The organism is Gaetbulibacter sp. PBL-D1, assembly GCF_050509525.1.
GTDB classification, from domain to species: domain Bacteria; phylum Bacteroidota; class Bacteroidia; order Flavobacteriales; family Flavobacteriaceae; genus Gaetbulibacter_B; species Gaetbulibacter_B jejuensis.
In genome coordinates this window covers 56,483-110,297 of sequence record NZ_JBNWKB010000011.1, presented here as the reverse complement: position 1 = coordinate 110,297, position 53,815 = coordinate 56,483, and the positions used below count along the sequence as shown (strand labels likewise).

The window sequence follows — 53,815 nt, the reverse complement described above, 5'->3', positions numbered from 1 at the left end:
GCTTGGGCATTTAACGCTTTAATAAGCACACCACTTTGGTCTGATATGTCATTGGCATACACTTGGGCACCCAAGGCAGCCATTACAGCAGCATTGGTGCAATCACCACAACCCAACTCCAGTACCTTGGCACCTTGCAACCGATCCTTAAAATGGTCTTGGTACATGCACACCCACGACGTATCTGTAGCTGTAGCATCTGCCAAAAAAGCATCCAAACGCTCTAGCTTACGCAATATACCATCTACCGATACCCTGGAATACAAAGCATCATAGTGGGCTCTATTTTGTGAGGTATTTTGTTCTGACGATACCATGAGTGTCAACGCATTGGGCTTTGGCGAATATACATCAACTACAAACAATACACAACAAACCAATCGCTAAAAACCAACCTGTAAGTATTACTCCCAACTTCTAATCCGCCACCTCTTCCAATAACGCTTGCAAAACCCCAATATGACGCTCCAAAGTAAAAAACCTATTAACACGCTCCTGTCCAGCTCTTCCAAGCTGTTGCGCATAATCAACATCATCAAGCAATCGCAACATATTTTGGGTCATAGCCTTTACATCATGCTCCTCACAAAGCAGTCCCGTCTCTCCATGCACAACAACATCAGGTATTCCAGCATGGTAAGTCGAAATCACTGGCAAGCCTGCTGCACTAGCCTCTAGTACAGCTAAAGGCGTTCCTTCCATATCACCATTATCAGCAGTTATGGAATGCTGTACAAAGGCCAAAGATTCACTCAGCAAGTTACGGTATGTTTGAGGTGTAATCACATCTAAAAACACTACCTGCTTTTCCAAACCGTAATGTTTCACCAAGTTTTTACATACATTCAACAAAGTGCCATCACCAGCTAATAACAAACGAGCATCAGGATGTTTATGTACCACCTCCTTAAAAGCCATAAGGGTATAATAAGGAGCCTTCTTATCTGTAAACCTCCCAATCCCTATTAATTGCTTTTTAGCAAATGTTGGGTTAATAGTTTCAAACTCGGGTTGTGGCCCATACACATTATATACTAATTTAGCTTTAGGACATCCAAGTTTAAGTAGTGTAGTCTCCATAACTCTAGACACCGCAATAACCTTAGAGGCCAATTGAAACACTTCTCGATACGCATCACAACGCGCTATAACATCCTGCCTACTGGCATCATAACCATGAAAATGAACCACCACAGGCAAACCCAACGAAGCCAAAACACCCCTTAAGTTATGGGCCTGTGTGCCATACTCTACTAGTACTACATCAACTCCTTGCTGTTTAAATGATGTACGCAACATACAATCCCTCACATAACCAGAAGGCTTCTTAAACAATTTCGCAATCGCTTTAAAATACAACCGCTTCCATTGTCCTACTAAACCTCCAACACCCTCCAAGCGTATACCCTCGCCTGTACCATAATAATAACATATCTTACCACGCAAATACTGCTTATGCGCCTGGATAAACGTTTCTGAATACGGGTTCTGACTAGGAGTTAAGATGGCTATAGTCATATCAAAATAGTTTAAAAGTCTTTAGCACTTTCTTTACAGTACGTTTTAAAAGCGTTTTAAGTTTTACAATCAAAGACTTCTTTTCAAAGTCAGATTCTGTTCGCGATTGCTGATGAATCCCTTTATTAAAAAAAGCAGCTATAACATCTACCTTTGAGTAATTGAGTAAATTATCCCTATAACGTTCAATATAAGGAATCAAAAGTGCATCGTCTTTCCATAAATAAGCACCCTTAAATAAGCTATTGGTAAAATGTATAAACACAATAGGAAAAGTATTATTAATCAAAACCGTACCATCGGCTTGCGCCACACGTTGGCAGTCAACTATATTCCAATTGGCAACATTACACCCTCTATGAGTAATATGTCCCACACCTTCAAATCGAGTTGGAAGAATATCCAAATAACGCTGATCTACATAAAAACCGTCATTTCGGTTAACCTCACACTTAAACAAACACAATTCAGCCCAATAACTCATAGCTTTAATTCCCTTTTTGCTTGCTCCTACAAAACCTCCGTTATAGATGCCATCAAGAAAATTATGTCTAAAATTAGTTTCGCTTATACTAGGGTCTGAACAACGCCAATGCGGAGAAAGCAACATACTCCTTGTTTCTAACTCCTTCCATAAAAAAGTATAATCAGCAAAAAAGTAAATATCACTATCCACATAAATAACATGGTCATAACTTCTATTTAAAAGCTCAATCATTACCAAAGGTTTCATTCCCCAACGGTAAGCATCATGATAAACAGTCGCATATTTCTCATGCATTTGTTTAGCTAATCGGTTATCTTTAAAATCAGCTACAGTTAATAATACAATACCTCGAGCCTCAAACTCATCTTCATAAGCTGTATCTAAAGCACCATTACTTACAAACACACAATAATCTACGGTATCATCATAATCTTTAAACGAATCGTGTAAGGCTAAAGCATAATGCGCATAATTATTAGTAATAACAGTACAAATAATATTTCTCATAAACTCAGTTTTTTTCTTACAACCAGCATGCAATAAGCCAACTGCAATTCAATAGGTAATTTTAGCTTTACATTAGGAAAACGTCCCAAGGTTCTTTTTTTTAAATAACATTCCAAAACAATCCAATTATACTTGTTTAAATAAACCAACCTATCTAGAAAAGTAGAGTACTGCTGTATAATTGTATAATATTCATTAAAACGGGTTCTTTCACTTTCCAACAGTTTAAATGTGCGAGTAGTATCTTTGTGTTTCCTAAAATAGTTCATAGGCTTACTTACATAGCCAATACTACCATAACTTAACAGCTGTAACCACAATTGCCAATCACCACAATAGTTCATATCTATTGGTAATCTCACATTCAACACTGCTTCTTTTTTAAACAATGCTCCACTTGCATTTGGTATAATGTTTCTATATCTAAAGTAACGCTTTACTTCATCTTGTCCTGTATTAATAAAACTATTGTTCCAGCGATGCTCATCCATAGCCGAAGCCCATGTATCTAAATACATTTTACCTGAAATTTCATCCTTATGCTTAGTGGCACAATAAAGTAAAACACAACTTGTGTCAGACTCATAAAAGCTAAGTAATGTTGATAAAAAATCAAGCTCACAATAATCATCACTCTCGGCAATCCATATCCACTCGCCTTGTGCTAATGCAATACCCTTTTGCCATTGCTTAAACGGACTACCAGAGTTTACCGCATTAAAAACCATATGGCTTACTTTTGGGTGGTTGTTGTAGGCTTTCAACACCTCTTGACTCCCATCGGTTGATGCATCATCCAATACAATCACCTCAAAATCCTGAAACGTTTGACCAAACACACTATCCAACCGCTGTTGTAAATACGGTTTATGGTTGTAATTGGGGATGATTATGGATATTTTAGGTGTATTTTTCAAAAAATTGCTTTATTTTTTTAATAAGATACTTACCTCTGTACTCTTTTCTTTCAATATTTTTATACAACCTTTGGTTAAGAATAGTTTTAACCGGTGTTGTAAAAGAATAATTATCTTTAATTACCCTAACATTTTCTAAAGTTTTTTCATATCTATATTCCTTTGCCTTTGAACTCCACAAACTTGACTCATGGACACGGTATACACACATTAAATCATTTAGCTTCTTCACCTTACCACCTTCAATTATAATCATATACAAAGTCCAATCCCCTAGAACACATTGATTAAACCAATCAGGTAATACAAAACTGTTTCTAAATACAACAGACGGTGTATGTATATAATTACCATAAGCCATATCTAAAATCGTAGTAGTATCTGGCACCTTTCTAGTGATTTCATCCTCTAAAAATGTTCTTTTATTATCATTGTAAAGTTGAGTGTTATGAAAGCAAATCACATAATCAGAATTAGCCTCCAAAAAATCAACCTGCTTCTGCAGTTTCAAAGGGTCTGTCCAATAATCATCGCCTTCGCAAAGTGCTATATAGTCTCCTTTGGCTTTCTTATATAAAATAGGAAACACTGGCACACCTGTAGACTTAATATTCTCTTTTCGTAAGATGAGCTGAAACCTACTATCATTACCCACCTTGGAAAGAATAACATTTTGCGTCCCATCTGTTGAGGCATCGTCATGTATTAAAAACTCAACATCAAAGTTCGTTTGTTGTAGTAAAAAACCATCAAGACATTCAGCTATATACTTTTCATGGTTATAGGTAATACAGCAAACTGTAACTTTAGGTTTAGACATTTGTTTTAAGTATTAAAGTTAATTTATTATTTAATGAAGACACTACCTCAAACCCATGTCTTTCATAAAATGCTTTAGCTATAATATTCTCCTTGTAAACCTCTAACTCAATGGAGTCCATCTCATTATTCAAAAGAGTATTTTTAAGAGTGTTTAATAAAGTACTCGCTATACCTGCGCCTTGATAATCTTTTTCAACACTCAAATTACTAATATAAATTGTAGACTCTTTATGATAAAAAGCCAATAAAGCGATTAGTTTATCATTATCCCATACTTCATACCTTTCTGAATATTCTGTGAGCTTTTTAGAGTACTCTGGTATATCTACATAAGTTGATAGTTCAGGCTTAAAAGAACTATTACATCTTACCAAATGCGCTACAATGTCCTTAAAAGAACTAGTATTAATTTCAACTTTACTTAAGCTCATAATCGTCACTTAAAAAAGTTTGTATAGTCTGAACTGAATTATGCATCATCACATCTAAAATAGACAAATGAGATTGAAATGAGCTTGAAAACTGAGAATACTTTTGAGGTTTAAAGGTTAAAAACTGTAAACCTATACCATTTGAGGCAAACTCTGATTGACTATATAAATCAATACCGCCTTCAGGATTGACATATACAGTACCATTAACTGCTTTACAAATCGCTAAAACTTTGTCTTGCCCTCTTAAATCATGATTAACCGCTACCTGAGACGAAACAGTAATAGTATAATCTATAGCCAAATAGTCACACAGTTTTTGTATGGAGTTAAGCGTAAAATCAAAAAGGTTATGGCTATCAAAAAATAGTATAGCTTCAATTAAAGGATAAACAGTATCAAAATAAGGTGCTTTATGATAGGCATTCTTCACCCTACTTAACAATTTAACTCTTTGAATATCAAAGTTAGTAGCTAGACACCTTTCATTCACATTCAAAAAATCCGAATCCTTTTGAAGTGGTAAAGTGATGTATTTAATACTATTATGCTCTAAAATCCTATTTCTATGAAACCAGCCACTTTTAGAAAATTGTATATTGTCATAAATAACAAACTCATCCACTAATTTCAGTAATTGAAAGTAACCTAAATAAGGCAAAAAATAAGGTTGCATAATAGCTACTTTCTTAGGCATCATAAACAAATTTGTTTTAGTAGGTCAAAATGTGTTTTACCTAAGGCTTTTACTTTAGGAATTTTTTCTACCAAATCGTTATGTATACTTTCCCTATTATCCCAAACGGTATTCATTTTAGTCTGTAAACTATCTTTTTCATCAGGATGGGCAACATAAGCGTCTTGTCCAGCTACTTGAGCAAAACCTCTTAACTTATGGGCTTTAGGTTCATGCCCATAATCTATAACAACAGTAGGCACACATTGACTCATTGCAGCAACAGCAGCATGAACTCGCCCACTTACCACCATATCAAAAGCACCTAGTATTCTTTTGGATTCCCATGCAGAATAAACACCATCAAGAGCATAAACATTTCTACAATTAGCACGCTCCAATAACACCTTTTGTAATTGCTTTATAATTGGATAGTCTCTTCCATGTTGCAATTCAAACTGCTTTGGTGGAATAGGAAATCCATTTGAGTGCGACATTAAATAAACATCAACATCATAGTTATTGGTAAATGCTTCAATAGCCTCAGCAAAAACCAAATATTCACTATCATCCCTTGGCCATTTATCAAATGGGCCTGTTGTAAAATTCCAACCACATATTAAAAAACCAATACTTTTACGGTCTTTAGCAACAATAGCCTCCAAATCATCAAACTTTAAGAGGTTTTTTAGGTCTGTAGGTTCAAACAAAAAAGCAGGACAAGTAAGGCTTTTGGTTTTACTAGTATCAAACCCATTCTCTTCTAGCAATTGTATACTAATAGACTCTCTATTTGTTACAAGGTCAAAATTGGCATACACTTCTTTCGCAAAATCAATATTCTTTTTGGAATTAAACGGACCTGGAGACCCTGCAAGCATTACGGTTTTCTTTGCTAATAATTGTGCTACCCTATCTTTTAAGAGTCCAACCATAAAACGATCCTCTCCTAAAAAATCTGCATTATCGCCCCATATATCGCCACTAAAGTCAATTACCAAGTCCATATCCTTTACTACATCAATATAAGGTGTAGTACGTTCTAACATTCCATTCTCTATATAACGGTTTGCTATGACTAATTCGTCTTTTGCCTGTACTAAGTCATTATCCCAAGAGTAATATAAATGCATTGGTAATACTTCCACAGACTCTTTTAAACAAAACGCTTCCGACATTTGAAACGTAGTACTAATTTGAGCATCAGGAAAAACACGGTGCAACTGTCTAAAAAAAGGCTCTATAATATAATAGTTTCCAATATTTCCAAACTCCATTCTTCCCCAGTGTAAAGTACACTGCCCAATCACTAAAATCTTCATATATTAGTTTTAATAATTCTAATTATTTGGTTTACAACTTCAAAATCATTCCCTTTCAAACCTACATAAAGCGGCAAACACATCACGCGCTTAGAAATAGATTCCGAAATAGGCATAGGTGCAACCTCTAAATAAGGTAATGTATTCAAGCTAGGGTAAAAATAACGCCTCGGAAAAATCGAATGCAATTCTAAAGCAGCTTTAACCTTTAGCAATTGAGCTTCACTCTCAAACAGCACAGGGTAATAACTATAATTCCAATCGGTATCAGGTCTTATAGCCAACACTTTCAACGGTGTCAATTCAAATGCAGCACTATACTGCTCACATATAAGCTGTCGTTCGTTTAAAATCTCCGTCATATAAGGCAATACTGCTAATCCCATAGCAGCTTGTGGCTCACTCATCTTAGCATTAATCCCCAACCCCTGAAAGGCTTCGTTTCCTTGATGTCCAAAATTATGATGGTAAAACAACACATCATAATACTCAGGTTGACAAAACAACGCACCACCTTCTCCAGTATGGAATAACTTGGTAGCATGAAAACTACAGCTACTCACATCACCATAATTAAAAACAGACTGCCCTTTGTACCGCACCCCAAAACAATGGGCTGCATCATAAATCACTTTTAAGCGGTGCTTTTTTGCAATAGTTTCAATAGCTTCCACATCACAAGGGTTACCAAACACATGGGTAGCTAAAATAGCAGTAGTACGCTCGGTTATAGCAGCTTCAATTTGGGTCTCGTCTATAGTCAAATAGTATGGATGAATATCTACAAACACAGGCGTGCAACCTTCCCACACGATACTACTAGTCGTAGCCACATAACTAAAAGGTGTGGTAATAATTTCGCCGCTTAGTCCTAAGCCTTTAATAGCAATCTGTAAAGGCAAAGTACCATTGGTCATAGTCAAAACTCTAGGCACATCCAAATAAGATTGCAATCGAGCTTCTAAAGCCTTTACCAAAACCCCTCGGTTAGTCATCCAACCCGTATCCCAAGCTTGTTTTAATAGAGCTTGATACTCATCTTGCGGAGGCAAAAACGTTTTAGTGACGTTAATCATAATGAGCTAAATTTAGAATCCAACATAAAAGGCTCCCAGCTTTCTTTTGGGTAACTAACTTGAAAACTTAAAACATTGTTTTCACGATATACTGGCTCTTTGGTTATTGCAGAACGAACAGCGAAGTTAATTGAATAAACCCCTTTAGAGAGCTGTAATTTTTCATGTAATACTTTAAACGCTATCAAGTTGTCATGTTTATATATAAACTCAAAATTTATATTTCTCAATAAAGAAGCCACAGGACGCTGTTCTTTATCTACAATAATGAAAAAAAACTCCAAGTCATTTACTTTTCTTAATTTACTTAAAACAACTTCTATATCTAAATCATCTCCCCAACTCAACATAATACCTGTTTCTGTTTCAGCACCATTTAAAACTTTCAAGGACTTGATTTTTAAAGAACCATCGTCAAAAATCAAATTACTATCATTGTTAGTAAATCGCGTATAATACAAATCAATTGCTTTACCTACATCCTTACCTTGGTACTTAGACTTTCCCTTATCCATTAAAATGATTTGATTACACATTCTTGAAATCATGGGCATACTGTGCGATACAAAAATAACAGCAGTACGAGGTAAAATAGTATCAATGGTTTTAAAACACTTAAGTATAAACCCCAAATCTCCCACAGCCAACACCTCATCTATAATAAGCACATCGGGTTCCATTTGGGCTGCTACTGCAAAACCCAAGCGCACTTTCATCCCACTACTGTAATGCTGCACTGGCATATCTATAAACTCATCAAGCTCTGCAAAAGCAATAATAGCCTCCAACTTACTGTCAATCTCTTTTCGGCTAAACCCTAAAACAGCACCATTGTTATAGATGTTTTCGCGTCCGCTTAATATTGGGTTAAACCCAGCACCCAACTCTATTAATGCACCAACACGTCCTTTAATAATTACTTTACCCTCATCTGGGTTTATGAGTCCATTTAATATTTTTAACAAGGTACTTTTACCAGCACCATTATGCCCAATTAAGCCCAAACACTCGCCACGTCGTAGTTCAAAATTAATATCCTTAACCGCCCAAAACTCTTTAGCACGTAAACTTCGGTTTTTACTACCACCACGAATGCCAGTAACCAAATCCTTGACACCATACCACAAACTAGTCTTTAGGTCTTTGCAAAACTTTTTGCTCAACCCCTCAACCTTAACAAGAACCTCGTTATTATGTTGTATGTTACTCATTAGTTATTTAATTTAAAATCATGAATCGTTTTCTCGTGAATCGTGAATCGTTTTCTCGTGAATCGTGAATCGTTTTCTCGTGAATCGTGAATCGGATAGTCGTTTCACTACTCACCACTCACTTTTCACGTCTCACTACTCACTCCTCACTTCTCACTACTCACTCCTCACGTCTTCCTCCTCACATAATTCCTATATCCCAACAATAGTTGTTTCACATCAATCAACAAATCATTTAAAATAGTATTAGGCTCTGAAAACTTCAAACGCAATACAATTAAATACTGTGTTTCCAATTCAGCAACAGAACCTAAAGCAATATTTATAAATTGCAACAACTCCTTATCTCCTTTTCTAGCACTCCCTTCAGCAATATTGGAAGGAATAGAAACAGCAGCTCTACGCATTTGCGAAATCAAACCATATTTTTCTTCATCAGGAAACAATGTCGTCCAGTCATAAACCTCAACCACTAGGTCCATGCTTTTCTTCCATACATCTAAATCCTTATGATTCATATCTTTATTTTCTTTAATATTTTATCGTGAATCGCATAATCGTGAATCGCATAATCGCATAGTCGTGAATCGGATAGTCGTTTCACTCCTCACTACTCACTCCTCACTTTTCACTCCTCACATCTCACGTCTCACTTCTCACTACTCACCACTCACGCCTCACGCCAAACTAAGCACTCAACCGCTCCACAATAATTGGAATCGCAATACGATACATCACCAATCCCAAAAACAATAAAGGCACACAAGCAGCAATAACCACTATAAAGTAGCTTAAAAACTCTGGCGAAAACCCAACTACCAAATCGCGCGTGGTTAAAATAATAGGCGTTATAGGATTATACATCATAACCGTTCTCATAAGTCCAGTATCAGGAATAGCATACACTACAGGAGTAGCATACATTAAAAACTGCATCCCAAACGTAATAATCTTACCAATATCTTTATACAACAGCCCCAAAGGCGTTAAAAACAACCCTACGGTAGTCCCAAAAAGAACAGCTGCCAAAATAGCAAAAGGCACTAGCAGTAAGCTCCAATGAAACCCAACCCCAAAGGCAAACACAAAAAACACTAAAAGCAAAAGCTTAATAAAGCTATCAAACAACAGCTTATAAACCCCTGAAAGCAACAAGGCTTCTTTAGGGAAGTTAATCTTGGTAAGTATTCCTTTTGCAGCATTTGTATTTTGCATTGGCGAATTAATTGCTGCCACCATAATAGACCATATCAATGTCCCTGAAAAGGCATACACAGGATAAGGCACACCTGTATCCGACAAACGAACAGTACCACTATTGTTTAAAAAAATCCATACCAAAGCAGTACCTATAGGCATTACAAAAGCCCAAATAATTCCAAGGTAAGATTGTCGGTACTGGGCTTTAATGTCACGTTCTGCCAATTGTCTCGCTAAAAAACGCGAGCGCAACATATCTCCTAAACTCGCTTTAAGTAAAGCACCAAATTTTATAGTACGTTCTTTTTGATAAACTCTTGTTTCTAAAGCCATTAATGCAAAGCGTAGTTATACTGTTCTTGTTTGAAGCTAATATACTAAAACACCTATTAAACTTAAGGGAATTACGTAATTTATTACAAACTCCTGTAATAATTAATCATCACTTGTAAGCCTTCGTCTATAGATACCAACTCCCTGTTTAATACTGCTTTCATCTTGGTAATATCAGGACAACGACGTTTCATATCGCCTTCCTTTAAAGCAGGCAAGTGCACAATCTCTGAGGACGACCCTGACAACTGAACAATGCGCTTAGCAAGATCTATAATACTAATCTCTAAATCGTTACCAATATTTAAAACGTCATTCACATATAGATTCTCTTCAAAAGCTTTAATACAAGTGTCTACATTGTCATCTATAAAACAAAACGAACGGGTTTGATCACCAGGACCATTAATACATATCGGTTTATTCTTAAGGGCTAATTTCACAAAACGCGGAATCACAAAATCCTGACTCTGTAGAGGGCCATAAGTATTAAAAAAACGAAAAATAGTATAGTCTAAATGATATTCTCTTGCATAGGCTTTCATAAAGGCTTCACCTACATTCTTTACAATAGCATAGGGTAACCTAGAATTTAAAGGCGTAGTTAGTTCATTCTGCGGAATCTCAAATGGCTCTCCATACACCTCAGAAGAACTGGAATAAAACACGCGTTTCACACCTGAGTTTTTGGACAAGGACAGTATATTTTTTATTCCTTCTATATCATCCAAAACATCTATAGGATGCTCCAAAGTACGTTCAACCCCTACTACTGCTGCATAATGAAATACATAGTCAAAATCAAAACGTCCAAAAATGGGCACAATATCTTCATAGTTATTAATATCTGCTTTTATAAACTTAACGTTATCGGTTTTGGGTACTTTTTCTAATTTTCCTGTTGAAAGATTATCTACACATAAAATAAAGTGTTCAGGATGTTGTGCCAATTTAGAAGCCAAAGCGCTTCCTAACTGACCTGCCCCTCCAGTAATTAATAGTTTTGCCATGTATGCGTTTCAGTAAGTATGATTAATAGCTTTCCAGTTCGTAACAGTCTATGAACAGAGTGTCAACGAGTACTTTAGACGAATATAACAAAAATATTGAAAGAAAAAACCTATACTACTGATTGATAACACAATACTAACCCATAAACCAGTCTAAAGTAACCTTTAGACCTTCTCTAACGGTAAACTGTGGAGCATAACCTAATAAATTTTGGGCTTTACTAACGTCTGCCAAGGAGTCTCTTACATCACCTAATCGTGGCGGTCCATAAATAGCCTCCACATCAGATTGGGCTGAAGTTTTTAAGGCATCCCACAAGTAGTTTAAATCAATACGTTCACCGCAAGCTACATTAAACACTTGGTTCTTGGCAGCTTCTGAAGCAAAAAAACCTCGCACATTGGCTTGCACTGCATTGTCCACAAAAGTAAAATCGCGTGTTTGCTTACCATCACCATTGATGGTTGGTGACTTTTGATCTTTAATGGCTTGCATAAACAAAGGAATTACTGCGGCATAAGCACCATTGGGACTTTGCTTGGGCCCAAAGACATTAAAATAACGTAACCCGATAACATCAGTACCATAGGTAGTACCAAACACATTAGCATACAACTCATTAACATACTTTGTTACTGCATAAGGCGACAAGGGATTACCGATAATACCTTCTACTTTAGGTAGGTTCTTACTATCTCCATAAGTCGAACTAGAGGCTGCATATACCATGCGCTTAACGGTAGTGCTTTCTTTAAGCGCTATCATCATATTTAAAAACCCAGTAATATTTACCGCATTGGTTGTAGCAGGATCATTAATTGATCGTGGCACTGAGCCTAAAGCTGCCTGATGGCTCACATAATCTATACCATTCATAGCCCGTTTACAGGTATCCAAATCTCTAATATCTCCTTCAATAAGTTCAAAAGCAGGGTGAGACATAAACTCACTTAAATTCTCTTTATACCCATTGGAAAAATTATCTAGTACCCTAACGGTTTTAGCATTGTATTTTAGTAAATATTCCACCAGATTAGAGCCTATAAAACCTCCACCTCCGGTAACTAAAAAAGACAGTTTAGATAAATCTTGGGTATGATATGCGTTTTCGTACATGTTTTTTTATTATTTATAGCATTGTATGTTTCTAAACTATTATCTAATTTATCGACTGCGCTTAACACAGGCGGAGCTCAGTGTAACTACAACATAAAATTGTGCCTTTATGCTTCGACAAGCTCAGCATGACATATGATATAAAATTGCAGCCTTTATGCTTCGACAAGCTCAGCATGACATATGATATAAAATTGCAGCCTTTATGCTTCGACAAGCTCAGCATGACAAGATTAATAATTTAGCTACTATACTTCCTTTAGCGATTTGTCCTTAAACCTCGGTCGTTGAAAACCTTCCATTGTCAGTCTGAGCCTGTCGAAGACCCTAACTCTTCACTAAACCGACCATACTGGGTATAATTTTTAGAATACTTTACTAAAGTATCCCAGTCTTTGTTTATCAACGCCAATTTTTTTCTCCTACTCCATCCTTTCAATTGCTTCTCAAAAGCAATTGCTAAGTCAGGATTTGTAAATTCCTGAATCCATTTTAATGTAACTGGTCTTCTAGAAAAAGTATATGAGCTTTTACTCAATCCTCTTTGATGCGCTTCAAGTCTTTTTTTGACGTCAGAACTAACACCAATATAAAAAGATTGGTCAGCGCATTCTAATATATAAACATAGTAAAGTTTCATTATTACTAATTCAATAACACTCTTTGGTTTCCATGCTTCGACACTTCGACTACGCTCAGTGTAACCACAACATAAAATTGTACCTTTATGCTTCGACAAGCTCAGCATGACAAAGTTAATAATTTAGCTCAGTACAGGCGGAGCTCAGTGTAACCACAACATAAATTGTGCCTTTATGCCTCTATGCTTCGACAAGCTCAGCATGACATATGATATAAATTTGGAGCCACTATGCTTCGACAAGCTCAGCATGACAAGATTAATAATTTAGTCATATATCTACATTTCGAACTTATATACTTCCTTTATCAATCTGTCCTAAAAACATCTGTTGTCGATGACCATTTCTTTTTGTCAGTCTGAACTAAGCCTGTACTGAGCGTAGTCGAAGTATCAAAGACTCTTCATCTTCACTAAACCTTTCAAAGACCTCCATTGTCAGTCTGAGCCTGTCGAAGACCCTTCAAACTCCTCACTACTCACTACTCACTACTCACTACTCACTTCTCACGTCTCACTCCTCACTTACAACCTCGCATCAACTAATACCCTAGGCAACAAGGACTTTACATCAAACACAACTCCAATATCTGATTTCAATTGACTAATATCCAAACTTAAAAATGAATTATGAGACACTGCTAATATAATCGCCTCATAAGCATCAGACAGTTCAGCTTCAGAACATAACAAATCTAGTCCATATTCTTGCTTTACCTCACTTTTGGACGCCCAAGGGTCATACACATCTACATCAACTTGATACGATTGAAACTCTCTTATAATATCAATAACACGTGAGTTTCTAATATCAGGACAATTCTCTTTAAAGGTAATACCTAACACCAAAGCTCTTGCCCCCTTAATGGTTGCTCCTTTTTTAATCATCATCTTCACTGTTTCTGAAGCCACATAGCTACCCATGCTGTCATTCATTTTTCGTCCTGCCAATATAATCTCAGGAGTGTAACCACTCTCAATAGCTTTTTGCGCCAAATAATAAGGGTCAACACCTATACAATGACCTCCAACCAAACCTGGAGTGAATTTTAAAAAGTTCCATTTGGTTCCTGCAGCCTCCAACACTGCTTGCGTGTCAATATCTAAGAGTCTGAATATTTTTGAGAGTTCATTCACAAAGGCGATATTAATATCTCTTTGGGAGTTTTCAATCACTTTTGCTGCTTCTGCCACCTTAATAGAAGGCGCCAAATGTGTTCCTGCAGTAATAATAGACTTATACAAATCATCTACTCGCTTAGCGATTTCAGGTGTAGACCCTGAAGTCACTTTTAATATTTTAGTTACTGTATGAGTTTTATCCCCTGGGTTAATTCGCTCTGGTGAATATCCAGCAAAAAAACTTGTATTAAACACTAGCCCTGATTCTCGTTCTAGTATAGGCACGCAAATATCTTCAGTCACACCTGGATATACAGTAGATTCATAAATTACAATATCGTCTTGCTTTAGTACAGCACCAACAGTTTCGCTGGCTTTAATCAAAGGTGTGAATATAGGCTTGTTTAAAGCATCAGTAGGTGTTGGCACAGTAACAATATAAATGTTAGACCCTGCAATCATACCCTTATCAGATGTTACAAACAATCCTTTTTCAGCATGCTCATCATAAGTAAGTACCGCTTTTAGTTCATCTGTTTCTACTTCTAAGGTTTGATCGTTCCCTTCTTTTAGTTCAGCAATTCTAGCAGCATTAATATCAAAACCTACAACATGATATTGCTTAGCAAATTCAACTGCTAACGGTAAACCTACATAACCAAGTCCTATAATGGTTATTCTATCTGTTTTGGGCATCATTTAAGTTTTATTGATTGTAAAATATATCTCAAATCTAAAGAAAAACTCCAATTCTGCACGTATTTTTTATTGATTTCAACCTTATCTACCCAAATAATCGTTCTATTGTAAGTTTCTGGGTCAGACTGCATTGCCAAAAGCACATCTTCATCTTTATACTTTATTGTAGCGGGTCCTGTAATACCTGGTTTAACTTTTAAAATAACTCTATCCTCTCCTGTTAACTCATCAGCAAATCCTTGAACATCTGGTCGCGGCCCCACAAAACTCATATGACCAAAGAGTACATTAAACAGCTGCGGCAACTCATCTAACTTACTGTTTCGTAAAAAGCCACCAAACGTTGTAGCACTTTGATGCAAACGCCCTAAGTAATGAGGCTCTTTCTTTAAAGTCCTAATTTTATATATTTTAAAAAGCTTACCGTTTTGACCAACACGATTTTGAGAAAACACACCCCATTGCTGAGTATCTATACTAGATATTAAAATCAAGACCAAAATAGGCACAATCAAAAAAGGGAGAATCAGGATGCTTAAAAGAAAATCAAAACATCGTTTTATTCTAAGCTGAGGTTTAGTAATCAAACTAAATGCGTTTTAAAAACATTTTAAACTTAGTCCAGACAGAAGCATTATCACTTTCATGATAAGCATTACCATAAACTCCATATCCATAACCGTAGCCATAACCGTAGCCATAACCATAGTTGTGATTGGTTTTATGCTTATAGAAGTTAAGCACAAAACTTATGTTTTTAAGTTCGCCTGCTCTATACTTTGCATTTACAAGTTGCAACATTCCTTTTTTAGTATAATCCAATCGAATCATAAATATTGTTGCATCAGCAAATGAACTTAATTGTAGCGCATCTGTAACTAAACCTAAAGGTGGTGTATCAAGAACAATAAGATCATAGTCTTCACGTAAAGAGGTTATTAAATTACTAAGCTTAGAACTCATTAATAACTCTGAAGGGTTTGGTGGTATAGGTCCCGAAGGGATAATCTCCAAATTAGGAATTTCGGTCTTGAATTTTACATCTTCCAAAGTAGCATCATCAATAATATAATTAACAACCCCTTTATCATTACTGACATTGAAATCGCCAAATATCTTTGGTTTACGTAAGTCTAAACCTAATAAAATAGTTTTCTTTCCACTTAAGGCATAGGCTGTGGACATGTTAATAGAACAAAAGGTTTTTCCTTCACCACTTACCGAAGACGTAACCATTAAGGTACGTCCGTGTTCGCCTTGTTGCTTACTGTAGATAAACTGCAAGCTAGACCGTATGGCTCTAAAAGACTCCGCTACTGCCGACTTAGGCTTTTCAAAAACAACTAAATTGTTCTTATAATTATACTTTCCAATCAGTCCTAAAATTGGAATTTTAGAAAGCTGTACAACCTCATCCGACCCATGAATGGTGTTATCTAATAAAAAGAGTACAAAAATTAAAAACATCGGAATGAAGAACCCAAGCATTAAAGCCATCATATAATTAAGACTCTTATTTGGACCTATTAGCCCTCCTCCAATATCTTTAGCTTCATCAATAACTGAAATATCCGAAACACTAGCTGCTTTAACAATAGCAGCTTCTCCTCGCTTAGCTAAATATACATCATAGGCCTGTTGACTTAAATTAAGCTTACGCTCAATCTTTAAGTACTCTTGTTGGTCTTCAGGGAGTTTGCTAAGCTCAGCTTCTAGGGCATATATCTCTCTATTTATTGTATTGATGTTAGAGCTAATGGTGTATTTAGTAGCATCAATAGCTTCTAACAACACATTCTTTTCAGAGTCTATTTTTCGATCAATATCATTAAATAACACATTACCTTCTTTAGCTACATACTCAAGATTTTGACGCTCAACAGATAACGCAATAATTTTACTCACTCCTGACACGATATTACCTTCCAAAATACCTACAGAGCTTGGTGCTGCTATTTTACTGTAGTCACCAGTTTTAGTTCTTAAATAAGTTTCAAGCGCATCTAAATAGTTCAATTTAGTTTCTTCTGCTTCCTTTGCGGTATCATACCCTCTTAGCTTACTAAGGGTTTCTGTCATTTCACGATTAACATCAAACACCTTATTTTTCTTCCTAAAGTCGTTCATCTCATCTGTAACGTCTTTAAGATCAATATTTACCGCATTTAAACTACTATCAATAAACTTAATGGTATTAGTGGCATATTGGTTTTTTCGCTCTAATTCAGTACGCTTTAATATTGCTGTTGTGGTATTTAAATAGTCTACTATTTTACTTTTATTAAAACCACTCATAGCTAACTTCAATACTGATGAGGATTCTTTAGAATAAGGCGATATATCTACTGCATTTTTATAACTATTTACAACACTATCAAAATTCAAAAACTGAATATAAAACTCTGTTCCTGGCAGTGTGCGTTTATTGGGACGCAGTGTTAATGTTGCATTTAGAAATGGCAACTTAACTGGTTCTCCTAATTTAAATTGTTGTTTAAACTCTCCTACTGGAACATCAACCGAATACTTTGCTTTATCAAGGTAACGCTGCACTTGTAGTCTACCAGACTCAAAATTCATCACTACCTCATATTCTGTTTCAGTAAGAAATCGAATTAGAATAGGTTGCCCAAGGATTTGCCCTCTACTTTGATCTATATTAACAACAAAAGGAGCGTCTTTATAGACATCTACTTTTCGGTACTTCCCTTCAACAAGGTAATTTAAATAAAACTGCAAGGAATCAACAACCAACTCATTGTGTCGCCTCGTATTAATGGTTGTCATTATTTTACCTACTTTTCCTGAGACACCTCCCCAATTAAAGGAGATACTTGTATTGGCTGTAAAAAAAGGATTCTGTTCGTTTTCAACCGAAATTAACGACTCTAATTTATATACATTTTGTTTTCTAACATTAATCCAGTAGGCCACAATAAGACCAATACCAATAGATAAAACAATAAGCTTCCAAAGATTTAAGGCTTTAAACAAAAACCCCTTAAAATCAAAACTTAAGCCTTTTTCTACGGTGTCGTCTATATCGTAATATTCCTCACTCGACATTTCTAGAGTCTGTTAATTAATAAAATAGTGGTTGTAACAAGAGACATTACCGCTACAATAGACGCTAAAGTTTCACGACCTGTAGTTCCTGTTCCCCAAGATTTTTGTTTAAGGGGTTTTACATAAATCATATCATTAGGCATAATATAGTAGTATGGTGAATCCATTACCTTAATATCAGTAAGATCTACATGATGGATTTCTTGACCATGAGGATATTGACGTATAATCAAAACATCCTTTTTATCACCTGTAACTGGTATTTCCCCTGAACTAGCAATAGCCTCAAAAATATTTACTTTATCTTTAAAGATAACTTGCACACCTGTATTACCAATTTCTCCCATAGTTGTATATCGCAACCCTGCTAACTTTACACTCACAAAAATATTTGCGGTTTCTTTAAACTGCTCTTTTAAAAGCAGTTCTTCAATCATACCTTGTATCTCCTCAAGCGTATACCCCAAAACATTTAATTTTCCTAGTTGTGGAAAACGTATATTCCCATGGTCATCTACTGTAAAGCCATCAAAATACGCACGCTCTTCACTTGTAGCTTGTAACACACCTGCTTCACTTATAGGATTAAAAATAGACGCATTATTTTGATCAAGCACCTTTATTCGAATGTTTAACACATCGTTAATTTGCACCCTGTAAGGTTTAGGTTGTTCCTTAGCCAATTGAAGTGTATCAGAAGACGACTCGTCTTTAGTTTGTAAATACAGCGTATCTTTATGTGGAATACAAGAGGTAAAACCAATTGCCATGAGTAACACTAGCAGTAAACATCTATTCATAGTTGCGTAACTTGTTGCCTCACAAATATAATCCATCAACAGGAATATCAAAACTATTCCTTCTTTTTTTAAGGATTATCCCGTTATTTGCAAAAAAATGACTTTTGAATTACTTAACCGTTGAACATATCTCAAAATCTTATGGAGTACTGGAACTCTTCAGTGACATTTCTTTTAGTATCCATAAAGATCAAAAAATAGCTTTCGTTGCTAAAAATGGCAGCGGAAAAACCTCAATCCTTAATATCATCTCAGGTGCCGACAGTCCTGATTCGGGTCAGGTGATTATGCGTAATGGGTTACGGGTTTCCTTCTTGTCGCAAACCCCAAGCTTTGGAGACAGCAAAACTATTGAAGAGGCCATTTTTAATGCAGACCTACCCATACTCAACATCATATCCAATTATGAAAAGGCCTTACAAAACCCTGAGGACACTGAAGCCTACCAAAAAGCCTTTGAACAAATGGACATCCATAATGCCTGGGAGTTTGATGTGCAGTACGAGCAAATTCTGTTTCAGTTAAAGCTAGAAGATATCCATCAAAGCATCAGTACACTATCTGGTGGTCAAAAAAAGCGTTTAGCACTAGCAAAAGTACTCATCAATACACCTGATTTGCTTATTCTAGACGAACCTACCAACCACTTAGACCTTGAAATGATTGAGTGGCTAGAGCAGTATTTTGCAAAAGCGCAAATGACACTGTTTATGGTCACACACGACCGCTACTTTTTGGAGCGCGTTTGTAATGAAATTATTGAACTAGATCATGGCAAACTCTACACCTACAAAGGCAACTACTCCTACTATTTAGAACAAAAAGAAGCTCGAATTGCTTCTGAAGAAGTTGAAACAGGAAAAGCCAAACAACAGTACAAAAAGGAGTTAGAATGGATGCGCAGACAACCTAAAGCGCGTACGACGAAATCAAAATCTAGAATTGACGACTTCTTCGATATAAAGTCTAAAGCACACCAACGCCGAAAAGACCACCAAGTACAGTTGGAACTCAACATGGAACGTCTTGGAAGTAAGATTGTGGAACTACACAAAGTCTCAAAAGCCTATGAAAACAAAACTATTCTAAACGGCTTTGACTATGTCTTTAAAAAAGGTGAACGTGTAGGTATTATTGGAAAAAATGGTACCGGAAAATCCACATTCCTTAACATGCTAACCAAAACCATAGCTCCCGACTCAGGTAAAGTTGTTATTGGTGACACCGTAAAGTTTGGGTATTACACGCAATCAGGAATCAAAATAAAACCTGAACAAAAAGTCATTGATGTTATTAGGGAATTTGGTGAGTACATCCCATTAAAAAAAGGACGTCAAATTAGTGCACAGCAACTCTTGGAGCGTTTTCTATTTGATAGAAAGAAGCAATACGACTTTGTTGAAAAACTTAGTGGTGGTGAACAAAAGCGTCTGTACTTATGTACTGTACTTATTCAAAATCCTAATTTTTTAATTCTGGATGAGCCAACTAATGACTTGGATATTGTGACTTTAAATGTGTTGGAAGACTTTTTGCTTGACTTTCCAGGATGTTTAATTGTGGTTTCTCACGACCGTTACTTTATGGATAAAATTGTAGACCACCTTTTTGTGTTTAATGGCGATGGTACCATTACTGATTTCCCAGGAAATTATACCGATTATAGGGTTTATGAAAGCTCTACTCCTCCTGAAACTTCACCTAAGGAAACTACTAAAGTTACAGAAAGCCAAAAGCAAAACGAAGCACAAAAACTCTCATACAACGAGCAAAAAGAACTCAAAAACCTTGAAAGTAAGATTCGTTCTTTAGAACTTGACAAAAAAGCACTTGAAGCTAAGTTTAACGACACAAGCTTATCTCAAGATAAAATCAACGCGTTATCGCAATCGCTTCAAGACATTATTGATGAGATTGCTACCAAAGAAAGTAGGTGGTTTGAACTCTCAGAAAAACTAGAATCCTAAGACGCAAGACTCGTATGCATCAAGTGATTCAATATATAAAATTCTTATTTAAATCCACCAACCAACATGGTGTACACTCGCCTTTTGTATTTGACTTGGTTACTAAATGTTTTTACGACACTACTAACTATCCTGACTACGACAAGCTTAAATCCTACAGACAAAGTCTACTGAGAAATGACAGTTTAGTTTCCATAACCGATTTAGGTTCTGGTTCTAAACGCACAACATCTAATACTCGACAAATATGTGCCATTGCAAAAACATCTGGCACTACTTACAAACGTGCTAAACTGCTTTATAGATTATCACATTATTTTAAATTTAAGTCTATACTCGAACTTGGAACTTCGGTTGGCATAGCAACTCATGCATTACATCTTGGAAATCCTAATGCAACACTTACAAGTATTGAAGGTTGCCCTAACCTAGCGCTACTTTCAAAAACAAGATTTACCAACCAACCAAATATTACTATCATTACTGGAGCATTCGACGAGCAGATTCCGCTTTTAAAAACTTCAAACTACGATTGTATTTTCTTTGACGGCAACCATACTAAAGATGCAACATTGCACTATTTTGAAGCCTTACTACCAAAAGCTACAAACGATACTGTCTTTATTTTTGATGACATTTATTGGTCTAAAGGTATGACTGAAGCTTGGGAAACTATAAAGCAACATCCTAAAGTCACAGTAACTGTTGACACCTTTTTTTGGGGCTTTGTGTTTTTTAGAAAAGAGCAAGCCAAAGAACATTTTACCATAAGACTGTAACAAGATTGTTGTTTTAGCGTCATATTAATCGCAAATATGTATCTTGCATAGCAACTATAGTTCAACTAAAAAAGTGATAATGGGTAACGTTATAGAAATACGTGATATTGTTAGAGATTTTCAATTAGGTCAGGAAACTGTACATGTTCTTAAAGGCATTGACTTAGACATTGAACGCGGAGATTATGTCGCTATAATGGGACCTTCTGGATCAGGAAAATCTACGCTTATGAACTTATTAGGCTGTTTAGACACACCAACATCAGGTTCTTACAACCTTAACGGAAAAGATGTAAGCAAAATGAGTGATGACGAACTTGCTGATATTAGAAACAAAGAAATTGGCTTTGTCTTTCAAACCTTCAACCTCTTACCACGTACCACAGCATTAGACAATGTAGCATTACCTATGGTGTATGCAGGTGCTTCTAAAAAAGAACGTGTTGCAAGAGCCGAAGAAGTACTAAACGATGTAGGTCTAGCTGACCGAATGGACCACAGACCTAATCAGCTTTCTGGTGGTCAACGTCAACGTGTTGCTGTAGGTAGAGCTTTGGTTAACAAGCCTTCTATTATACTTGCCGATGAGCCAACAGGTAATCTAGATTCTAAAACCGGATACGAAATCATGAATCTTTTTGATGAGATACACAAAGCAGGAAACACCGTTATAATGGTTACTCACGAAGAAGATATTGCTGCTCATGCAAAACGCGTTATTCGTTTACGTGATGGTATTATTGAAAGTGATACTAGAAACTAATTGTCATGCTTTGGATACTTTTAATTTTAGTTGGTGCTTTTATTCTTGTTAAAACTATTTTCAAAAATAATCAACGCTTAAGAGAACGTCGTAATAAAGACACTATGTTTAATAAACGTCGGTTTAGACGTTAAAACATCCTTTACAATTTTCCAATAGAACTTTTAAATCTTACCTTGCATTTGCAAATTCCAAGATTCGGTTTAGCACACCTACCTCTTGTAATTCAGTAAACCCTGAAAGTTTAAAACATGAAAGTATACACAAAAACCGGAGACAAAGGCACAACAGCTTTGTTTGGTGGTACACGAGTACCAAAACACCATATAAGAATTGAAAGCTATGGCACTGTTGATGAGTTAAACTCCTATATTGGCCTGCTTAGAGACCAAGACATCAATACCCACTACAAAAACGTATTAATACAAATACAAGACCGCTTATTTACTGTTGGCGCTATTTTGGCTACCGACCCTGAGAAGGCTATTTTAAAAAACGGAAAGTCTCGATTAAATATTCCTAAAATTTCTGAAGAAGATATTTCTACTCTAGAGCAAGAAATGGACACCATGGATGCTGCGTTACCACAAATGACACACTTTGTATTACCAGGAGGTCACCAAACCGTGTCATTCTGTCACATTGCACGCTGTGTGTGCCGTAGAGCCGAACGTTTAGCGTCTGCACTTAATGACTTAGCACCTTTTCAATCGGAAACTTTAATGTATTTAAACCGCTTATCTGACTACCTTTTTGTGTTGGCACGAAAGTTGACTTATGACTTGCAAGCCGAAGAAGTAAAATGGATTCCGAAAAAAGAATCGTAACATTTTTTGGGTATTTAAAAAACTTTGCTTTATTGATACTATCAAGTTCAAGAATTAGCAAATAGTTATACGCTCTTTGATTAATGACAATGTGCTATTTAAACTGTAAAAAAAGCACTACAAAACACTTTGTAACGTACTCAGTTTAAACAAAACATTAAATAATTCATTTTTTTCTTGACTTTTTGAACTAAAAATTTATTTTTGCAAAAAATTAAAACGCATAAGAAATGTATTGGACACTAGAACTAGCATCTTATTTAAGTGATGCACCTTGGCCAGCAACTAAAGACGAATTAATAGATTACGCCATCCGTACAGGAGCGCCTCTGGAAGTAGTTGAAAACTTGCAGGCTATTGAGGATGAAGGTGATTCTTATGATTCTATTGAAGAAATCTGGTCAGACTATCCTACGGATGAGGACTACCTCTGGAACGAGGACGAATATTAAACAAAATCAAAAAGAATAGTTAAAAAGTCTCATAATGAGACTTTTTTTGTGGACTATCCTTTTAAAAAACATAACACAAACCCTATCTTTGTAAGCCTTACTAAAGCAAACCAAAGATTACAATAACAACTTAAGACCGTATTACTTCGGTCTCATAAAAAATAGACTACATATGAGTTTTTTAGATTCAGTTTTAAAAGTATTTGTAGGTGATAAATCTAAACAAGATGTAAAATCCATTACACCAATTGTTGATAAGATTAAAACCTTTGCAAGTGCTCTTGAACAATTATCACACGATGAATTAAGAGCCAAAACCGATGCTTTTAAAGCTAAAATAGCAGAAGCGAGACAACCACTTCTAGAAAAAAAGGAACAACTCCTTAAACAAGCCGAAACTACTGAAGATATTGACGAGAGAGAAGACATCTACGTTGAAGCCGATAAAATAGAAGACGACATCTACCAAGTTACCGAAGATGTACTTAACGACATACTACCTGAAGCCTTTGCTGTAGTTAAGGAAACTGCTAAGCGTTTTGTAAGCAATACTGAAATTACAGTAACTGCAAGTACGTTTGACAGAGAACTTTCAGGAAGTAAAGATTACATCACTTTAGAAGACGATAAAGCAATTTGGTCAAACTCTTGGGATGCTGCTGGTAAAGCCATCACTTGGGATATGGTACATTACGATGTACAGCTTATTGGTGGTGTAGCAATGCACCAAGGTAAAATTGCCGAAATGCAAACTGGTGAAGGTAAAACTCTTGTTGCAACCCTACCTGTTTACCTTAACGCATTAGCAGGAAAAGGTGTTCATCTAGTTACTGTAAACGACTATCTAGCAAAACGTGATAGCGCGTGGATGGCTCCAATTTTTGAGTTCCATGGTTTAAGTGTTGACTGTATAGACTATCACCAACCTAACTCAGCTGCTCGTAAAAAAGCTTACATGGCAGATATTACTTATGGTACAAACAACGAGTTTGGTTTTGATTACCTAAGAGATAATATGGCACACTCACCAGACGACTTGGTACAGCGTCCGCATCACTACGCTATTGTGGATGAGGTGGATTCGGTATTAGTTGATGATGCGCGTACACCTTTAATTATTTCTGGTCCAATTCCGCAAGGAGACAGACATGAGTTTACTGAGTTAAAACCAAAAGTTGATAATATTGCTGGTGTACAACGTAAAATGTTGACTGGTGTTCTTGCCGAAGCAAAAAAATTAATTGCCGAAGGCGACACTAAAGAAGGTGGCTTTTTATTGTTGAGAGTGTACAGAGGTATGCCAAAAAACAAAGCATTAATTAAGTTTTTAAGTGAAGAAGGTATCAAACAACTCCTTCAAAAAACTGAAAACTACTACATGCAGGATAACAATAGAGAAATGCCAAAAATTGATGCTGAGCTTTACTATGTTATCGATGAAAAAAACAATCAGGTTGAATTAACTGATAAAGGTGTTGAATTCCTTTCAGGTGAAGATGATCCAAACTTTTTCGTGATGCCTGAAATAGGTGTTGAAATTGCTAAAATTGAAGCTCAAGGTCTTTCAAAAGAAGAAGAAGCTGAAGCTAAAGAAGATCTCTTTAGAGATTTTGGTGTAAAATCTGAACGTATCCATACCCTTAACCAATTGCTTAAAGCATACGCTTTATTTGAAAAGGACATTCAATATGTTGTTATGGACAACAAAGTAATGATTGTTGATGAGCAAACAGGTCGTATTATGGATGGTCGTCGTTATAGCGACGGACTTCACCAAGCTATTGAAGCCAAAGAAAATGTAAAGATTGAAGATGCTACTCAAACTTTTGCAACAGTTACGCTTCAAAATTACTTTAGAATGTATCGCAAACTTTCTGGTATGACAGGTACAGCTGTTACCGAAGCTGGTGAGTTTTGGGAAATCTACAAATTGGACGTGGTTGAAATCCCAACCAACAAACCTATTGCAAGAGATGATAGAGAAGATTTGGTTTACAAAACCAAACGTGAAAAATACAATGCTGTAATTGATGAAGTTACTGCCTTATCGCAAGCTGGTCGCCCTGTACTAATAGGTACCACATCAGTAGAAATTAGTGAGCTTTTAGGAAAAATGTTATCCATTAGAAAAGTACCTCACAATGTCCTAAATGCAAAGTTGCATAAAAAGGAAGCTGATATTGTTGCTGAAGCTGGTAAAGCAGGACAAGTAACCATTGCCACCAATATGGCTGGTCGTGGTACTGACATTAAGTTAAGCGAAGACGTAAAAGCTGCTGGAGGATTAGCTATTGTTGGTACTGAGCGTCATGACTCGCGTCGTGTTGACAGACAGTTACGTGGTCGTGCAGGTCGACAAGGAGATCCAGGAAGTTCGCAATTTTACGTGTCTCTTGAAGACAACTTAATGCGTTTATTTGGTAGTGAGCGTATTGCGAAAATGATGGATAGAATGGGATTACAAGAAGGTGAAGTAATTCAGCATTCTATGATTTCAAAATCTATTGAGCGTGCTCAGAAAAAAGTAGAAGAAAACAACTTTGGTGTTCGTAAACGTTTATTAGAATATGATGACGTAATGAATGCACAACGTGAAGTGGTTTACAAACGTCGTCACCACGCATTATTTGGTGAGCGCTTAAGAGTGGATTTGGCAAACATGATTTACGATACTTCTGAAGGTATTGCACAAACCAACAAAGACGCTAACGACTTTAAAAACTTCGAGTTTGAGCTTATTAGATACTTCTCAATGAGTTCGCCAATTACTGAAGCAGAGTTTTCTAAACTTTCAACTCAAGACATTGCAGGAAAAATCTATAAAGCGGCATTTGAACATTATCGTGAAAAAATGGAGCGTAATGCAGAAATTGCATTCCCTGTAATTAAAAATGTATACGAAAACCAACGTGATAAATTTAAGCGTATCGTTGTTCCTTTTACTGATGGTGTAAAGAACTTACAAGTTGTTACCGATTTAGAAAAAGCTTACGAAACCAACGGTAAGCAACTTATCAACGATTTTGAAAAGAATATTACTCTAGCTATTGTTGATGATTCTTGGAAAACGCACTTACGTAAAATGGATGAGCTTAAACAGTCTGTACAATTAGCTGTTCATGAGCAAAAAGATCCTTTATTAATCTATAAGTTTGAAGCTTTTGAATTGTTTAAGCAAATGCTAGACCAAGTTAATAAGGATGTGATTTCATTCTTGTTTAAAGGTGAATTACCTACAGAAACGCAAAACACCATTCAGGAAGCTAGAGCTAGAAGAAAAGAAAATCTTGAAACTTCTAAAGAAGAAATTCCAAATATGGATGAGCGTTCTGCGCAAAACAGAGCTGCAGGTAACACACAACGTCAACCAGAAGTTATAGAAACTATTGTTCGTGATAAACCAAAAATTGGTCGTAACGATAAAGTCACCATAAAACACGTTATGAGTGGTGAAAATAAAACTGTAAAATATAAACAAGCAGAACCCTTAATTGCTAAAGGTGAATGGGTTTTGATTGAAGAGTAAAACCTCATAAATAGTTTATTATAGTCCTGATACATTTTTGTGTCAGGATTTTTTTTGTTTATTTACAAGGTTTTAGAGATTAAATTTGTTATTTTACTTAGCATAACAACTTATATCTTAAGTTTATACTATGAATAATAAATCTTATAAATTATCAAAAACACTACTTTATCTTAGCCTTATAAGTTTAGTTTATTTTATTTTAATAGTTTATTGGTCTTACAATCCACCCAACACAACAAATACAATACAATTTATTGGAGAACTATTAACGATTCCTTTTCTACTTTTTATAGTATTTTGTTGTATTTATAGTTTAGTTCTAATTCTAAAAAAAAAATATTTAAAACTTAATACAGTAACATTCATTTGTAATTTAATATCTATTATTTTTTTAATCATTGTTACAATACATCAATTAAATAACTAAAGTACTTTTTCCAATCCTTAAATAGTATTACAAATGCCTCATTATAGTCCTGATACATTTTTGTGTCAGGACTTTTTATTTGTATAAATATAGTACAAGGGATTGCGCATTTACTAGTAATCAAAACCACGGTTTTTGAGTATTTTTATCACCAAAACAAACTTGAAAATGCAGATTAAAACCATAACAACTTCCTTACTCTTTTGTATCGCCTTATCAATTATCAGTTGTAAAGAAGCTACAACAACTTTAGACACTAGTAACACATTAAAACACAAAGCTGTTTTAGAATACCAAATACAATCAAAATTAGGAGAAGGCTCGTTTTGGAACTATAACACCCAAGAACTCTATTGGGTAGATATTCAAGGTAAAACATTAAACATTTACAACCCTAAAACCAAAAGCAATAAAAGCTTAGCTATGCCTTCCATGATTGGGACAGTTGTTCCTTCAACTCAAAGTAACAAAGCTATTGTTGCATTGCAAGATGGAATTTACAGTATTGACACCAACACAGGAGATTTACAATTACTTTCAGATGTAGAACAAGCTATAACTACCAATCGTTTTAATGATGGAAAATGCGACCCAAGTGGTCGTTTTTGGGTAGGTTCTATTGCCTTTGATGAAACTCCACACGCTGCAAAACTTTATATGTTGGACAACAACCAAAATGCCATTTTAAAAAAAGATAGTGTTACTATATCCAACGGAATTGTTTGGACCAAAGACAAAACCACTATGTATTATATCGATACGCCAACAAGCGAAATAAAGGCTTACGATTATAATGATGCTACAGGAGCTATATCAAATGAACGTGTTGCAGTAAAAGTGAGTAATACGCTTGGTTATCCTGACGGAATGACCATTGATGAACACGATAACCTTTGGGTTGGTTTATGGAATGGAAGTGCTGTTGGATGCTTCAACCCTAAAACTGGTAATTTGATTTCAAAAATTGAAGTTCCTGCGCTTAATGTAACATCTTGTGCCTTTGGTGGAAAAAACCTAGACACGCTTTACATTACCACAGCAACCAAAGATATGGATACTGAACAACTAAAACAGTTTCCATTAGCTGGTTCAGTATTTAAAGCTGTTCCTGGAGTAAAAGGTGTAAAAGGGCATTTTTATAAAGAGTAACTCTTTGATAATTTGTTTTTTAAAAAAAATAAACGATATTCGTTCCGCTAAATAATCATTTTTTTTTAAAGACAATAACTCTAACCAAATCAAAACTATGAAAAAAACTGCCTCTATTTTAATGATGCTTTTAAGCATCACGATGTCATTTGCTCAAACAGAACTTACTGATGATGACGCTGAAGCAAAGCTTCTTGTTAATAACGACAGATTAATTGTACTAGACTTTTATGCTACTTGGTGTGGACCATGTAAGCGCATGGAACCTATCATTAAAGAGTTAGAAGCAAAATATAAAGATAAAGTTGACTTTTATAAAGTTGATGTTGATAAAAACGAAGTAGATGATGCGTTAAATGTTACAGCAATGCCTACGTATTTTTTCCTTAAAAACAGCTCTAATTTAGAAGTTGTTGAAGGCGCAATGAGTAAAGCTGAAATGGAAGACTTGATTCTAAAACATATGGGTGGCGCTGTTGCTTCTAGTTCATCAAACACTATTGATCTTGACGATTTTAGTCAATCCAATATTGACAAATATTGGAACTCCTCTAACAGCTTAAACAGCTTAGCTTGGAATGCCTACAAAAATTATAGTGACATCAAAATTCTATTAAAAGCTATTAAAGCTGTAGAGCGTTCAATTGAACTAGACCGAAATTCCCATAATACTGATACATACGCTGCGTTGTTATACAAAACTGGAAATTACACCAAAGCTTTAAAAATGGCAAAGGAATCTATTGACATTGCTAAAACAAGTGGAGAAGACTATCAAATAACTACTGAACTTATTGAAAAAATTATTGATGAAATGTAAAAGCTTAAAGACTATTCTTTAAATACATAACTTTTCAAAAGCTTGACTTTTTTATAAAAATAGTTGAGCTTTTTTGTTATTGATATTCGTTATTGAAAGAATTTATATCTTTATTATTGGCTGTAATTTAAACCAACCTTTGTGGCAGAAAAGAAAAACATCGAAAAACTAATAGTTCAGAATAAAAAAAGCAATCTGAAAAACCATTGGAATGATGCATTTTTCTACAACACGACAAAGTACAGCGGAGAAATTAAACCAAATGAACTTTTGATTTGGCGTTCCTCTCATTTTTTACGTGGTGCATATCCTATTTTCCATCTGACTTTTGACCAAAACAATAAACTGAATGGAATAAAAAAGGAGAAAAATCCTTACCATAAACTGCTGAATAAAATAACTATTGGATTTTTAATTGTGTTGATTTCAGGTTTGTTCCTCTCAACTGACTTAAAAATGGCAGTAATTGGAACAATCGGAATTTCAGTTATTGGACTTTTATTGCGTTTAGTTTTAGGAAAAGCCAAGAAATACGAAACCAAACTTCTGACAGATGAACTGAAAGAAGCAATTGAAAATATAGAACAGGCAAATAATCCCGTACAAATTAACAAACCAAAATCGGAATCAAAAACAGAAAAGGTTAAAGAATGGACTTTTACGAAAGTTTTGACAAGACTTCTTCTCTACCCTTTTTGCTTACTGATTTTATGGTTTTCGATTACTGGATTTTTATCAGAAGGAAAAACATTATACGGAATATTTGGAATAGTAGTCGCATTGGCTTATCCAATAGCTGACATACTACTGATATTCGGAAAAAATAAAAACTACAGCTAACAATGGCTATAATTCATTGCAATTTGCTATCTTTCGGTTACGGCGGAAAATCATAGTTGATTTTCCGTAACGAGCCATACACAAAACCGTTAAACGAACCCTTCAAAAAATTACTCCAGTTTCAACAACACATTTGGGTTTGGGCAATTACTTAAATAATACTCTAAATCTTGTTTTGAGCTTACTCCTGGATAATCACCTAGATACTCACCAATATCTTTTATAATTTGAAAATGCAAGTGCGGAGGATAATCGCCATTTACAGTAGCATCGCCAAGTGTTGCTAATTGTTCTCCTTGTTTAAACTGTTCTCCTACACTTAAATGCTCTATAGACGCTGTACTTAAATGTCCATATAAGGTGTAAAAAATCACTCCATCGATGACGTGTTTTAAAATGATCGTTGGTCCATAGTCTCCAAAATTGGTGTTGTTTTTAAAACTATGCACTACTCCATCTAAAGGCGAAAGAATTTCTGTACCAGCAGCAATCCAAAGGTCAATTCCTAAATGAATGTTACGTTCGGTTAGTGGATTTTGTTCGTTAAAGTGTGTACTACGTTGGTAAATGTTTCGTATTTCGTTATAACCACCAAAGGCTACCAACCCATTATGCTTGCTTATATGCGCATTTACAAATGCCTCCAGCTTTGAAGATGAAGATACATCAACCGATTGCAGTAAGGTATTGTGTTTAGAAAGATCTAAAGGAATGTATTGTAAATTTGAAATTGAAGCATCTAGTACTCGAAGTGGTTTTCTACTAATGCGTTCTAAAAAATCGTGGAATGTGTTTGAGGGCATTTCAAAAAAATATTTCTATAAAAATACACTTTTTTGAAACGTATAGCCTTTATTCAACTGTAAGATTTCTGTTCATACAGAAAGCTTGATTATTGCATTATAACATGGCTAAATTTAGCATTAACCACAATTGTTTTATTACTATTTGGGCTGTTAGTAGAAAACGACGATGTATTTTTAGCATCTTGCTTTTCTGGATGAGTAAAACGTGTTCGATCGCCTTTATACTGCAAATTGAATGCTGTTTTTGGTAAACTTATAAGCGCATCGCTATTTTCTAACACCAAATTGATATTATTAAACGAATCGTTGATTTTTGAAATGGTTAAATCTCCAAAACTACCATCAATAATTGCATTGCCATTTAAATTATCGAGACTAATGTTTGATGAGTTAGAATTTAATACAATTCTGTTTACTTGCTTTACATGTGCTTTATCCACATAATTTAGTTTTAACTCTCCTTGGCTCCAAGTATCAATTAACACAGGTGAATAAGATACATTGATGGAAGTCTCGCTTCCATCAATGTGATTTGCTACTAATGTAGAGTGTGAAATATCTGCTCTTAAGTTTTTAATAACCGAAGTAAACTTCAACTCACCATGTCTTACATTTAGATTTAGTTTAGCGTCTTTAGGCATTTTTATTTTAATGGTCTTTTTTACTTTACCACTTCTAGCCTCAAGCGTTCTAGACAGTTCAGCACGACGCTTTTCGTTGCGTTCCATACGCTCTTCAAGACGTTCAGCTAAATGAGCTTGTCTTTCAGCGTGAGCTTTTTGGCGTTCTTCAAAACGTTTTGCAATTTCTGCACTACGCTCTTCCATTTGTTTAGCGCGTTCTTCCATTTGCTTACCGTGTTTTGCTTCCCATTCTTCCATACGTTTAGCATACTCTTTTCCCCATTGTTTGTCAAACTTCTTGCTCCACTCTTTTAGTTTCACTTCATAATCTTCACCAAACTGCTTACCATACTCTTCTCCCCATTTTTGCATTTCCTTTTCGTAGTTATCAAAATCAACTTTAGAAAATTCTTTTGCCCAAGCTTTCATTTTATCCTTGTACTCTTTTCCATACTTTTCTTCATACTCTTTGCTCCATTTTTCAAGGTATTTTTCACCATCTTTTTTGTAGGCTTCGGTATCAAAATGTACTGAATGAATCCCTTTTGGTAATTCAGGTAATTTTGGAAGCTTAGGAAGTTTTGGCAATTCCATTTCTGGCATTTCAGGTAGCTCAGGTATTTCGGGTAACTCTGGCATTTCAGGTAACTCAGCCAATTCAAATTCAAGCTCTCGTAAGGCGTCAAATTCGAAATTGTTGTCAAACTCAAACTCAAACCCTTCCATGTTAAAGTTTCCCCATACATTTCTGCTTCCTTTTGAGCTTATACTTATATTTTTTCCTGAACCTTCAACGCTTATATTCCAGTTTTCAAGTGCTTTTTTAAGTTCTTCCTTTGAAAGTTTATCGCTTTCTATATATGCTTCAACCTCAACAAGATCTTTATTCCATGTATCGATTTCAATTTGCACATAGCTTGTGTTTAAATCTATGGTAACGTCTTTATCTACTTTTATAGATTGAGATATTTTATTTAACTGTTGCTGTGCAGTAACACTAATGGTAGCACACAACATAAACAACATTAATTGTATTGTTTTCATTTGTTCGTTTTTATTGCTTTAAGCATTATCCTGACTCATTTCTGAGTCGTTTAAATCTTTTAATTGTTCTTTTAAGCGATACAATAAATTAAGTCTTAATTTTAAGTTATCTATCAAGGCACTTACAGTAAGCTCGTTTGGTCCATTTTCGGTTAATTCAACCGAAAGTCTATCGTACTCTTTATTGAGTTCTTCAAGACGTAGCACGTAACTATCAAACAATTCTTTATTTTCTGAAGTGAGCTTTACGTTGGATAATTCTAAGTTAATATTAGCCAGATAGTAGTCTTCAACCTTTTTTAAATCGGGTGAAATATCACCAAGCGACTTTAAATTGGATACCACTTCTTCCTTACCATTTGAAGGCTCAATTGGAGGCACATTATAAAATTTATATGCTCCAAAACCCATCCCAATAAGAATAACAACACTTGCCGCTATTTGCATTACACTGAAACGTTTTTTGATTGTTCTTTGCGGTTGTGCGTTATCTAGCTTCTTTAAAAAACGGGCTTCATGTCCTTTAGGCATTTTTTGATTGGAAACCTTTGGTTCGTCTTTAAAGAGTTCTCTAATATCTTGTTGTGCCATTACTTGTAAGTGTTAACAGTTCTTTTAATTTTACTTTTCCTCTAGACAGTTGCGTTCGAGAAGCGACTTCGCTAATACTTAAAATTTCAGATATTTCCTGGTGGTCATACCCTTCAACCAAATACAGCATAACTACGTATTTATACTTTTCTGGTAGCTTTTTTATAGCTTCTTTTACTTCTTCTAGTGTTATTGTATCTTCAACAAACCAGTTGTCATCATTATCATCAACTACTTTTAGGTGCACCTCTTCCAACTGCAACAAATGTTGCTTTTTGGATTTAAGTAAATCGATACTTTTATTGATAACAATACGTTTTAACCAAGCTCCAAAAGTAACCTCTGCTTTGTATTGGTGTAGTTTAGCAAAAGCTTTTATAAAGGCTTCCTGAACGATATCTTCAGCTTCCATAGAGTCCTTTACAAATCGCATTGCCACAGCATACATACCATCACAATACTGATTGTAAATTTGTAGTTGTGCAGCACGATTATTTTGCTTGCATTTTTCAATAATTTCAACTTGAAACATGCGTTAGTTGATCTTTTGGTTATTGGTTTAGTTCTCTATAAAGACGATACAAAACATACAGTGTTGCAAAATTTACCTCTTTTTTTTAAAATGATACCAAATTATTATAAATGAACGTTAAATAGATAGTCTTTAGGTGTTTTTGATATATCTTTAGCACTTAATTTTAAAATTCGAATTTTTAGGTATGAACACGTTTTTAAAACGAATCCTTATTGTTTTAACTTTAGTCGCTGTAGGACTATTTTTATACTCTTATTTTGTTGAAAATATTTTTTCTAAACGCTTGAGTCCAAAAGATAATGTAGAATACAAACTCAACGATTTACAAGTTGAAGTGTTTTACAACAGACCTTCAAAAAAAGGAAGGGAAATTTTTGGCGGACTTGTACCTTATAACCAAGTATGGCGAACAGGAGCCAATGAAGCGACAACTTTTGAAACCAACAAATCGCTTTATGTAAAAGGAATTGCGATACCTAAAGGTATCTACACGCTTTGGACAGTACCAAAGGACAGCTCTTGGCAAGTCATTTTTAATAAAAAACTATATCCTTGGGGAGTTGATGAGCAAATGAAGCCAATGAGAGAACCTCAACACGATATACTTGAAATTGAAGTTCCTACTGAAGAGCTCAATACTACTGTTGAACAATTTACCATTGGTTTTGATAATACTACAGGTGACCTTCACCTTACAATGGCTTGGGATAAAACAAAAATTGCCGTACCTTTAACTGTAATCAAAGATTCAATTGAATAAAGGTAAGACATTATAACTTGGCTAAAAACACTAAATCATCGTCTGCTTTACACGAAAAGAAAGGAGTTTCAGAGTCTGAAATTACAAACAAGGATTCTATTGAAACCATAAAAAAGCGAAGACGTCATCAACCTTCTGCCGAAGCATTGGCTCAAGGTATTATAAAAGGTGACATTACATATTTAAGCAGAGCCATAACTTTGGTAGAGAGTTCTAACCCTTTACATTTAGAAAAAGCCAATACTATTATAAAACACTGCTTGCCTTATGCCAACAAATCAGTAAGAATAGGTATAACAGGAGTTCCTGGAGTTGGTAAAAGCACATTTATTGAAGCTTTTGGTTCGCAACTCACAACAAATGGTAAAAAAGTAGCTGTTTTGGCAGTTGACCCAAGTAGTAGCTTAACCAAAGGCAGCATTTTGGGAGACAAAACTCGAATGGAAGATTTGTAAAAGACCCAAATGCTTTTATACGACCTTCTCCTTCTGGCTCCTCGTTAGGTGGTGTTGCCAGAAAAACTAGAGAAACTATTATTTTATGTGAAGCAGCAGGTTTTGACACCATTATTATTGAAACGGTTGGTGTTGGTCAAAGTGAAACTGCTGTTCATAGTATGGTAGACTTTTTTCTACTGTTAAAACTTGCAGGAGCTGGTGATGAACTTCAAGGTATTAAACGTGGTATTATTGAAATGGCAGATACCATTGTTATTAATAAAGCAGATGGAGACAACCTAAAAGCTGCTAAACTTGCCAAAGTAGAATTTAATAGAGCATTGCATTTATATCCTGCTAAAGCTTCTGGTTGGCAACCTAAAGTTACACTATGTAGTGCTTTACAACAAGAAGGTATTGACGCTATTTGGGATATTATAAATGACTATGTTGAAGCAACCCAAAAGAACAATTATTTTGAACATCATAGAAACGAACAAAATAAATTTTGGCTACTACAAACTATTGAAGACCGTTTAAAATCTGATTTCTTTGGAGATTCAAAAATAAAAGAAGCACTCAAATCTCAGCTTGAACTTATAGAAAATGGTAAAACCACTCCATTTGCTGCTGCAGAATTTATATTGAGTTTATGAAAAATTGGCTTTAAACCATTCTACTTGAGCTTTTACAGCTTCTAATAATGTAGTTTGCGGATTGTAGTTTAACAGCTTTCTTGCTTTATCGATATTTGCTTTAGTACGCAATTGATCTCCAGGACGCTTTGGAATAACATTAATTTTTATAGACTTTCCTAAAACAGCTTCAACAGCTTCAATACCTTCTTGAGTAGTGTGTTCTACTTCAGTTCCTAGATTAATGATTTCGCCATTGACCTTATCTTCATTACCAATTACACTCACTACACCATCTACAATGTCGCCTACGTAAGTAAAACTTCTAAGGTGCTTGTCGCTGCCTTCATATAACGGAAACGCTTCGTCCTTCAACCCTAAATCTATGAGTTTTGTGTACATTTTTTCAGGACGCTCTCTTGGACCAATAACAGAATACAACCTTAATGAGCATGATTTTAATTGCTTTTCTCTACTTTTTTGAAGTACTAACTGCTCAGCAGCTAATTTAGTAACACCATAGTGAGATGCTGGTTTTGGTGCAATACTTTCAGGGAAAGTCGCTTCTAAACCATAAATTGAAGAGGTTCCAATATTTACAAATAATTTAAGATTACTACACTGTAAAGCGTAATCCATTAAATTTTTAGTTGCTAAAATATTATTGCTAAAATAGTCTTCAAACGTAGAAGTTGATGAAATACCTGGTTGAGCAGCATAGTGAAAAATATAGTCAATATCTTTAGGTAACACTTCAGCAAGGTCAGAATCTCTTAAATCCTTTTTCAAAATTGAAATGCCTTTTTGGGTTAAAGCATCAGCATTTAATTGCTTTAATTCCAGACTGTAATAATCATTAAAATTATCAATTCCTAAAACATCATGCCCTAAAGCTTTAAGTCTTTCAGCTGTGTGAGAGCCAATAAAACCGACAGCTCCTGTAACAAGTATTTTCATTTTATTAGTTTAGAGATTGCAAATTAACAATTATTCCATTAAAAAGAATAATTTCAGTTTAGTTAAAAAACAATACTTTTGTAGCAACTAACTTTTAACAGATGAATTACAAATTCACTATCATAGTTCCTGTTTATAATGAAGAAGATAATTTAGAGAGAGTTGAAAAGGAACTACTAGCTTACACGAAAATCGCTTCCTTACCTACAAAAATTTTATTTGTAAATGATGGCTCAAAAGATAGCAGTCAGCAACTTATTGAAGATATTTGCAATAGAAACACTGCTTTCAACTACATTTTGTTTGAAGCTAATAGAGGCTTAAGTGCTGCTATAAAAGCTGGGTTTGATTATGCTGACACTGAACTTGTAGGTTATATAGATTCTGATTTACAAACTGCTCCTGAAGATTTTAATTTACTTTTAAAACATATTGACACTTACGATTTAGTAACTGGTGTAAGAGCAGACCGAAAAGATAGTTTTGTAAAAAACATGTCGTCTAAAATTGCTAATGGTATAAGAAGAGCTTTTACCAAAGACGGAATGGACGATACTGGTTGCCCTTTAAAAGTTATTAAAACCGAATATGCTAAGCGTATTCCTATGTTTAAGGGTTTACATCGTTTTTTACCAGCAATGATATTATTGCAAAATGGTAAAGTTACCCAAATTCCTGTACGTCATTTTCCAAGAATTGCTGGTACTGCAAAATTTGGTTTATGGAACCGATTACTTGGACCACTTATGGATTGTTTTGCTTACTTATGGATGAAAAAAAAGTACATCAACTATACAGTTTCTAAACAAGGTTAATGAACGATTGGTTGATATATTGCATAGGTTTTATCGCTCAGATTTTATTCTCTTCGCGCTTAATAATACAATGGATAACTTCTGAGAAACACCAAAAAGTAATAACTCCAACCTTATTTTGGACCTTAAGCTTAATTGCCTCTTTCTTACTATTTATATATGGCTACCTTAGAGATGATTTTGCCATTATGCTAGGACAAGGGTTAACCTATTTTATTTATATACGCAATTTGCAATTACAAGGCGAATGGGAGAAATTCCCAAGAATAATGCAATACATTTTACTAGGTGCTCCTACTCTAATTGCCATATATTACTTTAACAACAATGTTATTGATAGAGATGTTTTATTCAAAAATGAAGCTATTCCGACTTGGTTGTTAACCTTAGGTATTGTATCGCAAATTATTTTCACGTTTAGGTTTATTTACCAATGGATTTATTCTGAACGCAAAAAGCAATCGTCTCTTCCTTTTGGATTTTGGATGTTGAGCTTAATAGGTTCTTTGCTAATTCTTATTTATGCCGTTTACAGAAGAGATCCTGTGTTATTTATAGGTCATGGTCTTGGTTTAATGATCTATGCCAGAAATTTATTCTTAATAAAAAAATCAAATGCTAAAGAAACTACAGCATAACCCTATACTTACCATAACAGTACTAGTGCTTTTAATGCTCACTTTTGGCGTACAATACCTTTCAGTAAGTATTATGGAAGCACGTAATTTTATTACTGCCAGAGAAATGCTAACAGATGGTAATTGGCTCCTTACAACCATGAATGGTGAAGCTAGATATGAAAAGCCTCCTTTACCAACTTGGTTAGCTGCGTTTTTTGGGATGATTTTTGGAATAAAAAACCTACTAGCTATTCGCTTTCCTGCTATTATATTTATAGCAATCACAGGAGTTTTTACCTACTTACTTTCTAATAAACTTTTAAATAATAAAAACCACAGTTTAATTAATGCTTTAATTGTAGTGACTTCTTTTTATGTTATTGGAATTAGTATTGAAGCTCCATGGGATATTTTTACTCATGGGTTTATGTTAATGGCTATTTATTTTCTATTTCAATACTTACAAGGCAACTCAAACAATTTCAAAGTAATCCTTTTAGCTGGTTTGTTTTTAGGATGCTCATTACTTTGTAAAGGTCCAGTTTCTTTTTATGCCTTATTACTGCCTTTTTTAATTGCATATGGAGTGGTTTTTAAATTCACTGCTATAAAAAAACAGATATTACCATTACTCGCTTTTTTAATTATTGGACTTATAGTTGGTGGTTGGTGGTATTTGTACGTTCGTCTTAATGATCCTGCAACTTTTACTGCCATTGCTGAACGAGAAACAGGAAATTGGTCTAGTTACAATATAAGACCTTTTTACTATTACTGGAGCTTTTTTACGCAAAGCGGAATTTGGACTATTCCTGCTTTTATTAGCTTATTATATCCCTATTTAAAGCGAAGAGTGAGTAATACAAAAGCCTATAGGTTTAGTTTTATTTGGACCATTACTGCTGTTATTTTGCTTTCATTAATTCCTGAGAAAAAATCAAGATACCTAATGCCTGTTTTAATTCCTTTAGCAATTAACACTGGTTTTTATATTGAATATCTCATAAGATGCTTTAAAGATTTAAAAGACAAGCGCGAAACTATACCTGTGTATTTTAATTTTGGACTTATAGCCTTAATTGGTTTAGCGTTTCCTATTGTAGGTTATTTATTTTTAGGCGAAAAGCTTTCGGGTTATATGTTTCCTTTTGCCATAGCCTCCATAACCCTAGTTTTATTAAGTGTACTAATTTTTGTTCAGTTGAAACTAAAAAACATGGAAAAGGTGTTTTATCTTACTATTTTCTTTTTTGCTGCTTTGTTGATATCTGGTTTACCGCTTTCAAAAGCTTTAATAGACAATAATTACAAGCCTATTTCAAACTTAAAAGAAGACACTAAAAAAGAAGCTATAAACGTGTATGGTTTTAATTATATCTCACCTGAAATGATTTGGCAATTTGGTGATAAAATTCCAAATATAACTCAAGAAGATGGTACAATAAACTTCCCTGACGAACCAGTGTTTGGGATGCTTGCTAATGGTATAAGCCCTGAACATCAAGAACTCTTACTCGCTAAATACCACATTGAAAAAGTTGCTACTTATGACCTCAACACTTCAGCTAAAGACAGTAAAAGTTATAGAGGACGATTGGTAAACACCTATTATATTCTTACTAAGAAGTAAAGCGTTTAGCTAAGTACTTATTGAGTTTATAAAACCCAAAACCTGATAGCGCGCCAAAAATCATTCCGCAGAAAATATCCAACGGAAAATGCACTCCTATATACACTCTACTGTAAGCCATTGCTGCTGCCCAAAATAGCATTAAAAAGATAAGATACTTGTATTTATGTTTTAACATTAAACCTGTAAATACAGCTACAGCCATTGAGTTAGAGGCATGACCTGAGAAAAAACCATATCTACCACCACAAGAAGGTTTTACCAATCGCATTAATGAATTTACGGTCTCGTCATGGCAAGGTCTAAAACGTTCGAAGCCATATTTAAATAAGTTGGTAACTTGGTCAGTAAAAGACACCATAAGTGCTACAACCAAAATAGTTATTAAAAGCGTTTTTCGGTCGTGATTTTTAAACATTAAGTATAGTAAAATGGCATAAAGTGGAATCCAGTAAAATTTTGTGGTGTAAAACATCCAAAATCCATCCCAAGACTCAACGCCTAAATTGTTTAAAAACAGGAATAATTCTTTATCGTATTCTATTAATTGGTCTATCATCTAATCGTTGTATTGTTCTATTTCGCTATCGTAAAAATCGGTAGCTGCCTGAATTAAATTTTCAATTTCAGACTCTAATTCTCTTTGATCGTGTTCATCAAATTCTTCTAACCATTCTACCTCATCATTTTCTAAATTAATAATAAACCTAGGAAAATCGGTATGAATAATATATATAGCATTAGGAAATTGGGTATTGTCTCCAAGTATAAATTTAGGCAGTTCCATAATTATGCTGTTTTAATGAGTTTGTTAGTTAAATAATTAAATCGAATATACAATAAAATTGCTGCAGTTGTTAAACCTGCTAAAAGCCCTAACCAAATACCAAAACTCCCATAGACTTCTTCTTTCCCTAAAAAATAACTTATAGGAAATCCAATAACCCAATACGAAATAAAGGTAATTATAGTTGGTATTTTTACATCTTGCAAACCTCTTAAAGCACCTAAAACAACAACTTGAACACTATCACTTATTTGAAAAATTGCTGCTGCAATTAAAAGCGTTGACGCGATACTAACCACTTCGGTATTATCAACAAGGTTTACAGCATCGTCATAATCTACATACAGTTTAGGTAGATGATTGTGAAACAAAAAGAAGCAAATACCAAAGCAAATAGCAAGTATTGTTGCCAATAAAAATATAGAAATGGCGATTCTACGTAGTTCTAAAAAGTTATTCAAGCCCTTTTGGTTTCCTACTCTCACCATTGCAGCAACACTAAGTCCCATTGCTACCATAAATGTCATTGACGATAAGTTAAGTGCAATTTGGTTTGCCGCTTGTGGGTTTTTACCTAGTAAACCACTCAACCATATAGCAGCAGTAAAAATGGCTACTTCAAAAAACATTTGCATTGCGCTAGGTGTTCCTAAATTAATCAGTTTGTTAAGCATTAGTTTATCTAAAACAAAAAACTTGATATTAGTTACAAAAGCTTTAGATTTTTCTTTTTTACTCAACAATATCCAAATAAACGCCACCATTACAAATCGCGAAATCAATGTTCCATAAGCAGCTCCTACAATACCCAACTCAGGAAAACCAAATTTCCCAAAAATGAGCAAATAGTTAAAAACAACATTTACAATATTAGCTATCAATGTAGCATACATAGGATATTTTGTCATTGACAAACCATCACTAAACTGCTTAAATGCTTGAAAAACCACTAACGGAATTAAAGAAAAAGCAACCAAATCTAGATATGGAATTGCCAACTCAACGACCTCAATAGGTTGCTTCATTAAATACAAAAGCGGTTTTGCGAAAAACACCATTAAAAACAATGAAATACCTAGTATTGTACATAAAAACAATCCATGTTTAAAAGCCGATTTTCCATTTTTAAAATCATTGGCTGCATCAGCTTCAGCCACAAGAGGTGTAATGGCTGTTGAAAACCCAATACCTAAAGACATAGCAATAAACATAAAGCTATTACCAAGTGAAACTGCAGCCAACTCAGCAGTTCCTAATTGGCCAACCATAATGTTATCAATAAAACTTACAAAAGTATGTCCTAACATGCCCAACATTACAGGAGCAGCAAGTTTCCAGTTGTATTTGAATTCTTTAGTATAATTAGATAAAACCACTTATGCTTTTTTGAGGTTTCAAAGGTATGCCATAGAAAACTATATAAGAATTTTCAACTGAATATTTTTCAAAAAACCTTTATAAATATTGAATATCAAGCAATTATATAATCAGATTGTTAATAAGTTACTTTAGTATAATTTCTATAAATCAGTTAAAAGCAATATTTTTATCAAAGCTATTTTCAATGTAGATTTCAGTGTTTACTTGGTATATATTGAAAATAAAGAAACTTTTTTAGCTATTATTTTAGAGGGATTTAAAAATTAATGACGTTAAAAAACGTTTCAATAAAAAGAGGGTATTTCTACCCTCTTTTTTTTATGGCTTTAGCCTTGTTATAAATTAACATATTTTTAAAATCTGCCAATGCTAAGGTTTTGTAAATTGCTTAAAAGCACAAACAATGAAACACATTACCCTTAGTATCATTTTTCTTTACAGCTTATTTTCGTTTTCTCAATCATCAACTGAAAATGTTGTAGAACCTTTTTTAGAAGACATCGTATCTCAGTTTCCTAATGTTAGAGATTTAGCCATTTCTCCCAACGGAAAAGAAGCAGTATTTTCTGCACAAAGTTTTATGGGAGACATTTCTGCATTAATGATTGTTAGTAAAACTGACACGAAATGGAGTAACCCTGAAATCATCTCATTCTCTGGACAGTATTTTGACATCGAACCTTTTTTCTCAAATGATGGTCTTAAGTTATTTTTTGCATCGAACAGACCTGTGGACAACACATCTACAACTGTAAAAGATTTTGATATTTGGTATGTTGAACGTGCTTCTACTGAAGCTTCTTGGTCTGCTCCTATTAATTTAGGCGCTCCTGTAAATACTGAAATGGACGAGTTTTATCCTGTTGTTACAAATTCAAACAACCTATATTTTACATTAGATAATCCTTCTCTTAAAAGAAAAGACGACATATACATTAGCGAATTTAAAAATGGAGCATATACACAACCTAAACCTTTAAGTGACTCCATTAATTCTGAAGGTTATGAGTTTAATGCTTTTATAGCTCCTGATGAATCTTTTATAATCTATACTTGCTATAATCGTGATGATGGTTATGGTAGTGGTGATTTATATGTAAGCTACAGGCAAAAAAATGGCGAATGGAGTATTTCTAAAAACATGGGACAAAAAGTCAACTCCAACAAAATGGAATATTGCCCATTTGTTGATACTCAAAATGGCATTTTATACTTTACAAGCAAACGATTAAAAACGACTAGCTTTAAAGAAAAACAAAGTATTGAAGATCTAAAAACTATTTTTTATAACTATGAAAATGGCTTAAGTAGATTGTATAAAATCTCTATTACAAACCTTATCAAGAAATAATTTAATCTATTGATTTTTCTTTTAGGTTTATACTTGCTCACAAATGTCAGTTCGAGTGATTTTTTTGATAAAAAATCGTATCGAGAACCTTTTTAAGCATTAAATTCTTATTCTCGATATAAATTTTACTCATTTTTCAATCGTAAAATTCACTCGAATTGACAGAATTTTTAATGAATAACCTAAAACATCTCGTTTTTGATATTCTCTTTAGCTTCTCTGTATTCTTCAACAATATCAGTTACTATTTCAGCTACTGGTTTTATATCATGAATCAAGCCTGAAATTTGCCCAATTTCGAGTTCTCCTTCAATAAGGTCGCCTTCAAACATACCCTTTTTTGCTCTTGCTCTACCTAATAAGGTTTTCAACTCTTCAACCGTTGGTCCTTTTTTGTATAATTCCTGAACATCGTTATAAAACTTATTTTTCACTAATCGTACAGGAGCCAACTCTTTTAAGGTTAATTGCGTATCACCTTCTTTAGCATCAACAACAACATTTTTAAAGGCAGCATGTGCCGATGATTCTTCACTAGCCACAAATCGTGTTCCTATTTGAACACCATCTGCACCTAAAACCATAGCTGCAAGCATTGCTTTTCCTGTGGCAATACCACCTGCTGCTATTAAAGGAATTTGCAGTTGCTCTTTTACCATAGGTATTAAAGTAAGTGTAGTTGTTTCATCTCTTCCATTATGACCTCCAGCCTCAAATCCTTCTGCTACAATTGCATCCACTCCTGCATCTTGTGCCTTTAAAGCAAACTTTACACTACTCACCACATGCACAACAGTTATCCCTCTTTCTTGTAACCAAGAGGTCCAAGTTTTTGGATTTCCTGCTGAAGTGAATACAATCTTTACACCTTCTTCAACAATAATATCCATAATCTCTTCAATATTTGGATACAACATTGGCACATTAACACCAAATGGTTTATCAGTTGCTTTTTTACATTTTTGAATATGCTCACGTAATACTTCAGGATACATTGAACCTGCTCCTAAAAGTCCTAAAATACCTGAGTTACTAGCAGATGAAGCTAACCTCCAACCACTATTCCAAATCATTCCTGCCTGAACAATAGGATATTGAATATTGAACAGTTTGGTAATTCTGTTTGTCATTTATGATTTAATAAGTTTAAACGTTTTTGATGAGTCTCCAGATTGAAGTACTAACACATACACACCTGAAGCAATTTCAGAACAATCCATTTGTTCTACCGAGTTTGATAGTGTCTGTTCCAAAATTACATTCCCAACCATATCATACATTAAAAAATTAGCAGATTCAAATTGACTAGGAATATGTATATTTAAAAGGTCATTTACTGGGTTTGGAAAAAGTTTAAATTCAGCAATTTCCTGTTCTTGCATAGACAATGCTATGTTATAAGCTAAGGCTAAATCTGGAATTCCGTAGCCTAAAAAATTGTCTGGTGTGGTATATTGTGAAGCAGACATCCTTATGTACTGCATAATTTCGATATTTGAAGCATTAGGTAATGCTTGCCACAAACATACAGCTCCTCCAGCTAGAATTGGCGAACTTAATGACGTGCCATTATTAGTAATAATTTCATCATTTTCATTAACCACATAAGCTCCTAAACCTTGAGCTGCAACATCAGGTTTTTGTGTGGGTTGGATAGCACTTCCTTGAGAGCTAAAAAACGCATAATCTTCGTTACTATCAACTGCTCCAATAGATAATACGTTTGGCGAATCGGCAGGAGCACCAACAATTACCCAAGCATTACCACCAGAATTCCCAGCCGATGTAATTACCAACATTCCTTTTTCTGAAGCAATAGTTGCGCCTCTTGTAATAAATGCGGTTTGACCATCCATATCTTCGTTAGTGTAGCTGTAATTAGGATTATCATAAGTTGTATATCCTAAAGAAGTGTTTATGACATCAACACCTAAACTGTCAGCACGTTCAGCAGCTTCAACCCAATAACTTTCTTCAACAGGGTTTTCGCTTCCTGCATCTTCAGTTCTAAATAAATAATACGATGCATCTGGAGCAGTACCAACATACTCGTCTTGTACATAAGCTGCCATTGTACTCAACACTCTTGTACCATGAGTATTTGCTGTATAGGCATATACATTTTCTGTTCTGTCTACAAAATCATAACCATCCAATAAATCGCCATTATCTCTCAAGCGTTGAAAAGCTGACATGGTATTAACATTTGTAAAGCCTGCATCTAAAACCGCAACCAGCATACCTTCGCCAGTAAAATCATCTAAATGCAAATCATCTGCACTTATCATTTCTACTTGGTTTTGGGTATTTCCGTAGGTGAAATCGGTTAGTGTTTCTTCAATTTCAAATTTATCTTCATTTTCTGAAAATCTTCCACTTTCAGCATTCAAGCTTTTATCAGCGAAATCGATACTAACTACAAACTCTAAATCTAAAAGCATATTGATGTTTTCAACCGTTCCTCTAACATGAACAGCATTAAGCCATTTAGACTTTGCCATAACCGTAATTCCTGGTTGTGCTTTTAATGTGGTAATTTGGTTTTCATTTACAGGAACATCTCTGGCATCTATAACAACACTATGAGCGTTCTTTCGGTCTATTGCTCTTTGTGTAAGAATCGTTAACGGATTGCTTATTGCAGTTTCAACATTTTCCTTTTCTTCCAAATACACCCAAGCGTCTTCATCTTGCGCATATAACTGAAAGGCAAAAACTGTAAAAAGAAGTAAAAGTATTTTGTGTTTCATGCGTTGGCATTTGGGAGTATTGTAACTGCAATTTAAGAAATTACTCCTGAACCAACTAATTCATCATTTAAATACCATGCTACAAATTGACCTTCGGTAATTGCAGATTGTGCAGCTTCGAACTCAACGTAAAGTCCACCATCAACTTTATGTAAAATTGCTTCCTGTAAAGGTTGACGGTATCTAATACGCGCTTTCACTTTCATTGTTTCATCAACATTTAAAGCTAAATCTTCACGAATCCAATGCAATTCATCGTTATTGACAAAAAGTGCTTTTTTTAATAAACCAGGATGCGATTTTCCCTGACCTGTGTATATGATATTGTCATCAACATCTGTCTCAATTACAAATAATGGTTCAGCAGTACCACCAACAGCTAATCCTTTTCGTTGACCTTTAGTAAAATAATGTGCTCCTTGATGCTTCCCTACAACTTTTCCATCAGTAATAGAATACTCAATTTTTCGTGATAAATATTGTAGTTTTTCTTCTTCAGAATTAAACTCAGGAGTTTCTTGCTTATACACATCAATAGCTTGTGGTATCTCAACAATAACACCTTCTTTAGGTTTTAATTTTTGCTGAAGAAACTCAGGCAGTCTTACTTTACCAATAAAACATAATCCTTGAGAATCTTTTTTCTCAGCTGTTACCAAATCGAGTTTTGTTGCTATTTCCCTAACTTGTGGTTTTGTTAATTCACCTATAGGAAATAATGCTTTTGACAGCTGCTCTTGCGACAACTGACATAAGAAATAAGATTGGTCTTTATTACCATCAACACCAGCTAATAATTGATAAACTTCTTTACCATCTTTTTGAAGCGTTCCTTTTCTGCAATAATGACCAGTTGCCACATAATCTGCTCCTAAATCGAGAGCAATTTTCATGAAGACATCAAATTTTATCTCTCGGTTGCAGAGTACGTCAGGATTTGGCGTGCGTCCTTTTTGGTATTCATCAAACATATAGTCTACAATGCGCTCTTTATATTGCTCACTTAAATCTACTGTTTGAAAAGGTATACCTAATTTATCTGCTACCAACATAGCGTCATTGCTATCATCTAGCCAAGGACATTCATCAGAAATAGTTACTGAATCATCATGCCAGTTTTTCATAAACAAGCCAATAACCTCATAACCTTGCTCCTTTAATAAATAAGCCGCAACACTAGAATCAACACCACCTGAAAGTCCTACTATAACTCGTTTCACGATTTTCCTTTAAAATTTGATTTTGCGAAATTACAAAATAAAAAATGGCAACTCCACAAAGTTACCATTATAAAAAATTATGCTGTTTATAGTTTATAACTATTGTTGTTTAGGGTTTTTACTCGTTTTTGTAAAATTCTTTTCCTCAGTAAGTTTCCCATTGGTATAATACTTCCAAATACCATGTTTTTTACCACGCTTGTATTCCCCTTGAGCTAATAACTGTCCATCTGCATTATAGTATTTAGACAAGCCGTGTAATTCATCATTTTCATAACTAAATTCTTTAACTACAACTCCTTTTTCAGAATACCAAGTTGAAATGCCTTCTATTTTCCCGTTGACGTAGTTTGTTTTTTCTGCTATTTGTCCATTATCATATAGTACTTGCTTTTCGCCATGTAACTCGCCTTTATCATTATAATATTCAATAGACATGACAGCATCACTTTTATTATGGTAAAACACCCACTTACCTATAAAGAGTTTTCCGTTCATTTTGCCTTCACTAATAAGTTTACCTGTTGAAGCGAAAAATTTAACCTCAGCAATATTGTTGTTAGGGTTAAATGTTTTGGTAGCACTCAATACACTCTTTTTTTGTTTAAGCGTATAGTATTTAAAAACACCTACTTCCTTTCCATGCTCAAACTGTCCTTCATAACGAGGCTCGTTGGTTTTGTCAAAGTTCTTTTTCCAAACACCATGACGTTTCCCGTTATTATCGTATTGATTTATAGAATTTTGCGCAGATAAATTTGCATAAAAAAATGTTAAAATTATAACTGTTATAATATTTTGTTTAAACATTTTGTAAATTTGTTAAACAAACTGACGTTTGTATATGTTGAACATTAAAACTCAAAAAAATGAAAATTATTTCAAACATTTCAAAATTTGCCCTAATACTTTCTGTAGTATTTGCATTTCAATCTTGCAGTAGTGATGACGATAACAATGATGGAGGAACTCCTGAAGAGTTAAACATTGTTGAAACTGCGTTAACAGCACCAAACTTAAGTAGTCTTGTTGCTGCATTACAAGCTGCTGATGGTAACCTAGATGTAGTACTTTCTGGTAATGGACCATATACAGTACTTGCTCCAACAAACGATGCTTTTGCAAGCTTTTTATCAGATAATGGTTTTGCAAGCTTAGACGAAGTACCTACTGATGTTTTATCACAAATTTTATTGAATCATGTTATTTCAGCTGACGTAACTTCTACAGACCTGACAACTATGGGTTCTGGTTACACTTCAACAAATGCAGATGGTGTTGGAGGCAACAAGCTTAGTTTATATTTCAACACTTCTAGTGGTGTAACATTTAATGGTATATCTACAGTTACAACTCCAGATATTGACGCTTCAAACGGAACAGTTCATATTGTTGATGCTGTTATAGGACTACCAGATGTAGTTACTTTTGCAACAGCAGATCCAAATTTTTCAACTTTAGTTACTGCTTTAACAAGAGATGATTTAACATTTGACTACGTTACAACATTATCAACAGCTAACGGAACAGCTCCTGCTCCTTTTACTGTGTTTGCACCAACAAACGACGCCTTTGGTGACTTATTAGCCGAATTATCATTAAATAGCTTATCAGATATAGATGAACCAACTTTAAAAGCAACATTAGATCACCATGCAGTAGCTGGAGCTAATGTAAGATCAACAGCTTTAATGGACAACATGACAGTTAGCACATTAGGTGGAGATATTACAGCAAATGTTACTGGTGGAGCGACATTAACTGACATGAATGATAGAGTTAGCAACATTATTGCTTTAGATGTTCAAGCAACAAATGGAGTAATTCATGCCATAGATAAAGTAATATTACCTCCTCTATAATTAATAGTGATTGTATTAATTGATTAGTTTTAGTTAGCCAAAAAGCCTTTAAACAAAAATGTTTAAAGGCTTTTTTAGTTATTAATTAGATAATCTTAATTTACTTTCTTCCCTGTTGTTGGCGTTTTTGTTGTTCAGCTTGCTCCATCATTTCTTTCATTTTTCGTTGAAAACGACTTTCCTTTTTAGGTTGTTTCTTTTTCTCTTGAATTTTAGCCAACACTTTATCTTCATCAATGATAAAGTTTTTAATCACTAACATAATACCTATACTAATTAAGTTTGAAATAAAGTAATACAAACTCAATCCTGAAGCGTATTGGTTAAAAAATATCAGCATTAATAATGGTGAAAAATAAATCATGTATTTCATCATCTTTTGCATATCAGGCATACCTTCTTGAGTAGGTTGAGCTGCTACTTGCTGACCTGTAGTCATACGCATGTAGAAGAAAATTGCAATAGCTGCCAATATTGGGAACAAACTTACGTGATCACCATATAATGGGATATTAAAAGGAAGTTCAGCAATGATATCATAAGACGATAAATCATCAACCCAAAGGAATTTTTTCTGACGCAAATCAAAAGCTGTTGGGAAAAACATAAACAATGCATAAAACACAGGAATTTGCATTAAACCAGGTAAACAGCCACTCAATGGGCTTGCTCCTGCTCTTGTTTGCAAGCTCATAGTTTCTTGTTGTGCTTTTAATTTATTGTCTTTGTACTTTTCTCTTATTGCGTCTAATTCTGGCTTAAGAATTTTCATTTTTGCTTGTGACAAAAACTGCTTGTATTGTACAAATGATAATAAAATTTTAACCAAAATAGTCATCACAATAATAGCAATACCATAAGGTAAAAAGCTACTTAAAAATCCAAATAGAGGAATAAATACCGACTTGTTGATCCATCCAAAAATTCCCCATCCAAAAGGAATACTTTCTTCAAGATTTTGGTCGTAAGTCTTTAATACTTTACTATCAGTTGGTCCATAATAAAAACTCATGTTTTCATTAAGCTCTCCACCTTTTACTTGTAATGGTAACTTTGAAGCAAATGTTTTTGTAAACAACGTATCTACATCTTCATCTTCAACTAAATTCTTAGACGTTAATTTTACAGTTTTAAAAGGTGCATCAGATACTAAAATAGAACTGAAAAAGTGCTGTCTGTATGATAACCAGCTTACATCTTCAACATCTTCTTCGTCATCACCAGTTTGCGCCAACTTGTCTATTTTTTTACCATCATGCTGATAAGTTAATCGTGTGTAACGGTTTTCATACTGAATACTTCTATCATGTCTGTATCCATCAAGTTGCCAGTTTAAATCTATATTTTGAGAACCATTGATAACATCATTTAAACCTTGAGATTTAACTGTAAACCCAATCATGTAATCATCAGGTTTAAGCTCATAACGATATTCTAAAAACTTAGTTTCAGACACTTTTAATTTCATAGAAACTATAGTGTTTTCACCATTTTTAGTAACCGATGGTTGAAAATAAAGCTCTTTGGTATTTAGGGTTCTATTATCTGTTGTTCCAAAATTGATATTAAAATCAACATTATTCTTTTTTATTAAATGAATAGGAACAGAATCGTAATCGACAAAGTTTTTCAGCTTAACTTCTGACAAGTATCCACCTTTATTACTAAACTTTAAAGAAAACACATCAGTCTCAACAGCAGTTTCTCCATCAGTTGCTGAAGGCAACGTTGCTGCATAAGCAAAAGCGCCTAATTTTAATTTTAATGCCTCTAATTGTGTAGAGTCTTTTACTGAACTGTTTGAGTAGTCTTGAGCAGTTGTAGTTAATGTTGCCTCTTGTGCTTGTTGCTTTTTCTCAGCTTCAATTTGCTCTTGTTTTGCTTTTTCTTGTTCGGCTAACTCTTCTTCTGTTGGTTGGTTTTGCCAAAGCATGAATAATAATATTCCGAAAATAAGTATAAACCCAATAACGGAATTAACGTCTAATTTTTTTTCTTCCATAAGTATTTAGTTTCCCCAATTAAAGTTAGGAGTGGATGTCTTTTGGTGTATCAAAAAACTGTCCAATATTATTTTTGTGTCATACTGACACTTTTCTCGTCTTTTTTAAAGTTTAAAGCAGCTTTTACAAATGCTACAAATAAAGGATGCGGATTTGCAACAGTACTCTTATATTCAGGATGGTACTGCACACCAACAAACCAGCTATGTGAAGGAATTTCAACAATTTCAACCAAACCAGTTTCAGGGTTAAACCCTGTAGCTTTCATACCTGCGTCTTCAATTTGCGTTTTAAATGCGTTATTAAATTCATAACGATGTCTATGACGCTCTTTTACAGCATTTGAACCATACACTTGTTGTACAATACTACCATTTATTAGTTCGCAATCCCAAGCACCTAAACGCATAGTCCCACCTTTATCAGTAATATCTTTTTGAGATTCCATAAGGTCAATAACAGGATATTGCGTATGCTCATCCATTTCGGTTGAATTGGCATCTTTTAATCCAAGTACATTTCTAGAATACTCAATAACTGCCATTTGCATACCTAAGCAAATCCCAAGAAACGGAATATTATGCTCCCTCACATACCTAACCGCTTCAATTTTTCCTTCTATACCACGCTCTCCAAAACCAGGAGCAACTAATACTCCATCTAAATGTTGAAGTTTACCAGCAGCATTTTTTGGTGTTAAAAATTCTGAATGAACAGATTCTACATTTACTTTTACTTCATTTTCTGCTCCTGCATGAATGAAAGCTTCTAGTATTGATTTGTATGAATCTTGGAGTTCAACATACTTTCCAATAAGTCCAATAGTAACTTCTCCTTTTGGGTTTTTATGTCGGTTTAAAAACTGATTCCATTGTGTTAAATCTGGAGTATCACTTTCTAAATTTAATTTTTTAAGCACTACTTTATCCAAACCTTGTTCTAACATTAAGTTAGGCACATCGTAAATTGTTGATGCATCTATAGATTGAATAACAGCCTCTTCACGAACATTACAGAATAAAGCTAGTTTTCGTCTTAAATCTTCAGGTAACTCGTGTTCTGTTCTGCAAACTAAAATATCTGCTTGAACTCCACTTTCCATTAAGGTTTTTACACTATGCTGAGTAGGTTTTGTCTTTAACTCACCAGCTGCCGATAAAAATGGAATTAATGTTAAGTGAATAACGATAGCGTTGTCTTGACCTAAATCCCAACGTAATTGACGCACAGCTTCAATGTAAGGTAAGGATTCAATATCACCAACGGTTCCTCCTATTTCGGTAATAACAATATCGTAATCTCCTGATTTTCCTAAGATTTGAATACGTTCTTTAATTTCGTCTGTAATATGAGGAATAACCTGAACCGTTTTACCTAAAAACTCACCTCTACGTTCCTTTTCAATAACACTTTGATAAATTCGTCCAGTAGTAACGTTGTTTGACTGACTTGTAGGCACGTTTAAAAAACGCTCGTAGTGACCCAAATCTAAATCGGTTTCGGCACCATCATCGGTAACATAACATTCACCATGTTCATAAGGATTAAGAGTTCCTGGGTCAACGTTAATGTAAGGGTCTAATTTTTGGATTGTTGTTCTGTAACCTTGAGCCTGTAGTAATTTTGCCAATGAAGCAGCTATGATTCCTTTTCCTAAGGAAGAACTTACGCCTCCAGTTACAAAGATGTATTTTGTGTTTGTTGTCATGTTGCGCTTTTAAACGCAGGCAAATTTACAAAATTTTAATAGTTATTAGGTAGTGTTTTTGGTTTTAATTGCTATTAAAAATACAATATTATTACATACGTTCAGGAACATTAATTCCTAATAACCCAAACGCATTTTTAATGGTGTTACCAACTACCTTAGATAACTGTACTCTAAACTGTTTTTCGTTGTCATTATCAGCACCAAGTATAGATACATTTTGATAAAATGAATTGAACTCTTTCACTAAATCGTAAGTATAGTTAGCAATTAATGCAGGACTGTGTTGTTCTGCTGCGTTTTGAACCACTTCAGGAAACAGTTGAATTTGCTTTAGCAATTCTTTTTCCTTTTCATGTAAATCAACTGTAACTTTTGCAGACGTATCCACATCAGACTTTCTTAAAATAGACTGAATTCTTGCATAAGTATATTGAATAAATGGTCCTGTATTTCCTTGAAAATCGATAGATTCTTTAGGATCGAAAAGAATTCGCTTTTTTGGATCTACTTTAAGGATGTAATATTTTAAAGCACCAAGACCAATGGTTTTGTATAGTTCTTGTTTCTCTTCTTGAGTATAACCGTCTAACTTACCAAGTTCTTCTGAAATCTCTTCGGCAGTTTTGGCCATGTCTTCTACTAAGTCGTCAGCATCTACAACAGTACCTTCTCTACTTTTCATTTTTCCTGAAGGCAAATCGACCATACCATAGCTTAAATGGTATAAGTTTTTAGCCCAATCAAAACCTAATTTTTTGAGGATTAAAAACAGTACTTTAAAATGATAATCT

Annotated in this window: 48 protein-coding genes and 2 pseudogenes (1 of these 50 only partly in view); 16 read left to right on the top strand and 34 right to left on the bottom strand. The window is 34.6% G+C overall.

Annotated features, from left to right (window positions below; genetic code table 11):
• The 19 genes and pseudogenes from ACQ0RB_RS11060 to ACQ0RB_RS10970 all read right to left on the bottom strand — a co-directional run.
• Positions 1-317, bottom strand: a pseudogene (locus ACQ0RB_RS11060) (class I SAM-dependent methyltransferase); the annotation flags it as partial.
• Between the two features lie 100 nt (positions 318-417).
• Positions 418-1,335 carry a glycosyltransferase family 4 protein gene (locus ACQ0RB_RS11055; protein WP_430498452.1) on the bottom strand — a complete coding sequence of 306 codons (918 nt, stop codon included), beginning with the start codon at positions 1,333-1,335 and terminating at the stop codon, positions 418-420.
• 184 nt (positions 1,336-1,519) lie between these two features.
• Positions 1,520-2,512, bottom strand: coding sequence for a hypothetical protein (locus ACQ0RB_RS11050; RefSeq protein WP_335976731.1), 993 nt, complete (start codon positions 2,510-2,512; stop codon positions 1,520-1,522).
• Positions 2,509-3,429: a glycosyltransferase family 2 protein gene (locus ACQ0RB_RS11045; RefSeq protein ID WP_430498450.1), complete on the bottom strand. Its 921-nt coding sequence runs from the start codon at positions 3,427-3,429 to the stop codon at positions 2,509-2,511. Before ACQ0RB_RS11045 ends, ACQ0RB_RS11050 begins: the two co-directional genes overlap by 4 nt.
• Entirely contained in the window at positions 3,413-4,249 is an 837-nt protein-coding gene (locus ACQ0RB_RS11040) for a glycosyltransferase family 2 protein (RefSeq protein WP_430498448.1), read from the bottom strand. Before ACQ0RB_RS11040 ends, ACQ0RB_RS11045 begins: the two co-directional genes overlap by 17 nt.
• Entirely contained in the window at positions 4,242-4,682 is a 441-nt protein-coding gene (locus ACQ0RB_RS11035) for a GNAT family N-acetyltransferase (RefSeq protein WP_430498446.1), read from the bottom strand. The genes ACQ0RB_RS11040 and ACQ0RB_RS11035 overlap by 8 nt, the downstream gene beginning before the upstream one ends.
• Positions 4,669-5,382, bottom strand: coding sequence for a WbqC family protein (locus ACQ0RB_RS11030; protein ID WP_430498444.1), 714 nt, complete (start codon positions 5,380-5,382; stop codon positions 4,669-4,671). Before ACQ0RB_RS11030 ends, ACQ0RB_RS11035 begins: the two co-directional genes overlap by 14 nt.
• Positions 5,379-6,680: a polysaccharide pyruvyl transferase family protein gene (locus ACQ0RB_RS11025; protein ID WP_430498442.1), complete on the bottom strand. Its 1,302-nt coding sequence runs from the start codon at positions 6,678-6,680 to the stop codon at positions 5,379-5,381. The genes ACQ0RB_RS11030 and ACQ0RB_RS11025 overlap by 4 nt, the downstream gene beginning before the upstream one ends.
• Positions 6,677-7,756, bottom strand: coding sequence for a DegT/DnrJ/EryC1/StrS family aminotransferase (locus ACQ0RB_RS11020; RefSeq protein WP_430498440.1), 1,080 nt, complete (start codon positions 7,754-7,756; stop codon positions 6,677-6,679). The genes ACQ0RB_RS11025 and ACQ0RB_RS11020 overlap by 4 nt, the downstream gene beginning before the upstream one ends.
• Entirely contained in the window at positions 7,753-8,967 is a 1,215-nt protein-coding gene (locus ACQ0RB_RS11015; protein WP_430498438.1) for a polysaccharide ABC transporter ATP-binding protein, read from the bottom strand. Before ACQ0RB_RS11015 ends, ACQ0RB_RS11020 begins: the two co-directional genes overlap by 4 nt.
• A 167-nt stretch (positions 8,968-9,134) precedes the next feature.
• Positions 9,135-9,485, bottom strand: coding sequence for a four helix bundle protein (locus tag ACQ0RB_RS11010; protein WP_335976750.1), 351 nt, complete (start codon positions 9,483-9,485; stop codon positions 9,135-9,137).
• Between the two features lie 169 nt (positions 9,486-9,654).
• Positions 9,655-10,500, bottom strand: a complete 846-nt coding sequence (locus tag ACQ0RB_RS11005) for an ABC transporter permease (protein ID WP_131508237.1) — start codon at positions 10,498-10,500, stop codon at positions 9,655-9,657.
• Between the two features lie 83 nt (positions 10,501-10,583).
• Entirely contained in the window at positions 10,584-11,510 is a 927-nt protein-coding gene (locus ACQ0RB_RS11000; RefSeq protein WP_430498436.1) for an NAD-dependent epimerase/dehydratase family protein, read from the bottom strand.
• A 136-nt stretch (positions 11,511-11,646) separates the two neighbouring features.
• Positions 11,647-12,627, bottom strand: coding sequence for an SDR family oxidoreductase (locus tag ACQ0RB_RS10995; protein ID WP_430498434.1), 981 nt, complete (start codon positions 12,625-12,627; stop codon positions 11,647-11,649).
• Positions 12,628-12,931: 304 nt separating this feature from the next.
• On the bottom strand, positions 12,932-13,366 hold the full coding sequence (locus ACQ0RB_RS10990) for a GIY-YIG nuclease family protein (RefSeq protein WP_430498432.1): 435 nt from the start codon (positions 13,364-13,366) through the stop codon (positions 12,932-12,934).
• A gap of 426 nt (positions 13,367-13,792) precedes the next feature.
• Entirely contained in the window at positions 13,793-15,085 is a 1,293-nt protein-coding gene (locus ACQ0RB_RS10985) for a nucleotide sugar dehydrogenase (protein ID WP_430498430.1), read from the bottom strand.
• Positions 15,085-15,675 carry a sugar transferase gene (locus ACQ0RB_RS10980; protein WP_430498428.1) on the bottom strand — a complete coding sequence of 197 codons (591 nt, stop codon included), beginning with the start codon at positions 15,673-15,675 and terminating at the stop codon, positions 15,085-15,087. The genes ACQ0RB_RS10985 and ACQ0RB_RS10980 overlap by 1 nt, the downstream gene beginning before the upstream one ends.
• Before the next feature lies 1 nt (position 15,676).
• Positions 15,677-18,154: a polysaccharide biosynthesis tyrosine autokinase gene (locus tag ACQ0RB_RS10975; RefSeq protein ID WP_430498426.1), complete on the bottom strand. Its 2,478-nt coding sequence runs from the start codon at positions 18,152-18,154 to the stop codon at positions 15,677-15,679.
• A 2-nt stretch (positions 18,155-18,156) separates the two neighbouring features.
• Positions 18,157-18,954: a polysaccharide biosynthesis/export family protein gene (locus ACQ0RB_RS10970; RefSeq protein WP_131508228.1), complete on the bottom strand. Its 798-nt coding sequence runs from the start codon at positions 18,952-18,954 to the stop codon at positions 18,157-18,159.
• A 104-nt stretch (positions 18,955-19,058) separates the two neighbouring features.
• Between ACQ0RB_RS10970 and ACQ0RB_RS10965 the strand changes: the two genes are divergently transcribed.
• The 9 genes from ACQ0RB_RS10965 to ACQ0RB_RS10925 all read left to right on the top strand — a co-directional run bounded on the left by ACQ0RB_RS10965 (position 19,059) and on the right by ACQ0RB_RS10925 (position 30,507).
• Positions 19,059-20,921, top strand: a complete 1,863-nt coding sequence (locus tag ACQ0RB_RS10965) for an ABC-F family ATP-binding cassette domain-containing protein (RefSeq protein ID WP_430498424.1) — start codon at positions 19,059-19,061, stop codon at positions 20,919-20,921.
• Positions 20,922-20,935: 14 nt separating this feature from the next.
• Positions 20,936-21,700: an O-methyltransferase gene (locus ACQ0RB_RS10960; RefSeq protein ID WP_430498422.1), complete on the top strand. Its 765-nt coding sequence runs from the start codon at positions 20,936-20,938 to the stop codon at positions 21,698-21,700.
• Between the two features lie 79 nt (positions 21,701-21,779).
• Complete coding sequence (locus tag ACQ0RB_RS10955) at positions 21,780-22,463, top strand: ABC transporter ATP-binding protein (RefSeq protein WP_129761373.1); 684 nt, start codon at positions 21,780-21,782, stop codon at positions 22,461-22,463.
• Positions 22,464-22,714: 251 nt separating this feature from the next.
• A complete protein-coding gene (locus ACQ0RB_RS10950; RefSeq protein ID WP_430498420.1) occupies positions 22,715-23,290 on the top strand; it encodes a cob(I)yrinic acid a,c-diamide adenosyltransferase in 576 nt (191 codons plus the stop codon).
• Between the two features lie 230 nt (positions 23,291-23,520).
• The gene (locus ACQ0RB_RS10945; protein WP_010177336.1) at positions 23,521-23,742 is read left to right on the top strand and encodes a DUF2795 domain-containing protein; all 222 of its coding nucleotides are present in this window, start codon (positions 23,521-23,523) and stop codon (positions 23,740-23,742) included.
• Positions 23,743-23,914: 172 nt separating this feature from the next.
• The gene (gene secA, locus ACQ0RB_RS10940; RefSeq protein ID WP_430498418.1) at positions 23,915-27,268 is read left to right on the top strand and encodes a preprotein translocase subunit SecA; all 3,354 of its coding nucleotides are present in this window, start codon (positions 23,915-23,917) and stop codon (positions 27,266-27,268) included.
• Between the two features lie 598 nt (positions 27,269-27,866).
• The gene (locus ACQ0RB_RS10935; RefSeq protein ID WP_430498416.1) at positions 27,867-28,847 is read left to right on the top strand and encodes an SMP-30/gluconolactonase/LRE family protein; all 981 of its coding nucleotides are present in this window, start codon (positions 27,867-27,869) and stop codon (positions 28,845-28,847) included.
• Between the two features lie 97 nt (positions 28,848-28,944).
• Positions 28,945-29,667: a thioredoxin domain-containing protein gene (locus ACQ0RB_RS10930; protein ID WP_430498414.1), complete on the top strand. Its 723-nt coding sequence runs from the start codon at positions 28,945-28,947 to the stop codon at positions 29,665-29,667.
• A gap of 141 nt (positions 29,668-29,808) precedes the next feature.
• Positions 29,809-30,507, top strand: a complete 699-nt coding sequence (locus ACQ0RB_RS10925) for a hypothetical protein (protein WP_430498412.1) — start codon at positions 29,809-29,811, stop codon at positions 30,505-30,507.
• 110 nt (positions 30,508-30,617) lie between these two features.
• On the opposite strand, the gene ACQ0RB_RS10920 is transcribed toward ACQ0RB_RS10925, so the two are convergent.
• From ACQ0RB_RS10920 to ACQ0RB_RS10905, 4 genes are all read right to left on the bottom strand, one after another.
• Positions 30,618-31,310: a peptidoglycan DD-metalloendopeptidase family protein gene (locus ACQ0RB_RS10920; RefSeq protein WP_430498410.1), complete on the bottom strand. Its 693-nt coding sequence runs from the start codon at positions 31,308-31,310 to the stop codon at positions 30,618-30,620.
• 89 nt (positions 31,311-31,399) lie between these two features.
• Entirely contained in the window at positions 31,400-32,980 is a 1,581-nt protein-coding gene (locus ACQ0RB_RS10915; RefSeq protein WP_430498408.1) for a hypothetical protein, read from the bottom strand.
• An 18-nt stretch (positions 32,981-32,998) separates the two neighbouring features.
• Positions 32,999-33,571 (bottom strand): hypothetical protein, encoded by a 573-nt coding sequence (locus ACQ0RB_RS10910; protein ID WP_129761380.1) that lies wholly within the window; start codon positions 33,569-33,571, stop codon positions 32,999-33,001.
• Positions 33,552-34,103, bottom strand: coding sequence for an RNA polymerase sigma factor (locus ACQ0RB_RS10905; protein ID WP_430498406.1), 552 nt, complete (start codon positions 34,101-34,103; stop codon positions 33,552-33,554). Before ACQ0RB_RS10905 ends, ACQ0RB_RS10910 begins: the two co-directional genes overlap by 20 nt.
• A 187-nt stretch (positions 34,104-34,290) precedes the next feature.
• Here ACQ0RB_RS10905 and ACQ0RB_RS10900 point away from each other — a divergent pair, with 187 nt between their 5' ends.
• Both ACQ0RB_RS10900 and meaB read left to right on the top strand, forming a co-directional pair.
• On the top strand, positions 34,291-34,866 hold the full coding sequence (locus tag ACQ0RB_RS10900; RefSeq protein ID WP_129761382.1) for a DUF2911 domain-containing protein: 576 nt from the start codon (positions 34,291-34,293) through the stop codon (positions 34,864-34,866).
• A gap of 17 nt (positions 34,867-34,883) precedes the next feature.
• Positions 34,884-35,959 (top strand): annotated as a pseudogene (meaB, locus tag ACQ0RB_RS10895) (methylmalonyl Co-A mutase-associated GTPase MeaB).
• On the opposite strand, the gene ACQ0RB_RS10890 reads toward meaB, so the two are convergent.
• A complete protein-coding gene (locus ACQ0RB_RS10890; RefSeq protein ID WP_131508204.1) occupies positions 35,954-36,895 on the bottom strand; it encodes an NAD-dependent epimerase/dehydratase family protein in 942 nt (313 codons plus the stop codon). The pseudogene meaB and the gene ACQ0RB_RS10890 overlap by 6 nt on opposite strands.
• Positions 36,896-36,996: 101 nt before the next feature.
• Between ACQ0RB_RS10890 and ACQ0RB_RS10885 the strand changes: the two genes are divergently transcribed.
• From ACQ0RB_RS10885 to ACQ0RB_RS10875, 3 genes are read left to right on the top strand one after another with little or no spacing between them, the layout of a single operon-like run.
• Positions 36,997-37,710, top strand: a complete 714-nt coding sequence (locus ACQ0RB_RS10885) for a glycosyltransferase family 2 protein (protein WP_343798793.1) — start codon at positions 36,997-36,999, stop codon at positions 37,708-37,710.
• Entirely contained in the window at positions 37,710-38,348 is a 639-nt protein-coding gene (locus ACQ0RB_RS10880) for a lipid-A-disaccharide synthase N-terminal domain-containing protein (protein WP_343798791.1), read from the top strand. The genes ACQ0RB_RS10885 and ACQ0RB_RS10880 overlap by 1 nt, the downstream gene beginning before the upstream one ends.
• A complete protein-coding gene (locus tag ACQ0RB_RS10875; protein ID WP_430498403.1) occupies positions 38,326-39,960 on the top strand; it encodes an ArnT family glycosyltransferase in 1,635 nt (544 codons plus the stop codon). The genes ACQ0RB_RS10880 and ACQ0RB_RS10875 overlap by 23 nt, the downstream gene beginning before the upstream one ends.
• Here ACQ0RB_RS10875 and ACQ0RB_RS10870 read toward each other — a convergent pair.
• From ACQ0RB_RS10870 to ACQ0RB_RS10860, 3 genes are read right to left on the bottom strand one after another with little or no spacing between them, the layout of a single operon-like run.
• Positions 39,950-40,519 (bottom strand): phosphatase PAP2 family protein, encoded by a 570-nt coding sequence (locus tag ACQ0RB_RS10870; RefSeq protein ID WP_430498401.1) that lies wholly within the window; start codon positions 40,517-40,519, stop codon positions 39,950-39,952. The two genes, ACQ0RB_RS10875 and ACQ0RB_RS10870, sit on opposite strands and share 11 nt — an antisense overlap.
• Positions 40,520-40,747, bottom strand: a complete 228-nt coding sequence (locus tag ACQ0RB_RS10865; protein WP_129761389.1) for a hypothetical protein — start codon at positions 40,745-40,747, stop codon at positions 40,520-40,522.
• A gap of 2 nt (positions 40,748-40,749) precedes the next feature.
• Complete coding sequence (locus tag ACQ0RB_RS10860; protein ID WP_131508196.1) at positions 40,750-42,123, bottom strand: MATE family efflux transporter; 1,374 nt, start codon at positions 42,121-42,123, stop codon at positions 40,750-40,752.
• Positions 42,124-42,530: 407 nt separating this feature from the next.
• On the opposite strand from ACQ0RB_RS10860, the gene ACQ0RB_RS10855 reads away from it, so the two are divergent.
• Positions 42,531-43,478, top strand: coding sequence for a hypothetical protein (locus ACQ0RB_RS10855; protein ID WP_430498399.1), 948 nt, complete (start codon positions 42,531-42,533; stop codon positions 43,476-43,478).
• A gap of 182 nt (positions 43,479-43,660) precedes the next feature.
• Here the strand turns inward: ACQ0RB_RS10855 and ACQ0RB_RS10850 are convergent, their stop codons facing one another.
• The 4 genes from ACQ0RB_RS10850 to ACQ0RB_RS10835 all read right to left on the bottom strand — a co-directional run bounded on the left by ACQ0RB_RS10850 (position 43,661) and on the right by ACQ0RB_RS10835 (position 48,258).
• Positions 43,661-44,608 (bottom strand): NAD(P)H-dependent flavin oxidoreductase, encoded by a 948-nt coding sequence (locus ACQ0RB_RS10850; RefSeq protein ID WP_430498397.1) that lies wholly within the window; start codon positions 44,606-44,608, stop codon positions 43,661-43,663.
• On the bottom strand, positions 44,609-46,228 hold the full coding sequence (locus tag ACQ0RB_RS10845; protein ID WP_430498396.1) for a S8 family serine peptidase: 1,620 nt from the start codon (positions 46,226-46,228) through the stop codon (positions 44,609-44,611).
• Between the two features lie 32 nt (positions 46,229-46,260).
• Positions 46,261-47,448, bottom strand: coding sequence for a tRNA 2-thiouridine(34) synthase MnmA (mnmA, locus tag ACQ0RB_RS10840; protein ID WP_418744787.1), 1,188 nt, complete (start codon positions 47,446-47,448; stop codon positions 46,261-46,263).
• 99 nt (positions 47,449-47,547) lie between these two features.
• On the bottom strand, positions 47,548-48,258 hold the full coding sequence (locus tag ACQ0RB_RS10835; RefSeq protein WP_129761395.1) for a toxin-antitoxin system YwqK family antitoxin: 711 nt from the start codon (positions 48,256-48,258) through the stop codon (positions 47,548-47,550).
• 59 nt (positions 48,259-48,317) lie between these two features.
• On the opposite strand from ACQ0RB_RS10835, the gene ACQ0RB_RS10830 reads away from it, so the two are divergent.
• A complete protein-coding gene (locus tag ACQ0RB_RS10830; RefSeq protein WP_430498393.1) occupies positions 48,318-49,310 on the top strand; it encodes a fasciclin domain-containing protein in 993 nt (330 codons plus the stop codon).
• A 100-nt stretch (positions 49,311-49,410) separates the two neighbouring features.
• Here the strand turns inward: ACQ0RB_RS10830 and yidC are convergent, their stop codons facing one another.
• The 3 genes from yidC to argS all read right to left on the bottom strand — a co-directional run.
• On the bottom strand, positions 49,411-51,312 hold the full coding sequence (yidC, locus tag ACQ0RB_RS10825) for a membrane protein insertase YidC (protein ID WP_131508184.1): 1,902 nt from the start codon (positions 51,310-51,312) through the stop codon (positions 49,411-49,413).
• Between the two features lie 68 nt (positions 51,313-51,380).
• Positions 51,381-53,021 carry a CTP synthase gene (locus tag ACQ0RB_RS10820; RefSeq protein WP_129761398.1) on the bottom strand — a complete coding sequence of 547 codons (1,641 nt, stop codon included), beginning with the start codon at positions 53,019-53,021 and terminating at the stop codon, positions 51,381-51,383.
• A gap of 91 nt (positions 53,022-53,112) precedes the next feature.
• On the bottom strand, positions 53,113-53,815 hold the final stretch of the coding sequence (gene argS, locus ACQ0RB_RS10815) for an arginine--tRNA ligase (protein WP_430498390.1). 1,073 nt of this gene lie beyond the right edge of the window; 703 of the gene's 1,776 nt are visible here — the last part of the coding sequence; its start codon lies beyond the right edge, outside the window; the stop codon is at positions 53,113-53,115.

Bases quoted from the DNA above. Each gene is read 5' to 3' on its own strand.
- ACQ0RB_RS11015 (WP_430498438.1), bottom strand. From the start codon at position 8,967: ATGAGTAACATACAACATAATAACGAGGTTCTTGTTAAGGTTGAGGGG.
- ACQ0RB_RS10970 (WP_131508228.1), bottom strand. From the start codon at position 18,954: ATGAATAGATGTTTACTGCTAGTGTTACTCATGGCAATTGGTTTTACC.
- ACQ0RB_RS11000 (WP_430498436.1), bottom strand. From the start codon at position 11,510: ATGGCAAAACTATTAATTACTGGAGGGGCAGGTCAGTTAGGAAGCGCT.
- ACQ0RB_RS11050 (WP_335976731.1), bottom strand. From the start codon at position 2,512: ATGAGAAATATTATTTGTACTGTTATTACTAATAATTATGCGCATTAT.
- ACQ0RB_RS10855 (WP_430498399.1), top strand. From the start codon at position 42,531: ATGAAACACATTACCCTTAGTATCATTTTTCTTTACAGCTTATTTTCG.
- ACQ0RB_RS10995 (WP_430498434.1), bottom strand. From the start codon at position 12,627: ATGTACGAAAACGCATATCATACCCAAGATTTATCTAAACTGTCTTTT.
- ACQ0RB_RS10865 (WP_129761389.1), bottom strand. From the start codon at position 40,747: ATGGAACTGCCTAAATTTATACTTGGAGACAATACCCAATTTCCTAAT.
- ACQ0RB_RS10820 (WP_129761398.1), bottom strand. From the start codon at position 53,021: ATGACAACAAACACAAAATACATCTTTGTAACTGGAGGCGTAAGTTCT.
- ACQ0RB_RS11025 (WP_430498442.1), bottom strand. From the start codon at position 6,680: ATGAAGATTTTAGTGATTGGGCAGTGTACTTTACACTGGGGAAGAATG.
- ACQ0RB_RS10835 (WP_129761395.1), bottom strand. From the start codon at position 48,258: ATGTTTAAACAAAATATTATAACAGTTATAATTTTAACATTTTTTTAT.
- ACQ0RB_RS10920 (WP_430498410.1), bottom strand. From the start codon at position 31,310: ATGCCCTCAAACACATTCCACGATTTTTTAGAACGCATTAGTAGAAAA.
- ACQ0RB_RS10890 (WP_131508204.1), bottom strand. From the start codon at position 36,895: ATGAAAATACTTGTTACAGGAGCTGTCGGTTTTATTGGCTCTCACACA.
- ACQ0RB_RS10975 (WP_430498426.1), bottom strand. From the start codon at position 18,154: ATGTCGAGTGAGGAATATTACGATATAGACGACACCGTAGAAAAAGGC.
- ACQ0RB_RS10845 (WP_430498396.1), bottom strand. From the start codon at position 46,228: ATGAAACACAAAATACTTTTACTTCTTTTTACAGTTTTTGCCTTTCAG.
- ACQ0RB_RS10950 (WP_430498420.1), top strand. From the start codon at position 22,715: ATGAAAGTATACACAAAAACCGGAGACAAAGGCACAACAGCTTTGTTT.
- ACQ0RB_RS10910 (WP_129761380.1), bottom strand. From the start codon at position 33,571: ATGGCACAACAAGATATTAGAGAACTCTTTAAAGACGAACCAAAGGTT.
- ACQ0RB_RS11030 (WP_430498444.1), bottom strand. From the start codon at position 5,382: ATGATGCCTAAGAAAGTAGCTATTATGCAACCTTATTTTTTGCCTTAT.
- ACQ0RB_RS10880 (WP_343798791.1), top strand. From the start codon at position 37,710: ATGAACGATTGGTTGATATATTGCATAGGTTTTATCGCTCAGATTTTA.
- ACQ0RB_RS10935 (WP_430498416.1), top strand. From the start codon at position 27,867: ATGCAGATTAAAACCATAACAACTTCCTTACTCTTTTGTATCGCCTTA.
- ACQ0RB_RS10875 (WP_430498403.1), top strand. From the start codon at position 38,326: ATGCTAAAGAAACTACAGCATAACCCTATACTTACCATAACAGTACTA.
- secA (WP_430498418.1), top strand. From the start codon at position 23,915: ATGAGTTTTTTAGATTCAGTTTTAAAAGTATTTGTAGGTGATAAATCT.
- ACQ0RB_RS11005 (WP_131508237.1), bottom strand. From the start codon at position 10,500: ATGGCTTTAGAAACAAGAGTTTATCAAAAAGAACGTACTATAAAATTT.
- ACQ0RB_RS10900 (WP_129761382.1), top strand. From the start codon at position 34,291: ATGAACACGTTTTTAAAACGAATCCTTATTGTTTTAACTTTAGTCGCT.
- ACQ0RB_RS10985 (WP_430498430.1), bottom strand. From the start codon at position 15,085: ATGCCCAAAACAGATAGAATAACCATTATAGGACTTGGTTATGTAGGT.
- ACQ0RB_RS11035 (WP_430498446.1), bottom strand. From the start codon at position 4,682: ATGAGCTTAAGTAAAGTTGAAATTAATACTAGTTCTTTTAAGGACATT.
- ACQ0RB_RS11010 (WP_335976750.1), bottom strand. From the start codon at position 9,485: ATGAATCATAAGGATTTAGATGTATGGAAGAAAAGCATGGACCTAGTG.
- ACQ0RB_RS10915 (WP_430498408.1), bottom strand. From the start codon at position 32,980: ATGAAAACAATACAATTAATGTTGTTTATGTTGTGTGCTACCATTAGT.
- ACQ0RB_RS10930 (WP_430498414.1), top strand. From the start codon at position 28,945: ATGAAAAAAACTGCCTCTATTTTAATGATGCTTTTAAGCATCACGATG.
- ACQ0RB_RS10850 (WP_430498397.1), bottom strand. From the start codon at position 44,608: ATGACAAACAGAATTACCAAACTGTTCAATATTCAATATCCTATTGTT.
- ACQ0RB_RS11020 (WP_430498440.1), bottom strand. From the start codon at position 7,756: ATGATTAACGTCACTAAAACGTTTTTGCCTCCGCAAGATGAGTATCAA.
- ACQ0RB_RS10945 (WP_010177336.1), top strand. From the start codon at position 23,521: ATGTATTGGACACTAGAACTAGCATCTTATTTAAGTGATGCACCTTGG.
- ACQ0RB_RS10960 (WP_430498422.1), top strand. From the start codon at position 20,936: ATGCATCAAGTGATTCAATATATAAAATTCTTATTTAAATCCACCAAC.
- ACQ0RB_RS10905 (WP_430498406.1), bottom strand. From the start codon at position 34,103: ATGTTTCAAGTTGAAATTATTGAAAAATGCAAGCAAAATAATCGTGCT.
- ACQ0RB_RS11040 (WP_430498448.1), bottom strand. From the start codon at position 4,249: ATGTCTAAACCTAAAGTTACAGTTTGCTGTATTACCTATAACCATGAA.
- ACQ0RB_RS10830 (WP_430498393.1), top strand. From the start codon at position 48,318: ATGAAAATTATTTCAAACATTTCAAAATTTGCCCTAATACTTTCTGTA.
- ACQ0RB_RS10870 (WP_430498401.1), bottom strand. From the start codon at position 40,519: ATGATAGACCAATTAATAGAATACGATAAAGAATTATTCCTGTTTTTA.
- ACQ0RB_RS10885 (WP_343798793.1), top strand. From the start codon at position 36,997: ATGAATTACAAATTCACTATCATAGTTCCTGTTTATAATGAAGAAGAT.
- yidC (WP_131508184.1), bottom strand. From the start codon at position 51,312: ATGGAAGAAAAAAAATTAGACGTTAATTCCGTTATTGGGTTTATACTT.
- ACQ0RB_RS10955 (WP_129761373.1), top strand. From the start codon at position 21,780: ATGGGTAACGTTATAGAAATACGTGATATTGTTAGAGATTTTCAATTA.